Raw genomic sequence first — 57,671 nt, 5'->3', positions numbered from 1 at the left:
TCGCGGTGCCGTTGGCGGAGTTCGCGCCGTTGACGTCGAGGCAGCGGCCGGCGGACTCGCTGCGCAGGCGGAAGCTGGTCGGCGTCGGAGTGGTGTCACCGGTGAAGAACTTCCACACCTCGTTCTTGACCCAGCTCCTGGCGCCGCTCTCACACCCGGCGCAGCCGTCGACCGGACCCTGCTGGTGCCCACCGTCGAAGGCGGCCCAGACCACCGGGTACCCCGCGCGGCAGCCTGAGTAGTAGGTGGTGATGTGCGTGCGGCTACCTGCTGCCGGTTCGGGCGCGTTCTGCGGGGTGCATCCGTTGTTCCGGACGAACCGGTCCCGGAGTCCTCGGCCCGCGCCGATGTTGTCCGAGACGCCGTGGATTCCCATGTAGGCAAACGGTTGAGTACCGCCGCTGCACCCGCTGATCCCGCCGGGTGCGGCGATGGCGGCGACCGCGCGGAAGGTCGTCGCTCGCGCACAGGCAAGGGCGTAGCTCATCGCGCCGCCGTAGCTGAAGCCGAGCGCGAAGCGCTGGGTCGAGTCGACGCAGAGGTCGCTCTCGATCCGCCGGATCATGTCGTCGGTGAACGTGACATCCTCGCCGTTCGAGTTGCCCCACCCGTTGTTGAGGCCCTGCGGCGCGACGAAGATCGCGGTGTTGTTCGCCAGTGCCTTCAGGCCGTAGTGGGCGTAGATTTCACCGTCGCTGCCGCCGCCGGCGACCTGCTGCATGGTGCCGCCCAGCCAGTGGAAGCCGAAGACCAGCCGGTACTGGGTGTTGTTGTTGTAGTTGTCCGGGACGCTGAGGATGAAGCTGCGGTTCTTGCCGCTGCTCTGAATCGTGTAGGTACCGCTCCGCAGCGTCGGCGCCTTGCCACAGCCAGGAGATGCAGCCTGCGGTACGGCGTCCGCGGGCGCCGGCTTGGCTTCGGCCACCCCCGCGCCGGTGAGAACCAGCGCGGCGACGGCGAACGGTGCCAGCCAGCGGCGGAGAAGATGTCGTTGGTTCATGAGTTGCTCCTGTTCTCTGCTGGATTCATGCCCGCGTCCAGCGTTGGCTCGCGACGTTGCCGCAGCTCGCGACGGTCGCGGCCGAGCCGTTGGCGGTGCCGTCCGCGGTCAGGCACAGACCGGTCTGCGGATTCGTGACGGTGCCGTTGTCGTTCACGTTCCACTGCTGATTGGCGCCGCCGTTGCAGTCCCAGATCCGCGACCGGGTCCCCGGTACGGCGTTCGTGGGCACCTCGAGGCATTTGCCCAGCACCTGCAGGGCTTGGCCGGTGCGGGTGAACTGCTGGTTGCTGTTGGTGTGGCAGTCCCAGACCACTGTCGCGGTACCGTTCGCGGAGTTCGCGCCGGTGACATCCAGGCACCGCCCGGCCGCCTCGTTGCGCAGCCGGAACGCGGTCGGAGTCGGTGTGGTGTTGCCGGTGAAGAAGTTCCACACCTCTCCGGAGGTCCAGGTTCGCCAGCCCTCGCCGCCACCGTCGATGGGACCGGGCCCGTGACCGCCGTCGAAGGCGGCCCAGACCACCGGATATCCGGCACGGCATCTCGAGTAGGTCGTGGTGATGTGCGTCCGGCTGCCCGCCGCGGGTTCGCGCGGACTCTGCGGCGTACAGCCGTTGTTCCGGACGAACGTGTCGCGCAAGGCCCGCCCGTTGGAGATGTTCAGCACCGAGTCGCTGAGGCCGTGAATTCCCATGTACGCAATGGGTTGGGTGCCGCCGCTACAGCCACTCAGTTGTGCGCCGGAGTAGACCGCGACCGCACGGAAGGCCGTCGCCCGGGCGCAGGCGATCGCGTAACTCATGCCACCGCCGTAGCTGAAGCCGAGCGCGAAGCGCTGGGCCGTGTCGACGCAGAGGGCGCTCTCGACCTGGCGCATGATGTCGTCGGTCAGCGTCACGTCCTCGCCGCCGGAGTTGGCCCAGCCGTTGCCGATGCCCTGGGGCGCAACGAAGATCGCGGTGTTGTTCGCCAGCCTCCGCTGTCCGTAGTAGGACCAGTTGAACCCATCGGTCCCGCCCGAATCGACGTCGGCGGCCGTACCGCCGCGCCAGTGATAGCCGAAGATCAACCGGTACTGCGTGCTGGGGTTGTAGTTGTCGGGGAGTCTGAGGATGAAGGTGCGGCTCTTGCCGCTGCTCTGAATCGTGTGCGTGCCACTGGTCAGGGTCGGCGCCTTGCCGCAGCCCGCTGATGCGGCGAGCGGAGTGGCCGCCGCGGGTGCCGGCTGGGCTTGCGCCTGGGCAGCCCCAGTACCGGCGAAGATCAGCGCTGCAGCAATGATCGGTGTCCACCATCGGGTCATATCTGGGCTCCTCATGGCCGGGTCCAGCGTTGGTTGGTGCCGCCGCGGCAGGTCCAGATGATCAACTGCGTGCCGTCGGCGGTGCTGCCGCCATTGGCGTCGAGGCACTTGCTCGCCTGGGGGTTGACCAGCGCGCCGTTCGCGCCGGCCGTCCAGTTCTGCGCACCGCTGCCGTTGCAGGTGGACAGTTGCACCTGCGCGCCGTTGGCCGTACTGCCACCGGCGACGGTCATGCACTTGCCGAGGGCACGCAACGTGTCGCCGCTGACCGTCCACTGCTGGTTGGTTCCGTTGGTGCAGGTCCAGAGCTGGACCTTCGTGCCGTCGGCCGAACTATTGCCCGCGACATCCACGCACTTGCCCGCAGGCCCGGTGATCGGCCCGGTGCGTGGGACCGAGCCGCCGAGCTCCTTGATCCGGACGTTGCGGAACGACACGTCGTCGCCGGTGCCGTGATTCTGAAGGGCGATGTAGCCCGACGTCAGCGATCGCACCGGATCGGTGTTGGTGAAGTCGTTGATCTTCACACCGTTCAGGAACACCTGCAGCCGCTCACCTTCGACGAGCAGTTCGTAGGTGTTCCACTCCCCCGGCGGGTTCAGTGCGGCATCACGCGCGGCGAGATCGGCGCCCTTGACCCCATAGATCGCCCCGGTCGTCTTGTCCGGGGTGTCGGTGGCATCGATCTGCACCTCGTACCCCTGAGTCAGGGCACTGTTCGGATCGCTGCCGGCCGGGAAGCCGATGACCACACCGGAGTTGTCGTCCCCAGGCATCCGCCAGTCGAGTTTGAGCGAGTACGAGCGGAACTCCTTGGCGCCGTACCAGAGCATGCCCATGCCGCCGGAGGAGGTCAGCGTGGCGTCACTGTTCGCGAAGCCACCGGGTCCGGACTGCGACCAGCCGGTGGTGGATCCGTTGTACAGCGTCGTGTAGCCGGTCTCCGGCCGGCAATCGGCCTTCGTCCGGTTGGCGGCGTACCGGATGCCGCCGAGGACCTGCGACCGGAAGCCTGGTTCGGCGTAGCTGGATTGGTTGTGGCCGTTGCCGGTGTAGAAGGACCGACCGGCTTGGACGTTCTTGCACCAGGTGATCGGATGGTCGCCGCCCATGGACCCACCGGAGTACGTCGATTCGTCCAGCGTGGCGAGCACCCTGGCCGACGAGCGGGGGTTGGTGCCGAAGTTGTACCACTCGTCGGTGCGGGCCCACGTCTGGCCGAGATGCGCAGTGGCCGCGTGTGCCCGGTTCTCGATGCGCTCGGTCGCCTGCTGGATCGCCGGATGCGAGACGAAGTACGCGCCGACCAGCTCGCCGTAGAACGGCCAGTCGTGCTCGGTGTCGGCGGCCGAATGGATACCGACGTACCCACCGCCGCCCCGGATGTAGGACTCGAATGCGGTTTGCTGGGTGGTGTTGAGCACGTCGCCGGTGGTGTTGAGGAAGACCACCGCCTCGTACTGCGCCAGGTTCGACGTACTGAAGGCGTTCGCGTCCTCGGTCGCTGTGACAGTGAAGCCGTTGGCCGCACCGAGCTCGCGGATCAGCTGGATGCCTTGCGGGATGGAGTCGTGCCGGAAGCCGGCGGTCTTGGAGAACACCAGTACGTCGTACGGCGTATCAGCTGCCTTGGCCTTGATGGCCGACGAACTGGTGGTCCAGCGCTGGTTGGTGCCACCGCTGCACGTCCAGATGATCAGCTGGGTGCCGTCGGCGGAGCTGGCTCCGTTGGCATCGAGGCACTTGGTGCCGTTGCGGATCGTGCCGTCGGCCTGCACCGACCAGTTCTGTGCAGCAGATCCGTTGCAGGTGAGCAGCTGCACCGCAGTGCCGTCGGCGGTCGCGCCGCCGGTGACGTCCATGCACTTGCCCAGTGACTGGACGGTGTTGCCAGTGCGGGTCCACTGCTGGTTGGCACCGCCGTGGCAGGTCCACAGCTGGAGTTTGGCTCCGTCGGTGGAGGTGGCTCCGTTGACGTCGATGCACTTGCCGCCAATCCCGGTGATCTGGCCGGCTCCGCCACCTGTCGACGTACCGAAGGAAAAGGCGTCGAGGTCGAACAGATAGCCGGTACCACTGCCGGCGAAGGTCAGATAGAGCGTGCCGGTTCCGGCCGGGATGTTGGACAACGTGGCGGAGACGTCAGTAAAGGTCTCCCACCCACCGGTGTTGGGAACCGTCGCCGTCCCCAGTACGGCGCCCGTCGGCGAACCGGTCCGCACGGACAGCGTGCCGCCCGAGCCGCCGGAAGAAACCCGGGCCGTGAACCGGGTCTCGCCCGCGAGTGCGTAGGGCTGGAAGGCGATCCAGTCACCGTTGTGGATGTCGCCGACCGTCTTGCCGCCCTCCGCGGCTGCCTTGTCGTACAGGGCCGTACCGGACTGACTGCTGAAATGCTCGGCCTGGCGATGACGCGGCTGCAGCACGTGCTGGGTGTGCGTGGTGACCGCCGGCTGCCCGTTCGCGCCCTTGTCGGTGTATTCGGCGTCGAACACGGCGTACAGGTTCGCTGCTGTGTCGTGCTCACCGTCCGGAGGAATCTGCAGGTTGCCCGAGCAGCCGTTCTGGGACGTGATGAGATGGGCATGGCTGTCGTGCCCGAGCAGGTAGCTCAGCTTGACCTGGCTGCAGTCGATCGTGCCGTCCTCGGGATCGGAGACGGTGATCGTGTACGGCTTCGTGTCGCCGAAGGCGAACAGGCTGCCGTTCGCAGGGGTGTTCAGCGTGACCGTCGGCGCGGTGTTGCCGACCGAGATGATCACACTGGCGTTGCCGGAGCGACCCGCCGGGTCCGTCACGGTCAGCGTGGCGGTGTACTGGCCGTTCGCGGTGTAGGTGTGGCTAGGGTTCGCTGCCGTCGAGGTGCCTCCGTCACCGAAGTTCCAGGCGTAGCTCAGCGCACCGCCCTCGGGATCGCTGGAGCCGGCCGACGAGAACGTCACGGCCAGCGGCGCGGAACCCGACGTGCGGTTGGCAGCGGCTCGCGCGACCGGCGCCTGGTTCCCGGCCGGGTTGTACTCGATGCGATACAGCGCCGAGCTCGCGTCGCCGCTCCCCCAGCCGGTGCCGTAGTCGAGGACGTACAGCGCACCGTCCGGACCGAAGGCCGAGTCCATCACCTGCGTACCCCGCCAGGGGAACGGGTTGATCTGCCCGGCCGAACCGTCGGAGTTCACGTCGATGACTTTGATCCAGCGGCGGCCGAACTCACCGGCGAAGACGTGACCGTCCAGGGCCTGCGGGAACTTGACCGACGAGGGGTTGGCCGCGTCGTACCGGTAGACCGGCGCGCTCATCGGGGACTCGGACCCGCAGCCGAAGGCGGCCAGCGAACAGTTGTCGTACTTGATCCAGGCCGGGCGCGCCGCGGGCAGGTTGGTCAACCCGGTGTTGTGCGGTGAGTTGTTGACCGGTGCGGCGCAATTGAACCGCGCACCCGACGGCCCGGACGGGAACGTGTAGTCCACATAGGTTTCGTTGGTGGTGTTGGTGCCGGTGCAGTAGGGCCAGCCGTAGTTCCCGGCCGACGTGATCCGGTTGAACTCGACCTGACCGCCCGGGCCCCGGCTGGAACTCGTCGTACCGGCGTCGGGTCCGTAGTCGCCGAGATAGACGACGCCGGTGGCCTTGTCGACGTTCATCCGGAACGGGTTGCGGAAGCCCATCGCGTAGATCTCCGGGCGGGTCCGTGCGGTGCCGGGCGGGAACAGGTTGCCGGCCGGGATCGAGTACGTCCCGTTGGCGTTCACCTTGATTCGCAGGACTTTCCCGCGCAGGTCGTTGGTGTTGCCCGCGCTGCGCTGGGAGTCGAACGCGGGGTTGCGGTTGGTGCGCTCGTCGAGCGGCGCGTAGCCGTCCGAGGCGAACGGGTTCGAGTCGTCACCGGTGGAGAGATAGAGGTTGCCTGCGGCATCGAAATCGATGTCGCCGCCGACGTGGCAGCACATCCCCCGGCTGGTCGCCACGTCCAGGACGGTGACCTGGCTGGCCATGTTCAGGGTGAAGTCGGCGTTCAGCGTGAACCGCGACAGGCGGTTCACGCCGTTCCAGGCCGAGAAGTCCGTCCCGTTCTCCGGTGCGTCACCGCCCGGTGTGGACAGCGGTGGCGCGTAGTACACGTAGATAAATCGGTTGGTGGCGAAGTTCGGGTCGGCGGCGATCCCCTGCAGGCCTTCCTCGTCGTGCGAGTAGACCTGCAGAGTGCCGATCACGCTGGTCGTCCCACTGGCCGTCGTACGGCGCAGTGTTCCGTTGCGGGCGGTGTGCAGGACAGAGCGGTCCGGCAGCACCGCCAGCGACATCGGCTCGCCCATTTCGGCCACCCCGCGCGCCAGCTCGACCTGCTGGAAATCGGCGGCGTTCACCGGATGCGCGGCAGCCTCAGGTGCCGAGGTGACGACCGTCGTACCGGTGGCTATCAGAAGCGCGGCGGAGATCGCCGCGAAAAGTTTGATCCGCATTGCTGGTCACGTCCCTTCAGCAGGAGTTGGTCTGGGTGAGCAAGCCCATCCGCCAGGGCAGCTTGAGATAGTCGCCACTGGCACCGGGGTCCTGGCCCTGGTAGACGAACTGCAGCTGGCAGGGATTGATCGTCAGCGTCTGATCGTTGCTCGCCCGGACCAGCTCGCCATGACTGATGTCCTGGGTCCACGCGCCGTTCGGGAACGTCACATTGTTGCGGCCGGCGAAGGGCTGGCTTTCCGTTGCGGCCAACGGCGTCCAGCTGCCGGTCAGGCTGGTGGACGTGAAGGACCGGAAGTACCGCCGTCCGGTGCCACCGATCGCCTCCTGCATCAGCAAGAACTGATTGGATCCCGCCACCTTGTACACGTTGGTCGCTTCGAACAGGGAGAACTTCGAGTCCGACAGGACGATCTGGGTGTTGCCGAACCCGTTGGGGAAGTTGGCCAGCGTGGTCTGGGCGCGGTAGATGTGGCCGTTGTCGTCGCTGAAGAACAGGAAGCAGTTCGCGGCGTCACAGATGACCCAGAAGTCGATCCAGGTGCCGTCGCCCTTGTTCTGCCGCACGATGTCGGGCTCCTGCGCGATGAACGTGCGCGGCGCCGACCACGACCGCGGGTCGGCCGGGTTGGTGCTGGTCGAGTACGTCGGCGGCGCGGTCTGGTACACCAGGTACCAGAGGTTCTGCGGCGCGAAGTGGAACAGCTGCGGCGCGGCTCGGTAACCCGGCCCGATCGCCGAGGCCGTGTCCAGGTAGGTGTGCGGAGCAGCTGCCGCCTGGGACCAGTCGCCGAAGTTGAAGTTCACCAGACCCCAACCGTTCGACCCGGCCGTCGTTGCGTAGATCAGCCATTGGTTGTTGTACCGGACGACCGAGAAGTCCTTGATCGAGTAACGGTTCGGGTGTTGCGCGTCAGCCTTGGGACCGGCCAGCGCTCCACTGGACGACCACCGGAAGGTGGACGGCAGTTGACCGCCGGGGTTGCCGCCGCCGATGGCGACCAGCGACCACTGCTGGTTGGTACCGCCGGCGTCGGTGCGCTGGACGACTCTCGCTCCGTCCGCGGTGGATCCACTGGCGATCTCGAGCGCCTTGTTGCTGTTGCGGTTGATCAGCCGCACGTTGCCGTCGGCCGAGTCCGCCAACCGGAACTGCTGGTTCGTGCCGTTGTGGTCGCTCCACTGCACGACCTCGGCGCCGTCGGCAGTCGAGGCGTTGGAGACGTCGAGGGCTTTGCCGGAGTGCCGTGCGCGCAGCCGGTAGTAGCCGCTACCGGAATCGACGAACTGGAACTGCTGATTGGTGCCGTCGTGCCGCGCCCACTGCTGAGCCGCGGCGCCGTCGGCAGTGCTCGCTCCCGAGATGTCCAAGGCCTTGCCACTGGCCCGGTTGACCAGGACGTACCAGGCGTTCGGATCGACGGTGGCCGCGTGAGCGGGGATCGCACTGACGGCTGCCACCAGGCCGGCCACCAGTGCAAGCACCACCGCCAGGATCATCGCTTTCATTCGATGCATGTCCGTCTCCTTCTAGAGGCGCTGCAGCTGGAAGCTCTGGTTGGCGTTGCCGTTGACCGTCCACTGCGAGATTCGTGCGCCGTCGGCGGTGGACGCGGCCCACACGTCGAGGGCCAGGCCGCTCTGGCGGTTGATCAGGCTCACCACGCCATTTCCGTGATCGGAGACCTGCCACTGCTGGGCGGTGGCATTCGTGTCGGGCTGCTGCGAAACGTCAGCACCGGTGCTGGAGCTCGCCGCCTGCAGCACCAGTCCGCTGTGCCGAGCGCGGATCCGGTAGTAGCCGCTGCCGGAGTCGAGGAAGTCGAACTGCTGGTTGGTGCCGCCGGACGACGACCACTGCTGCAGCAGGGCGCCGGCCGCGGTGGAAGCGCCCGCGATGTCGGCTGCCTTGCCGCTGTGCTGAGCCACCAGCCGGTAGTTGACGCCGACCTGGACCGGACTGCCGGTGGGCGTGCCGTTCAGCACCGTGAGGACGGCGTCGTACGCCGACTTCTTGTTGCCGTTGCGGTCGAACAGCAACGGGTTCTCGCCGCCACGCCAGGAGTCGCTGTCGCGGACGCCCCACGTGGTGATGCCGGTGCAGCGCGCGACGTTCATGCACGCCCGGACGGTGTTGGCGTAGGCGGTCGGCGATGCCTGGGCGATGTCCAGTTCGGTGAGCTGTACGTCGACGCCGAGAGCCGCGAAGCTCGACAGCGTGGTCTGGAAGTTGCTGGGCGCGCCGCCGCTGCCGAAGTGGGACTGCAGCCCGACGCAGTCGATCGGGACGCCGCGAGCCTTGAAGTCGCGGACCATCCGGTAGACCCCTTGGGTCTTGGCCGCGTTCCAGTCCTCGATGTTGTAGTCGTTGTAGCAGAGCTTGGCGGCGGGATCCGCCGTACGGGCGGTCCGGAACGCCTCCTCGATGAACCCGGTGCCGAGGACGTCGTGGAACACCGAGCTGCGCTGCTGGCCGCTGCCGCCGTCCTCGAAGGCCTCATTCACCACGTCCCAGGCGTAGATCTGGCCGCGGTACCGGCCGGCCACCTGGTTGATGTGGTTGTTCATCACGCTGCGCAGGGTGTTCGCGTCCCGGATGGCCTTGACCCAGTCAGGCAGCTGCGAGTGCCAGACCAGCGTGTGGCCACGCAACTGCTTGCCCTGGCTGCGTGCGTGGTTGGCGATCCGGTCGGCCCCACCGAAGGTGAAGTTGTTGCGGGACGGCTCGGTGGCGTCCCACTTCATCTCGTTCTCGGGGGTGATCGAGCCGAACTCGCGGTTCAGGATCGTCGTGTACTGCGAGTCGCCCAGCTTGCCGTTGGACACCGCGGCGCCGAAGTACCGGCCGGACTGCGCGGCCGCGGCGCCGAGCGTGCCGGCGGCTTCGGTGGTCGCGGACGCGTTCGGGACGAGTGCCAGCGTGGTGGTGGCCGCGAGTGTGCCGACCGCGAGGCCGAGCAGCGGACGGCGCCACCATCGGGCGGCCGTCACATCGATCCGGGGGATCTGCGGTTTCATACTTCCTCCTTGGTCACTGCGGGGCGTACGGTGCTGAACGGGAGCGCTCCCATCGCCGGCGCGGCACAGCCAGGGCGTCAGCGATGGGCGTGATCAGTCCGGCGCTGCGAACGAGCGCGGGGCACCGGCGACGAGCGCGCCGGTAGCGGCGATGGGCGGTTGAACCATGGGGACTCCCGGGGCGGTGGGTGTCGATCCGATCGGTCAGTTGCAGACCGTACGGGACGTATCACGGACCGCGCAATGCTTCAGTCTCATCCGGCAAGCTACTTAAATGATTCAGTCTCATTGAGCCGGATGTTCGGGTCTGAACGTTCGTGCATGCCTCTGATCGACGGATGGACACACGCAGTACAGGGCTCGATATTCCTGAACATGAAGAACAAACCGCCCCGAACACCGACCACCACCCGCCGCCGCCGACTGACGACCCTGCTGATGACGACCGCCCTCGCCCTCGGCAGTGTGGTCGCCACTTCCCCACCGGCCAGTGCCACCACCAACCAGTTCCGGGGGATGAACTGGGCTGTCCTGGGTGACAACTTCAACAAGAACCCGCTCGTCGTCTCGGGCCTCAGCCAGACCGACAGCAACGCGACCGTCCGCGCCAAGGCCAACGCCCTGTACGACGACATGGCGGCGGTCGGGGTCAACACCGTCCGGCTGCCGATCAACACGCACACCGTAGGTACCGCCTGGTGGGAGGCCTACCGGGGTGCGATCGACGCGGCGACCGCACGCGGCTTCAAGGTCATCCTGGCCTACTGGGAGGACGCCGCGGCTTCAGGCGGCAAGGTGACGAACTACGCCGCCTGGAACACCATGTGGTCGCGAGTGACCAGCACCTACGGCTCCAACACCAACGTGTACTTCGAGCCGATGAACGAGCCGCACGGCTACAGCTCGACGGAGTGGCGCAACGTCGCCGCCGAATGGCTCCGGTACCACTACTCGGCCGTGCCCAGCCGGGTGCTCATCGGCGGTACCGGCTTCAGCCAGGACTTGCGCGACATCTGCAACGACAGCCGCTTCAACGGCACTCTGATGTCGTTCCACACCTACACGTTCTTCGCCGGATCGATGACGTACGACGCCTGGCGCAGCTACATCCAGACCCGGCTGGGCAACTGCGCCTCGCGGGCGGTGATGACCGAGTACGGCTCGCCGATGTCCAACGGCCTCAACTACGCCAACGCCTCCAGCACCGACAACTTCGTTCGCTACCTCCGCGCCGCCACTCAAGTCATGCGGGACAACCAGATGGGCGGTACCTACTGGCCCGCACTCGGCGGCAAGCGCACCGACGGCGGCGGCTTCGACTGGTACTCGATGTTCGCCCTGAGCGGCAGCGGCACCAACCTCAACCTGACCGTCCGCAACACCTCCGGCCGCGACCGCATCAGGTACGGCTGGGGACTGTAGCCGTCGAACCGAGGGCAGATCGGCGATCGCCGATCTGCCCTCCTAGCGTTTCCGCGTCAGGACAGCGTCCACTGCTGGTTACCGCCACCGTGGCAGGTCCACAGCTGGATCTTGGTGCCGTTGGCGGCGCCGGCACCGCTGACATCCAGGCAGCTCCCGGACTGCACACCGGTGATGGTTCCGTTGGTGTTGAACTGCCACTGCTGGCTGGTTCCACCGGTGCACTGCGAGATCACGACCGCTGTGCCGTTGGCGGTCTGGTTGTTGAGAGCGGTCGCGCACCTCAGGTTGCCGCCGCTGTAGACGGTCAGCTGGCCGGACGACGTACGGGTCCAGGTCTGGTTGGGCCCGCCGTTACAGTCCCAGATCTGCAGTTGCGTCCCCGGCGTCGTGCTGGCGCCGTTGACGTCCAGGCACCTGCCCGCGGAGACCGCGCGTACCGGGCCTGTCGGCTGTGACGGTATATCAGGGCTCAGGCCGAAGAAGGCGACCGCCTTGGCGGCCATGCCGGGCATCGGCAGGCTGTGCCCCACGCCTTGCAGGCTGATGCCTTCGACCGGCGCGGTGCTCCCGGTTCCGCCGTACCGGGTGCGGGTCCAGTTGGCTTGTGGGCTGTCGGTATAAGTCGGGGTCTGGGACAGGCCGTGCACATTGGTCCACTGCTTGATCGCCTCCCCGAAGTTGGGATAGCGCAGTACGTCGTCCGTGGTGCCGTGCCACAGCTGCACGCGCGGACGTGGTCCGGTGTACCCCGGGTACGCACCGCGGGCCAAGTCACCCCACTGCTGTGCGGTCTTGATGACGTTGCCGCCGGCACAGTCACCGTTCCACGTGTTGGGCGGCGTGGTGGCAAAGCACGTGTCCGGTACGCCGCTGAACGCCGCGCCGGCCTTGAAGACATCGGGATAGTTGGCCAGCAGGACGTTGGTCATCATGGCGCCGGAGGATGCCCCGGTGACGAACACCCGGTCGCGGTCGCCCGAGCGGTTGGCCACCACCCAGTCGATCATCGACTTGATGCCCACCGGATCACTGCCGCCGTCGCGGTGCAGTGCCTGCTGCGAGTAGACGTCGAAGCAGTTGCCGCTGCGGGTGGCGCTCGGGTAGATCACGATGAACCCGTACTGGTCGGCCAGGCGGGCGAACTCGCTCCCGCTGTAAAAGGCCGGGCCAGAGCCGCCGCAGTAGTGAACGGCCATCAGGATCGCGGGCTTGGCCGGCCGCTGGTCCGGCACGTAGATGTGCATCCGCAGGTTGCTCGGATTGGCTCCGAAGTTCGTCACCTCGACCAAGGACGCGGCCGCGGCGGGCGTGGCCTGGTGGACGAGAGCTCCGAGCAGGAGAACGACGGCAGCGAGGCAGCTCAGGATCGCGCGCCCGCCTTTCATGACAGCGTCCATTGCTGGTTGCCGCCACCGTGGCACGTCCACAGGTGCACCTTCGACCCGTTGCCGGTGCCCGCACCGCTCACGTCCAGGCAGAGCCTGGACTGCACACCGGTGATGGTTCCGTTGGTGTTGAACTGCCACTGCTGGTTGGCGCCGCCGGTGCACTGCGAGATCACGACCGCGGTTCCGTTGGTGGTCTGGCTGTTCAGCGCGGTCGCGCACCTCAGGTTGCCACCGCTGTAGACAGTCAGCTGGCCGGTCGGCGTACGGGTCCAGACCTTGTTCGCGCCACCGTCGCACGACCAGATCTGCACCTGCGTCCCTGGCGTGGTGGTGTTGCCCGGTACGTCGAGGCACTTGCCGGCGGCCAGCGCGAAGAGCTCACCGGTGTTCGGACGCAGGGCGGGTTCGATCCCGGCCTGCGCCATCACCTGCTGTGCCGCAGTGGGCCAGGAACCGCTCACCTGCACGTTGTCCCGGAGCACGTTGTTGTGCGGCGATCCGGTGGCCACGTTGATCGCGCCGGTGTTGTACCAGTTGCCGGCGAAGACGTTGTCGTTGGTGTTGTTGGTGGAGCTGGCGTTCGTGAAGGCCAGTACGCCGCTGTCGATCACCACGTTGTTCGCCACCGACACGTACCGCGAGCCCTCGTCCAGGTAGAGGCCGACCGTACTGCGGTTGTCGTACACGAGGTTGTGGTCGAACGAGCCGCCGGGGTTGGCGGACAGGTTGTAGAGACTGCCGCCGTCGTGCAGTGACTTCTTGGTGCCGTGGACGACGTTGTACCGAACGATGGTCTCGCGCAGCGTCGTCGGAGTCGTGTAGACCGGCTGGTAGTCGTACAGACCGCGGTTGCGGTAGTCCTGGCTGCCACCGGGGTCGTTGGCGCCCCAGCCCCAGCCGATGTCGATCCCGTCGTACGCGAGGTTGGAGACCTCGTTGTGCTCGATGACGGCGCGGGTCGCGTAGGTCGACAGGATGCCGGCCATGTCCTTGTAGTCCTTCGCGACATCCGTCACCAGGTTGTTCTTGACCAGGATGTCGCGGTTGATCATCGCGGGATTGGACGGGTGGTGCGCGTCCGGCCGGACACCGCCGATCAGGATGCCGCCACCGGACAAGTCCGTAAAGGTGTTCTGCGTGACAGTGATGTTCGAGGCGCCGAGGCCGACACCCGACTGGTTCGCGTTCGCGTCGTTGCCGATCCCGAGACCGACCTGACCGAGATGGCGGAACGTGTTGTTGGTGAAGGTGATCCCCGTCGCCGCCGAGACCTGTACTGCGGCCGGGACCTGACCCCACCCGTTACGCGTCGCCTCGAACTGCCGGCAGCCGGACTGACACGAGGTCAGGAAGTCACCGGGCATCTGGTAGCCGGCCGGGATGAAGGCACCGCTCTGCTGGTTCGCGTACCCGATCGAGGTGCCCGGCTGCAGCCAGGTGGTGTGCTCGAAGATCATGTCGCGCATGGTGATGTCGCGGACCGGGTTCGCCAGGGTGCCGCTCACCTGCACCAACGAGGTCAAGCGCGGCAGCACGATGTCGCGTCCTACCGGCGATTGGCCAGGAGCCGTTCGGTAGAACAGCTTTCCGGCCTGCGGGTCCAGGTACCACTGCCCTGCGGTCCGCAGGAACGAGTACGCGTTGTGCAGTGTCAGACTGCCGCCTGCGAAGGGCCTGGCGAGGGTGTCGTAGCCCCAGTTGTTGTTGTTCCAGGCGGGCTGCTGCATGGTGATCGTCGTACCGCTGATGCTCTGCACCGGCGAGTACCGGTCGGTGAACGAGTTGAGGCTTTCCAGCTCGATCCGGTTCTGCTGCGGCAGCGTGGCGAGGTAGTTCAATGCGGAGTTCAGGATCGTCATGCCGGTGCTGGTGATCCGGACATCGTTGCGGGAGATGGAGATCGACGCCCGTGGCGCCAGCGTCCCGTCCACGTACAGCTGCCGGGAGTCGATGCCCTGTGGGACCGACGCGACCCAGATATTCTGGCCTGCGTCCTGCTGCGTCCAGCCGGTCACCGGCAGCCCGCCGGACACCGTTGCGGTCGCGCCGGGACTGGCCTGCCACGTGACGGTGTGGCCGTTGCGTCCCGAGTCGGCGCTGGTGAACTTCAACGGTTCGGACAGCCGGTGGACTCCGCCTGCGAGCTCCACGACCACGTCGGCCTGACCGGCCTGAGCCCGAGCGAGTTCCTGTGCCTTGGCGAGTGAACCGATGGGACTGCGCGCGGTCCCCGGATTGAAGTCGCTGCCGTTGGGGGCAACGACGATCCGAACGACCTCGGCGGCTTGTGCGTGCGGTATGGCGATGGCGGTTGGCGCGATGAGCGCCGCTATCAACAGACTGATGCGTGGATGCATGGAGGTTTCACCTTTCCAGAGGGGGCGGTTGTCAGGTGTCAGAAAGGCATCCGGTACGACGGCGGTTGGGAGCGCAGGTCGAGTCGCAAGGTGAGGCGAACCCTGGTCGACGGAGGGAGCTCGACGCCTAGCCAGGGGCCGTCACCCTGGCTGAGCTGCGAGGTCACTGCGGGCTGTTGATGTCCGTAGTCGTAGAGATCACCAAGCCAGCTCGAATCCGTACAGGCGGTGTACTGCACCGACCGGATGGCGTGCTCGGCGAACGCTCCGGCCTGTACGACGACCGATCGCGCCGCTTCGGGATCGAGGTTGACCAGTTCCACCGTGGTCGCGTCGGGGTCGATCGAGGAGACCAGCGCCGCGACCGAGGGCGGCAATCCGGGCCGTTGGGCGTGAGCGTCGTAGTACCGGACTCGCGCTTGCTGCAGACCACCGTTGTAGATGACCTGCGGGCCGCCCCAGGTGAGCTGCACCAGCGCCTCGGTGACCACGGGATTCGACTGCTGCCACAGGTGGATGTCGGCCTCGACGACGTCCTCGTGGCGATAACGCTCCATCCGGGCCAGGCGGTGTCGCACCTGGGCCTGCGCGGCGGCGAGGATCTGCTCCGGGTACGCCGGATTGTCGCCGGCGAGGAATGCGAGCCACGGTTCTTCGTGGGCGGCCTCTTCCTTGGCACGGAACGGACGTACGACGCGCCAGTCGTGACCACTGGAGGTTCGCAGCGTCTCGAGACGTTCTCGGTCGACGGCAGCGGCGGAGTGATGCCAGAGGGCGGCCGGAACCGCCATCATCATCGGGTTGTAGTCGAACCAGCCGCGGTCGTCGTACCGGAACGGCACGTGCCAGGTGGGAGTGTCGACGTCCTCGGCCAGCTGGACGGTCCAGCGCGACTGAAGACTGGAGTCGGCTTCGGTGAACGCGATCGTCTTCCCGCGGCGCATCACCTCGTCCAGCGCCGGCCGGACCAGGTCGAGGAAGGACTCGTCACCGGTTGCCGCGACCGCGGCCAGCGCCGCGACGGTCGCAGCCTGGCCGACGCTGTACCAGCCGTGCGGCCAGGACCAGCCGTAGTGGCCGCCGTACCAGCGGCCGTCCAGCAGCCCGCCGACGACTCCGTCCGGAGAGACGTTGTCGGGGACGATGCCGCCGTTCGCGGCGGCTCGCTCACGCCACGCGCCGACGTACTCGGCGATCCAGGTGCGGTAGCGCTGATCGCCGGTGAGCAGCAAGGCGTTGTGCACGAGACCGGAGGCGGCCAGGTTGACCGCGGTGTCCCCCACTGCCATCCGGCGCCGCATCTCGACACCGAGTCGCGGATCCTGGTCGCGGTCCGGTTCACCCGCGCCGGGCGGTAGCAGCCACTCCAGCGGGAAGCCGTACATCTGCGCTTCCTGGGGCAGCCAGGGGTAGGACTTATCGTCGAACAGGCCTTCCCGCTGTGGGTCGCTGCCGTTGTGAGGTCGACGGATGATCCGGTGCTCGGCGTCGTAGTTGCCGTGGGCCGGATCGACGTAGAGCTCCGCGAACCGCAGCGCCCGGTCGGCCCAGCGATCCGGCGCCGCCATGCACAGGAAGTAGAAGAGCAGCAGGCTCTCGCCCTGGTGGAACCAGTCGTAGCCGCGCTCGTACTCGTCGTGCAGCAAACCGAGTTCGGTGAGCTGGTTGGTCACGCCCGCCCAGTGCCGCTCGGAGGCGGGCAGCAGATCGTCGGCCCCGCCCAGCAGGTAGAGCTGCGGCCAGTTGAAGAACGTCTCGTAGAAGTCGTCGACGCCGTCGCGCGAAGTGAGCCGGTCGCCGTAGTTCAGCCGCCCGTCGGGACCGGTGAAGTCACGCTCGAAGCGACGCCAGGCCTGGTCCAGCAGGTCGAACAGCCCTCGTTGGGCGATCGCCCAGGGCGGTGGCTCGAGGAGCGGCACCGACGCAGTGATGACCGGGTACATCCGACGCCCTCCCGAATGTGTCGTACTCATTCGAGCCATGACAGCCTGCAGACGAGGCTGAGTCAAGTAGATGAGACTGACTGATCGGGTGCGCTGTATTCTCAAGCAGGTGGAGAGCGTGTCTGTTCCAGCCGGCTCGTACCGGCCGGGTTATGAGCTGGTGGCCGAGCAGATCCTGCAGCTCATCGCGGAACTCGAGCTGCGGCCCGGTGACCGGATGCCGACCGAGAACGAGCTGGCCGCTCAGCTGGGTTCCTCCCGCACCATGGTGCGGGAGGCAGTCAAGATTCTGTCCGCGATCGGACGGGTCCGGGCCCACAAGGGCCGCGGGCTCTACGTCGCGGACGACGACGGGATGCTGGGCTCCGGCCGCTGGGGCGGGTTCTTCCACCCGACCGATCTCGACCACGTCTACATGCTGTTCGAGTTCCGCCGCGTCCAGGAGACCGCTGCCAGCCGGCTGGCAGCGACCCACGCGACCCCCGGCGAACTACGCTCCATCGAAACCGCCGCCGAAACCTGCCGGCAGGGCTACCTGAGCGGGCAGGCCACACTGTTCGACCGCGGCGACGACGACTTCCACCTCGGCATCGCCACCGCGTCGCACAACCACTTCCTGGTCGCCTCGGTGCGCGAGGCCCGCCGCCTGCAACGCCAGTCCACCGTCATCGGCCTGCACGGCACCGTCGGCGGCCACGCCGCCGAAGCCATCGAGGAGCACGCTGCCATCTACCAAGCGATCCGCGACGGCGACCCGGAGGCGGCGGCGCAGGCCACCGCCGTCCACCTCGACAAGACCCTCGACGACTACCGCCGCGAGATCCAGCGCCGCGTCTTCGGCTGATCCCGTCACGCAACGGGCTCTGGCGTCGCGTGTCGATCGCGGCGAGTCGCGTCGGCAGCTCGAAGAGTCAGCAATAGCACCGGTACGGCGAGCAGCTGGATGGCAGCGCCGAGCAGGTACGACGGTCCGTAGCCCCACACGTCGGCGGCCCGGCCGAGGACCGGCTGGATGACGACGCCGCCGGTCGAGGACAGCAGGTTGTCCGACGACAACACGGTGGCTCGCTGTGCCGTGGGGATCCGCGCATTCAGGTAGGCCTGCCGGATCGGGCTGGTCGCTGCGGACAAGATCGCCCAGACGGTCAGCAGGATCAGCACGGTCCAGAAGCTGTGCGCCAGGCCCATCCCCACCAGGACGATCACGGTACCGACCGAACCGATCAGCAATACCGACGTACGGCGCTTGAACGTCTTTCCGATCAGCGATGCCGACGCGCCGCCGATGATCTGCGCTCCCGCGACCAGCGCGGCCGATAGTCCGGCGACCACGTAGGAACCGCTGTCGCCGTACAGCTGCAACAGGTACGGCTGGGCGGCGTAGAAGCCGTAGCCCATGACTCCGGCGGCGAACGGTGCGGCGAGCATCACCCAACGGACCTGCGGTTTGCGCAGTCCGTGGTCCAGCGACTCCCGCAGGATGTCGCTCATCCCGGCGACGACCGACTGGCGTGGCTTCGGCGTGAATCCGACATCGCGCATCTGGCGCCACGCCACCACGAACGCGACCGCGAGCAGCAGGGCGCGAGCGACGTACGGGACGCCGAGGTTCGTGACCTGCGCCAGTACGCCACCGGCGATGGTGCCGCCCAGCATCGCGAGTCCGCTCGCCATCTGGCCCTTGCCGAAGGCGGCCTCCAGCGAACCCGTGTAGCCGGTCGCCTGCAGACCGTCGACCAACCACGCCTCGGTCGCGCCGCTGAAGAACGTGAACCCGAGTCCGAGCAGCATCGACACCACCGCCCAGGCCGCGAACGGCGCGCCGACCTTCCACAGCAACAGGTAGAGCAGCGTCGATCCGAACAGCGTCGCCGTGCCCAGCAAGTACGACGTACGCCGGCCGACCGAGTCCGCGATGACCCCGGTCGGCACCTCGAAGAGCACCATCCCGACCGTGAAGAACGCGTTCGCCGCGAACGCCGCACCGACGCTCAAGCCGGCGTCCAGCAGGAAGAGGGTGTTGATCCCCCAGATCATCGACGAGGCGCCGGTCGACACCGCCGACAGTACGACGTAGGTCCGCAACAGCTGATCAGCCCTCATCACAGCTCCTCCTCCAGGGGGTCCGGTCAGCTGCAACGTCGGAGCCACCGCGACGACCTCGACATCCCCGCACGTTTCCCGGCCGGGTACAGTGCGGACCTGACGTTAAACTTAGGCAGAATCGATGCACCCGGGTGGAGGTCAGCGTTGGTATCGGTTGATGCTTGGCTGGAAAGACAGGTGCGGTGCTCGCGCGGGCTGGTGCAGGAGTTCGCGGCGGCGCGGAGCGCGGAGTACTTCACCGCCCCGGACACCGAACTGCTCGGCGAGATGACGAAGAACTTCGTCGGCCGCGGGAAGTATCTGCGGTCGACGCTCGGCTATCTCGGCTGGCTCTGCGGGCAACCGGAGTCCCCCGCGGCTGTGAGTGCGACCGCCAGTCTGGAGCTGCTGCACGCGTTCGCGCTGGTTCAGGACGACGTGATGGACGACTCGACGTCGCGACGTGGCGCGGCCTCGGTGCACGAGCAGCTCGCCGCCTGGGCGCGCACCACAGGCAAGGTGGAGCACCCAGCCAAGTTCGGCGAGTCGGCGGCGGTGCTGCTGGCCGACCTGTTCCTGGTCTGGTCCGAACGCATGCTGCGCGAGTGTGGCCTGCCCGACGAGGCGCTCCGGCGGGCCTGGCCGATCTTCGACCTGCTGCGGAACGAACTCGCGGTCGGCCAGTTCAGCGATCTCCTGAACGAGAACCCGCTGACCGCCGAGCTGGACGCCGTTCTCGACGTCGCCCGCCGCAAGTCCGGCAACTACTCCGTACGGCGGCCCCTCGAGCTCGGCGCGTCGTTGGCCGGGTGCACGCCGCACGTGATGACCGCGCTCCAGCGCTACGGATCGGCGATCGGGGAAGCGTTCCAGCTCCGCGACGATCTGCTCGGCGTGTTCGGCGATCCCGCCACCACCGGCAAGCCGCTCGGGGACGACCTGCGCCAGCACAAAGCGAGCACCATCATCGTCGCCGCCCGCAACTTGGCGGACGACGCGCAGGTCCAACAGATGCGTGTGCTGGCCAAGACTCAGCCGGCCTCGAGCTACGACGAGCAGGTGTGGATCGCCGACTGGCAGAACCTGATCAGCTCCTGCGGAGCGATCGGCTGGGCCGAGGACCGGATCGACGCGTTGGTCGACGAAGCCCAGACTGCTGTCGATTCGATCGCGGAGCTGCCGCGGGAGGTTCTCTTGCGGGTCGCCGATCAGTGCACACGCAGGCAACACTGATGCGAACCATCAACGGGCGCACCGATCGGGTCGTCGTGGTCGGGGCCGGTCTCTCCGGCCTGGCAGCAGCGTTGCATCTGTGCGGTCGCGGCAGGACAGTGACGGTGCTGGAACGCGCGGCGGTCCCCGGCGGACGCGCCGGCCGGCACAACATCGACGGCCATCACTTCGACACCGGTCCCAGCGTCCTGACGATGCCCGGCATCCTCGACGACACGTTCGCCGCTGCCGGCGTCGACCGCCAGGACCTCGTGCCATTGACCGAACTCGACCCGATCTACGACACCCGGTTCGCGGACGGCCGCAGCCTCCGCGTCCACCGCGACGCCGACGCGATGACGGATGCCGTCCGTGAGTTCGCCGGTGCGCGCGACGCCGCGGGCTACCGCGAACTCCGCGACTGGCTGCAGACCTTGTACCGCGTCGAGTTCGACCGTTTCGTCGCCTCGAACTTCGATTCGCCCCTGTCGATGCTGACACCGCAGCTGGCCCAGCTGATCGCGCTCGGCGGCTTCCGGCGACTCGACGCGGCGATCGCCCGCTTCATCTCCGACGAACAACTGCGCCGGGTCTTCACCTTCCAGTCCCTGTACGTCGGTGAGTCGCCGCAGACCGCCCTCGCCCTGTACGGGCTCATCACCTACATGGACACGATCGGCGGAGTGTTCTTCCCGGCCGGCGGAGTGAGCGCGATCCCCGACGCGCTCGCACACGCCGCCAAGACCGCGGGCGCGACGATCGAGTACGGCGCGACCGTGGCCGCGCTCGAGCGACGCGGTTCGCGGGTCACCGCCGTACGGACTAGTGACGGTCGCAGTTATCCGTGTGACGCGGTTGTGCTGACCACCGAACTTCCCGTCTCCTATCGCCTGCTCGGCCGCACGCCGAAACGGCCTCTGCGCCTCCGACCGGCGCCCTCGGCGTTCGTCGTCCACGCTGGTCTTGATCGTCCGCTGCCGGACATCGCCCACCACACGCTGTCCTTCGGTGCCGCCTGGGAGTCGACGTTCCGCGAGCTGATTGCGACCGGTGAGCGGATGCGCGATCCCTCACTGCTGATCACCCGACCGACCGCGACCGACCCCACCCTCGGCCCGCCCGGTCGCGACACGTTGTCGATCCTCGCGCCGGTGCCGAACCTCGATCACCCGACCGTGCCGGACTGGGATCGCGACGGCGACCAGTACGCCGACGGCCTGATCAGCCTGGTCGAGGACCGGATGGCTCCCGGGCTCCGCGAGGCGGTCACCGTGCGGCACGTGATCACTCCGGCCGACTGGGCCCGCCAGGACATGGTCGCGGGTACGCCGTTCTCGTGGTCGCACTCGTTCGCGCAGACCGGACCGTTCCGGCCGGGCAACTTCCCGCGCGGTACCGACAACGTCGTACTGGCCGGTGGCGGTACGGCGCCCGGCGTCGGGGTACCGACCGCGTTGCTGTCCGGGCGGCTGGCCGCGGACCGCATCACCGGACGACCGACAGGACGGACGCGATGACCTCGGAACTCGACGCGGCGCGAATCACCGATCCCGATCTCCGGCACGCCTACCAACGCTGCCGGCAACTCAACTCCCAGCACGGCAAGACCTACTACCTCGCCACCCGGATGCTCACGCCGGCCCAGCGGCCGGCGATCCACGCGCTGTACGGCTTCGCCCGGTACGTCGACGATCTCGTCGACCTGCCGCCGGCGGGAGCCACGACCGATGATCTCGCCGAGGCACTTGCGGACGTATCGGCGGCACTGGCCCACGGCCGAACCGGACCCGATCCCGTCCTGCGCGCGGTCGCCGACACCATCGACCGGTTCGAGATCGAGCAGAGTCTGTTCGACGACTTCATGACCTCGATGCGGATGGATCTCACCGTCGAGCGCTATCCGACCAGGGCGGATCTCTACCGCTACACCCGCGGCTCGGCCGAGGTCATCGGTCTCCAGGTTCTGCCCGTGCTCGGCACCGTCGTACCGGCGGATGAGGCAGCACCGGCCGCGGCCGCGCTGGGCCTCGCCTTCCAGCTCACCAACTTCCTGCGGGATGTCGCCGAGGACTACGAGCGCGGCCGGATCTACCTCCCGCTGGACGAGCTCGCCGCCTGCGGCGTCGACGAGGACCGGATCGGGTGGTGTGTGCGGAATCGTCGCGTCGACGACCGCGTCACCCGCGCACTGAAGGAACAGATCGCTGCCACGCGAGCAGTCTATGCGAAGGCGGTTCCGGGCATCGATCAGCTGGCCGAGGTTTCGCGCCCGTGCGTCCGCACCGCCTACGTCCTCTACTCCGAAATTCTCGAGCGCATCGAAGCTTCGGCGTACGACGTGTTCTCCCGCCGAGCGTCCGTCGGGAGCCGGCGCAAGCTGGCGGTCGGCGGCAGCGCGCTGCTCGAAGCGATGTGGGTACGGCGGCGCTACCGGGTGGCCGCCGGATGAGCGGGCACGCGCAGTACCTGCTCGTGATGGCTGCCTGCGTCGCGGTCACCGTGCCGCTGGAGCTGATCGGCGCGCGCGTCTACCGCCGGCCACGCCGTTGGTTGCGTGCGCTGTTGCCGGTGCTGATCGTCTTCCTGATCTGGGACGCGATCGCGATCGCTGCCGGGGTGTGGAGCTACAACCCGGCGTACGTCACCGGCTGGCGGTTGCCCTTCGCGATCCCGGTCGAGGAGCTGGTGTTCTTCGTCGTCGTACCGACCTGCGGGCTGCTGACCTATGAGGCCGTCACGCTGATTCTCGGGCGGTTCAAGTCATGACCGGCATCGGCTACACCGTCCCAGCGATCGCGGCCGTGCTCGTGGTGATCGCCTTGGAGCTCGCTGTCTGGCGGACCGGCTTGTTCCGGCGCCCGGCGTACTGGATCAGCATGGTGATCGTGTTCGGCTTCCAGATCCCGGTGGACGGCTGGCTCACGAAACTGTCCGCGCCGATCGTGCTCTACAACCCTGACCACGTGTCCGGGTGGCGCTTCCCATGGGACATTCCGGTGGAGGACTTCGCCTTCGGGTTCGCGCTCGTCACCGCCGTACTGAGTCTGTGGGAACGCCACCGGACCCCAACCAGAGAAGAGGATTGATGCCGCGCTCCGATGGACTTCCGCGCACCGAGGTGCCGGCCGCGTTCGATGCCGGCGCGCGGGCCTACGACCGGCTGGTCGGCGCGAACCCGGGCTATCACCACCACCTGCGCTTGTCGGCGCAGCGGCTCGGCCTGCCCGGCGGCGGCGCCGGTCTTCGGCTGCTCGACGCCGGCTGCGGCACCGGGGCGTCGACCGCGGCCTTGCTGACCGTCGCGCCGGCTGCGGAGATCGTCGCCTTCGACGCGTCCGCGCAAATGCTCGACCAGGCCCGCGCGAAAGACTTCCCGTCGTCGGTGCGCTTCGTGCACGCGACGCTGGACGAGTTTGACGCCGACGGCCAGTTCGATGCGTGCCTGGCCGCCTATCTGGTGCGCAACCTGCCGGATCCCGATGCCGGCCTGCGGAAGCTGCACGGCCTCCTACGCCCTGGAGGCCGGCTCGCCGCTCACGAGTACTCGGTCGCCGATTCGCGGCGGGCTCGCGCGGTCTGGGATGCCGTCTGCTGGAGCATCATCATCCCCGCGGGGCGGCTCGCCACCGGCGACGGCAGCCTGTACCGGCATCTGTGGCGGAGCGTCCAGCAGTTCGACGGCGCCAGGGCGTTCACCCAACGCCTCCAAGCTGCGGGGTTCGGGGACGTCACCGAGCACACCATGCCCGGCTGGCAACGCGGCGTCGTCCACACCTTCACCGGGGTCCGATGAACCGATCACCCCGTACGCCGACCGATCCGCGGCAGGAACGTCTCGCTCCACCACCGCCGATCGGCGCACCGAGTTCGCCGGTCGTGGTTGTGGTCGGAGCGGGTATCGCCGGGCTGACCGCGGCCGTGGCGTTGGCCGAGCGCGATGTCGAGGTCCACGTCCTCGAGCGGGAGGACTACCTCGGCGGTCGCGTCGGCGCTTGGCCACACCGGTTGAACGACGGCACCGAGATCACCATGAGCCGCGGCTTCCACGCGTTCTTCCGCCAGTACTACAACCTGCGTGCACTGCTGGCGCGCACCGATGCGAGCCTCAGCAGGTTGACGCCGGTCGAGGACTATCCGCTGATCGACCGCGCCGGACGCGTCGACCAGTTCCGCGGACTGCCGCGCAAGCCCCCGTGGAACGCGATCGCCTTCGCGCTGCGGAGCCCGACGTTCAAGCTGACCGATCTGCTGCGACTCAACGGCCGCGCCGCACTCCCCCTCGCCACGGTCAGGGTTCCCGACATCTACGAGCGGCTCGACGACCTCAGCGCCGAGCAGTTGCTCGACGCAATCAACTTCCCCGAACCGGCACGGCATCTGGCCTTTGAGGTGTTCTCCCGCAGCTTCTTCGCCCGGCCTGGTGACCTGTCGGCCGCCGAGCTGGCCGTCATGTTCCATCTGTATTTTCTGGGGTCCTCCGAAGGCTTGCTCTTCGACGTCCCCAACGACACGTTCGCCACCGCGCTCTGGGAACCGTTACGTGACTACCTTGTGAGCCTTGGCGCCGACGTACGAACCGGTACGCCGGTGCAGAGCGTCGAGCGCGGCGGCGATCGCCGGTACCGCGTTCACCTGGCCACCGGCAGCATCGACGCCGACGCCGTCGTGCTCGCCACCGACCTGGGCGGCCTCCGCCAACTCGTTGCCTCCTCACCCCAACTCGGTACGACGACCTGGCGGGACACGATCGCCGGTCTGCGGACCGCGCCACCGTTCTTCGTCCATCGGCTTTGGCTGGACCGACCGGTCGATGCGCATCGGCCGGCGTTTCTGGGAACCGGCGGGTGGGGCCAGCTCGACAACATCTCCGTCCTCGACCGCTACGAAGGCGAAGCCCAGCGCTGGGCGCGGCAGCACGGAGGCTCGGTCGTCGAGCTGCACGCCTACGCTGCCGCGCCATCGGGCACGCGCGACTACCCCGACCTCGCGGACGACCTGCTGTCGATGCTGCGAACGATCTATCCCGAAACAGCGAGAGCCACCGTGGTCGATTCGGTCTCGTTGTGGCGGGACGACTGTCCGCTCTTCGCACCCGGCAGCTTCACGTCGCGGCCGCGTGTCACGACGCCGGACGACGGGATCGTGCTGGCCGGGGACGGGATTCGGGTCGACCTTCCGGTGGCACTGATGGAACGTGCCGCGACGACCGGACTGGTGGCGGCCAACGCCCTGCTGAGTAGCTTCGGCCTGCGCGGGCACGAGGTGTTGAGCGTGCCCAACCGCAGCCGCATCCGTGTGCTGGACCGCTTCGCCACAAGGAGTTGATCATGACCAAGTCCGACAGTCTGCTCGGCCGGCGGTGGCCGGCCTCGTGGCCGGTGCAGTGGGTGCCGAAACCACCGTGGTCGCGGCAGGAACCGACGTACCGGGACGCATCGCCCGCGCTGATCGAGGCGGCCGTCAAGCGAGCCGGCAGCCGCCCGTCGGGGAACTGGTTCGCGATCGCCGCGAGCCGTGAGATCAGCACGCGCAAACCGATCGGGCTCGAGGTCGCCGGAGTCGAACTGGTCGCCTGGCGCCGGTCCGACGGCAGCCTCTGCATCGGCCCGGGTGCGTGCCCGCATCTGGGCGCACCGCTGGCGCTGGGCGCGATCGAGGGTGATCGGCTGGTCTGTCGCTGGCACGGCCTGGCCGTCGGCGCGGACGATGATCGCAACGGCTGGCTGACCTATCCGAGCCACGACGACGGTGTCCTGTGCTGGGTGCGGCTCGACCGGGTCGGCCGCGAAAATCCCACCGAGTTGCCGCCGGTGCCGGTGCGCCCCGATGCGCACCGTCTCGACGCGGTCGCCACGATGATCGGGCGCTGTGAACCGATCGACATCATCGCCAACCGCCTCGATCCCTGGCACGGCGCGTGGTTCCACCCGTACTCGTTCTCCGATCTCGAGGTGCTGCAGGTTCCCGAGGACACCGGCGATCCCGCCGATGACCGGTTCATCGTCGATGTCACGTTCCGCCTCGGCGGGCCGCTCGGCGTACCGGTGCGGGCGGAGTTCACCTGTCCTGGGCCGCGGACCGTGGTGATGCGAATCCTGGAAGGTGAAGGCGAAGGCAGCGTCGTCGAGACCCATGCGACGCCATTGGGAGCAGGACCAGACGGCCTCCCCCGTACGGCGGTCATCGAGGCGACCGTCGCGGCTTCGGAGCGACCGGGATTCCAGCTGGCGCGGAGAGCCGCGCCGCTGCTCCGGCCTGCCGTGCAGTGGTCGGCCAAGCGGCTGTGGCGTGACGACCTCGCGTACGCCGAGCGCCGGTACGCCCTGCGCAGCCAGGGTCGCTGAACCGTCAGCTGCGGGCTTGGGCCACGGGACGACGAGTGGTCAGCACCTCGGCTGCCTCCGAGAACTCCGACAACGTCCGCAGCGATCGCGTCCAGCCGGGGCCGGCCGCTTCGACCTCGTAGCCGAGCCTCAGCAGTTGGCGGCGAAGGTCGGCCTGCCCAGGTTGCCGGCGCAGCGCCCACAACACGACCGTGCTGGGCGCGGCCCGCTCAGCGGCCGCGACAACCGCCGGTTGGTTCGCGTCCGGCCCGAGCAGCAACGCAGGTTGTGAGCGCTCGAGCAGGACCGCCTGCAACATGGTCATCGGCAGCGTGTGCCGCTCCCCCGGACAGCACACCAGCAGGACGGGATCGTTGCCTTCCCTGCGCAACTCCCGGCCGCTCACATAGCGCTCGACCGCCTTCTCGACCGCGCCGGCGAGCATGATCTCGAGATCCGTGCAGTCGGCGAACTCGTCGAATCGGCGGCCCAGCCGCCGATAGGCCGGACTCACCAGCTCGTTCCAGGTGCCACTCGCGCCTCCGCTCGCGAACGACTTGTCGAGCAGCTCCTCGACCTCCGCCAAGCGGAAGGACTCGGCCGCCGTCAGCAGCGCATCGACCGTCGGTTCGGCGCCGGTGCCGGAACGTCTGGACCGGCTCAACCGCGCGGCGTCCACCGCCGACGTACCCTGCCCGATCAGCAGCTGCATCCGGCGCAGCCGATCGACGTCGTCCTGCGAGTAGCGCCGGTGCTGACCGGCGCTGCGCTCGGACGGGCCCACGCCGTACCGGCGCTCCCAGCTGCGCAACGTCACGGCCGGGATGCCGAGCATCTCGGAGACCCGGCCTACCGGCCAGACCAACCGCGAGACCTCGAGCTCCGGAAGGTTGTGACGATCCATACCCCTATCATGACAAGTCCGAAATGTATTCGGAAGTTGTGCATCAGTCACCTCAGGGACCGGCGGTCAGGGTGGCCATGATGTGGCGGGTGCGGTCCCTGAGCAGGCGGTGGGTGCGGTCGTGATGGTTGCGCGGGTGCCAGGCGCAGCCGAGCGTGACCGTCGGCAGCACGAGCGGAATCGTGAAGGTGCGCAGGCCGAGGGTCTCGAGCATGTGCCGGCCGAGCCTGGCCGGCGCGACACAGACGGCATCGGTTTCCCGGGCCAGGAAGAGCGCCGTACCGAAGCTCGGGACGACGGCGACGATCCGCCGCCGCAGACCGAGGCCGGCGAGCTGGTCGTCGATCGGTCCGTGCGCCTCGCCGCGCCGGGACATGACGATGTGGTCGGCGGCCGCGAACCGCCGAGCGGTGACGGTCTTGAGTTTCGCCAGCGGATGCTCGGGCCGGACCACGCCGACCAGCGTTTCCGTGGCCAGCGTTTCCGAGTGGATCTCCGGATCGCCGGACCGGATGGTCCCGATCTCCAGGTCCACCAGTCCTTCGCGCAGCGGCTTGGTGTCCTTGAGGCTCTCGGGCCGGAGCCGCAGCGAGATCCCCGGCGCCTGAACGCGCAGGTCGTCCAGCAGAGCCGGGACGAACGTCGTGGACAGCATGTCGCTGACCTGCAGGTCGAACATCCGTACGGCGGTCCGCGGATCGGCAGCGTTCGACGGCGCGAACAAGGCCCGCGCCCGATCGGCGATGGCATGCACCTCACTCCGCAACTCGAGCGCCCGCGGGGTCGGCACCAGATCACGCCCGGCCCGGACCAGCAACGGGTCGTCGAACGTACGCCGTAACCGGGCCAGCGCGCGGCTCATCGCCGGCGGTGAGGTGTGCAGCCGCTCGGCCGCCTTGGTCACGCTGTTCTCGGCCAGCAACGCGTCCAGCGCCTCGATCAGGTTCAGATCGACGTAGTCCATCCCCCGATTATCACATTCGAAATCCTGGGCTACCGACATTGCACTGGTGTTAACCCGGCCCGCTTCCTAGCCTCGAAATCACTGACCGTGAAGCAGGAGGACGACATGCAGGCTGTTGTGATCGGGGCCGGAATCGTGGGTTTGACCACCGGGCTGGCGCTTCGCCGGGCCGGCGTGGAGGTGACGATCTATGAGCACGCGCCGGAGATCCGGGCCGCCGGCGCCTCGCTCGGCTTGTGGGCGAACGCGCTGGCCGTGTTCGACGAACTCGGCATCGGGGACCGGATCCGGGCCATCGGCAAACCCAGCGCGATGTACTTCCACGACCCGGCCGGGAAGCGCCTCGATCCGCCGGAGTTCGGTGTCGAGGACCACCAGTTCGTGCTCGTGCCGCGGTCGGAGCTCAACGATCTGCTGGCCGATGCGGTCGGCCGGGAGAACATCCGGCTCGGCACCGGCTTCGCCGGGTACGACGAACACCCGGACCACGTCACCGTGCGGCTCACTGACGGCAGCAGCGCGGCGGCCGACGTACTGATTGGCGCCGACGGCACCTATTCCGCGGTGCGTGCTCAGTTGGTGCCAGGCAGCGCTGCGCAGGAACATGCCGGTCACCACGCCTGGCGGGCGGTCATACCGCCTTCCGGCATCGAGCTGTCCGAGAACCGGTTGCTGCTGGGCACCCACGGCACCCGGGGCGGCTACCTGCTGAACTACGACGGTGCCGTCTATTGGCTGGTGAACCAGTTCAACTCGCCGCCGCTCACTGGTAGCCGTAAGCAACAAGCTCTGGACCGAGCGGCCTTCCTGGACAAGGGAATCCTCACCGACCTGATCGCCGCGACGCCCGACGAGCTCATCCTGCACAACCAGATCATGCTCGTTCCGCCGCTGCCGCGCTGGGTCTCCGAGCGCGTCGTACTGGCTGGGGATTCGGCGCACGCGATGTCGCCGCACATCACGGCCGGCGCCACGCTCGGCATCGAGGACGCCGCGCTGCTCGGTCGGCTGCTCGTGCCGGGCGGCGACGTACCCGAAGCCCTCGCTGCTTATGAGGCGAGCCAACTCCCCCGGTACGCCGACGTGGCGCGACTGTCCGCGGCCGTCGAACACGCACCCACGCCGGAGGAGTTCGCGCGCACCTACGCCGCATTCACGCATTGGATGATCACCCAGTGACTTTCAGCGTGGAGGTCGACGTACTGGTGCCGATGCGGGACGGCATCGCGCTCGCCACCAATCTGTGGCGACCGGACGGACCTGGGCCGTTCCCGGCGCTGCTGCTGCGCACTCCCTATGGGAAGGACGACGCTGAGCTGTACGGGAACCCGAAACTGCCGGACGTGTTCGAGCTCGTGGCCGCCGGCTACGTCGTCGTCGCGCAGGACGTTCGCGGGACCTCGCGGTCATCGGGTCTCTTTGAACCGCATGTCCATGAAGCCGCGGACACGCTCGACACACTCGCCTGGCTGACCGCGCAGCCGTGGTGCGACGGCTCGGTCGGCATGTGGGGCGGCTCGTACATGGGCTTCAGCCAGTGGCTGGCTGCTCCGCACGCCCCCGTCGCATTGCGCGCGATCGCACCGACGATGAGCTCCGCCGATCCGTACGCCGCTCCGTGGCGGTCCCCCAGCGGTGCGCTGTCGGAGGACGCCGTACTGACGTGGGGTGCGCGCTTCCCCGGTTGGGTCGACACCGTCGGAGCGCACCCAGAACGCGACAGCTTCTGGCAGGCGATCTCCGCGAGCGATGACTACGACCGCATCACCGTCCCGGCCTTGCAGGTCGGCGGCTGGTACGACGTCTTCATCCGCGAGACTGTGCGGTCGTACGCGATGATGCGACAGCACGGTGGAAGCGCCGCGGCCCGTGATGGCCAGCGACTGCTGATCGGCCCCTGGGCCCACGCGGACGGTATGGATCTGGGCACCTTCGCCGATCGATCGTTCGGACCGGCGAGCAGTATCAAGGCCGCCGGTATCACCGACGAGCACCTGCGGTTCTTCGACCGTTGGGTGCGCGGCCGGACCGATCGTCCGGAGGAACCGCACCGCGTCCGGATCTTCGTGATGGGGATCGACGAGTGGCGCGACGAGCTGGACTGGCCGTTGCCGGATACCCGCCGTACCGGGTTCTTCCTGGCAGGCAACGGCGTGCTGACGCGGGAAGCGGCAGAGGTCGATGCCGTGAGCACCTATCGCTACGATCCGGAGCAGCCGGTGCCCAGTGCCGGAGGAACAGTGCTCGGCGCATCCGCCGGTCCGGCCGATCAGTCGGCCGTCGAGGCGCGTGATGACGTGCTCTGCTTCAGCACCGACGTTCTGGAGCACCCGGTTGAGGTGACTGGCGAGGTCACACTCGTGCTGCACGTCTCCTCATCTGCGTCGGACACTGACTTCACCGGCAAGCTGGTCGACGTACATCCGGACGGCAAGGCCATCGTGTTGTGCGAGGGCATCCAACGCACTCGCCACCGCGAACCGGGTGAGGTCTATCAGCTGACCATCGACGTGGGCGTGACCGCAAATGTCTTCCGGCCCGGACATCGCATCCGGCTCGAGGTCTCGTCGAGTTGCTTCCCGCGTTACGACCGCAGTCCCACCAGTGCCGTCATTCAGGTCCACCACGGACCGGCGCATCCGAGCCGCCTGGACCTGCCGTTGATCGAGCGCGCATGAGCGATCTGACCGACCGCATAGCCATTGCCGACGTGGTTGCCGCCCTCGCACACGCCCAGGACGACCAGGACTGGGCCGCTCTGCGGCAACTCTTCGCCGACTCCGTGGAGCTCGACCTGTCCACCCATCACTTCGGCCAACCACCGCGGACCACGCCGGCCGACGAGTTGGTGCGGCTCGCCCGCTCAACGCTCGCAGGCTTCGACTGCACCCATCACGCCGCCACCAACCTGGCCGTGCATCTGGTCGGCGACACCGCCGAGTGCCGCACGCACATGGTTGCCTACCACCACGTTCCGGCCGACCCCGGCGTCATCGACCACTGCACGATGCGCGGCTACTGGCGGCTCACGCTTCAGCGGGTCGCCGGGCGCTGGCTGATCCATCGGTGGGCGGTGATCCGCAGCGCGCCCTGGGAAGGCTCGCCGGACGTCTACCAGCTCGCGGCCGAACTTCAGTCTGCCAAGGAGAAATGACGATGTTCTACGAAATCCGCACCGAGCACGCGCGCACCGGCGCAGGGACCGAACTGGCCCGCTATCTCGACGAGACCGTCATCCCGCTGCATCAGGAGCTAGGGATGCAGGTCGTCGGCGCATTCACCGCGATCGATGACCCTGACACCTTCGTCTGGATCCGGCGCTTCGAGGACGCGGCCGATCGTGAACACATCCTCGAGGCCGTCCATCGGGATCCGCGCTGCGACGCCATGATCACGACCGTCGCCGCGCTGTCCGACGGGCCGGCCGCCACACTGCGGTTGCAACCCACCGCGGGATTCCGATGAGCAGGCACGAACTGCACGCCACGCCGGAGACCGTGATCAACGTGTTCGATCGACGTACGGCGGCGGTTCTGACCGTGGACCCCGGCGACTCGGTGGTGGTCGGCGCGCTGGACGCTGCCGGCTATCTGCAGCCGCAACGCGTGCCTGGCGAGGCAGCACCGCGGATGTTCGAAGGTCGACCGGGCCATTGCTTGACCGGCCCGATCGCGGTCCGTGGCGCTGAGCCGGGCATGGTGCTCGCAGTGCACTTCGAGTCGATCGAAGTCGGCAACTGGGGCTGGACACTCGCCGGGGTGAAGGACACGCCACTCATGCAGCGTCTCGGCGTCGCCACCGGCCCGGCCGCCTGGCTGCTGTGGGAGATCGGCGACCAGACCGCAACCAATCAGCTCGGCCACACTGTCGACACGGCTCCCTTTCTCGGCGTCATCGGCGTACCGCCGGCTGAACCGGGCGCGTATCCCACGATGCCGCCACGGGCCGACAGCGGCGGGAACATGGACTGTCGCGACCTGGTCGCCGGTTCGACGCTCTACCTACCGGTGACCGTGCCCGGCGCGATGCTGCATCTGGGTGACGGCCATGCAGCCCAGGGCAACGGCGAAGTGGCGAGTACGGCGATCGAGTGTCCGACGACGACCGAGGTGACGCTGACGCTCCTCCCGGATGCCCCGGTCGCCGGAATCCACGCGGAAACGCCGGAAGGGCGGATCACCTTCGGCTTCGACGAGGACCTGAATGTGGCGATGGCGAACGCGCTGGACGCCATGCTGGTCTGGATGCAGTCGCTGTTCGGCCTCGACAAGACCACTGCACTCGCGCTGGCCAGCTCGGTCGTCGACCTCCGCATCACTCAGGTGGTCTGCGAGACCTGGGGCGTGCACGCCGTACTCCCCCACGACGCAGTCCGCCGGGAACGCGCATGATCGACTGGGTCGAGCTGGCCGAGTCACTCATCACCTCGCCCTGGCTGTACGCCGTACTGGTGGCAGTGTCGTTCCTCGACTCGTTCCTGCCGCTGATCCCGAGCGAAGCCGTCGTGATCGTCGCCGGTGTGTACGCCGCCACCGGGCAGACCGACATCGTGCTCGTGATCGCGGCCACGACGCTCGGCGCCTTTCTCGGCGACCTGGTCCCGTACACGATCGGACGCCTGGTCGGCGAGCGAGTGCTCCAACGACTTCCACCGGGAAGCAAACGCCGAAAGGCTCACGATTGGTTCGCGCGTGAGCTCGATGCTCGCGGCGGCTTCATCCTCGTCACCACGCGCTTCATCCCCGTCGGCCGCTACCTGGCCACTCTGTCCACCGGCCTCGTGCGTTATCCGCTGGCCAAGTACGTCGTCTTCGTCGCGCTGGCGACCAGCAGCTGGAGCGCGTACACCGCCCTCACCGGCTACCTCGGCGGCGTGGTCTTCCGCGACAACACCCTGCTCGCGATCGCGGTCGGCATTGGGGTGGCGTTGCTGGTCACCGCAGTGACCGAAGCGATTCGCCGGCTACGAGTCAACTGACTGGACGGAAGGTACGGCGGTAGGCGCCCGGCGTGACGCCGACCGTCTGCGCGAACAGGGTGCGGAAGTTGCTGGTGGTCGGGAAGCCGACCTGGTCGGCGATCCGGTCGACAGTGTGGTCGGTGGTCTCGAGCAGCTCCTGCGCGTGCCGGATGCGGACGCCGGTCAGCCACTGGATCGGGCTCTGCCCGGTCTCTTCGGTGAACCGCCGCGCGAGGGTCCGGACGCTCATGCCCGCCGCTGCACCGATGTCGGCGAGGGTCAGCCGACGATGGGCGTTCTCCTCGATCCACTCCAGAACGCGTTCGAGGTTCGCAGTCTGGTGAGTTGGGCGGTTGCGGAGGATGTACTGCGCTTGGCCGCCGGTGCGATGCAATGGCGCGACGGCGATCCGAGCGGAAGCCGCCGCGACCGCGACGCCGTAGTCGCCCTCGATCACATGCAGGCAGAGGTCGAGTCCCGCGGAGGCACCGGCCGAGGTCAGGATCGAGCCGCTGTCGATGTACAGCACATCGGGATCGACCCGCACCGCCGGATAGTCCCGCGCGAGCTGGTCGGTGCCGAGCCAGTGCGTGGTCGCGGTCTTGCCGTCGAGCAGGCCGGCCTCGGCCAAGGTGAACGCACCCACGCAGATCGAAGCGATCCGCGTCCCGCGCTCGGCCGCGGCGCGCAGGGCGGTCAACACCTCCGGTGCGGTCGGCGCCGTCGGATCGTGACGACCCGGTACGACGATCAGGTCGGCGCGCTCGAGGACGTCGAGGCCGGCGCCGGGCGTGATCCGCAGCGGGCCGGCGCCCACCGACTCTTCACCGGCGACGACCACGCGGTATCCCGGGCGCCCGTCCGGCAACCGCACGCGCCCGAACAGCTCCACGGGCGTGGCCAGATCGAAGGCGATCACATCTTCCAGCGCAAGCACGGCCACCAGCTGCATCGACCCAGAATAGACGCTGCTGCCGTGTCAGGATATATGGCCAGATCCAGGCGTTTTATGTCGTGATTGCCAATGGCGTCCAGGCGGAGTGCGGTCGAAGATGTCCAGGCAACCATCTCCGCACAAAGGACTCCTCAGCGCATGACGGCCTTTCTCCTCTCGGTCCATGTCCTCGCCGCGATCCTTGCCGTCGGCCCGGTGGCGATCGCGGCCAGCATGTATCCACCCGCAGCCCGCGCCGCGCGGGAGAACCCTGGGGACGCCCGCAAAACCGCAACCGTCCACGTGCTGCACCGCATCACCCGCGTCTACAGCGTGATCGCGATCTTCGTCCCGGTCTTCGGGCTCGCCACCGGCGCCCGTCTCGGGGTCCTCGGCGACATCTGGCTGATCGTGTCGATGATCCTCACCGCGGGTGCCGCCGCCGTACTGATCGGATTGATCCTGCCCGGCCAACGCCTCCTGCTCGCCGAGCTCGACCAGCAGCACGACACCACCTCGGCCACCCGGCGGCTGGGCATGCAGACCGGAATCTTCAACCTGCTCTGGGCGATCGTCGTCGTACTGATGATCTACCGTCCCGGCTCGACCACCGGAGTCGGACTGTGAACCTCCGCCGCCTCCTGCACCTCCTCGGCACCCTCGAGCTGGCCACGCTGATCCCCATGCTCGCGAACCTGGCGACCGTCCATCACCCGACGATCTCCGCCACCCTCGGCCCGATCCACGGGCTCGCCTACACCAGCACCGTGATCATCGCCGTACTGGCCATGAACGGCCGGCACCGGATCTGGCTGCTCTCCCTCGTCCCCGGCATCGGCGGGCTCCTCGCCGCGCGAGCCCTTCACAGGCAGCCGCCACTCACCTTGAGCACCGATCAGTCGTACGGCGTCCGCGGCGGTGGTTGATGGGTGCTCAACGCGGCGTGGCCGCTGCACCTTGAGCACGGATCGACCGCCGTGCGGCCGGGCGGATGGTCGAGGGGTGCTCAAAGTGGCTTGGCGGGCTACGTCGCGGGTTTGAGTTTGCGGGCTAGGAGCGCCAAGGCGAGCAGTACGGCGGCTGCGGCGGCGGAGCGCCAGGGGAGGGTGAAGGCGAGGGTGAGGCAACCCAAGAGGCCGATGACGTTGACTGCTCGGGGCCAGCGGCGGTGGTTGGTGGGTTGGGTGAACGCCGAGGCGTTGGCGATGGCGTAGTAGAGGAGCACGCCGAACGAGGAGAAGCCGATGACGCCGCGGAGGTCGGTGGTGATGACTAGGGCACCGACGACGATGGCGAGGACGACTTCGGCGCGGTGCGGGACTTGGTAGCGCGGGTGGACGGCGGCGAGCCAGCTCGGGAGATCGCGGTTGCGGGCCATCGCCAGCGTCGTGCGGCCGATGCCGGTGATGAGCGCCAGGAGGGCGCCGAGACTGGCGAGAGTTGCGCCGACGCGGACTACGGGAGCCGCCCAGGGGGAGCCGGCGGCGTCGACTGCGGCAGCGAGGGGCGCGGCACTGGCTGCCGGGTCGACGACGCGCAGGAGTGTCAGGGCGACGAGCAGGTAGATGACGATGGCGATGCCGAGTGCGAGCGTGATGGCGCGCGGGATGGTGCGCTCGGGCTCGCGCACCTCCTCCCCCATCGTCGCGATCCGCGCGTACCCGGCGAACGCGAAGAACAACAACCCGGCCGCCTGCAGGACGCCGTGCACCGACGTATCCGTGACAGCCGGTACGTCGCGTGACGCGTCCCCGGTACCGAGCACGACGACCACGACCGTCAGCACCAGCAACGAACAAGCGACGAGGATCTTCGTCAATCGGGCGGTCCGAGTCACCCCGCGGTAATTGACCGCCGCGAGGGCGACGACGGCCAGCAGCGCGACGAGCTTCCGCGCCCACCCGTCCACGGGTACGGCGTACGTCGCGAAGGTCAGCGCCATCGCGGCGCAGGAGGCGGTCTTGCCGATGACGAAGCACCAGCCGGCGGCGAATCCCCACCACTCGCCCAGCCGTTCGCGGCCGTAGACATAGGTGCCGCCGGCAACCGGGTAGACCGCCGCGAGCTGGGCCGAGGACGCGGCGTTGCAGTAGGCAACGATCGCGGCGATCAGCAGCCCGATCAGCAGGCCCGATCCGGCCGCCTGCGCGGCAGGCTGCCAGACCGCGAACACGCCGGCGCCGACCATCGAACCGATGCCGATCGCGACGGCGTCGGTCAGGCCGAGCCGGCGGGCCAGCCCCGGTTGCGAGGTGGGCACCTCAGTCGCCCGCCGCCATCGCCGCGGCGATCTTCCGCTCGGCATCGATCACTGCCTCCTCGGGCGCTTCGGGCAGCAACTCTGCCCACAACGGAAGCATCTCGCGCCGGGCTTCGAGCATGCCCAGCGGCCTGGGGTAGAACCACACGTGGAAGTGCGCGTTGCCGTCGCCCCAGCGGTAGACGTGCACGCGGGCGATGTCCCCGAGCCCGAGGATCGCACGCTCGACCCGCGCGACCACCGGCCCATAGCTCATCGCCAGCCGGTCGGGCAGATCGGCGAACGAATCGTAGTGGTCACGGGCAGCCAGCCAGACGATGCCGGGAATGGTGATTCCGGTGCCCCGGATCAGGGCCCAGTCGTCGTTGACCCACAGCGGCGGCCGGTGCTCCGACTGCTCGTAGTTCTTCAGCCAGTCGCACAGGCCGCACGGATCGCCGCCGGGCTCACCGACCCGCGGTGGCTCAGGGATCACTCGCTGCTGCGGATCGCGGCGGACCAGCGGTTCGGCGTACGGAAGGGTCATGGCGGTGCCTCCTGGGATCTGATCTCCGCCAGTGAAACATGACCGTTGCAGGAATTGCAACGGTCATGTTGCATCAGAGCTGGACCACTCCGCGGAGCACCAGATCCAGGGTCAGCCGGCGGACCCGCGCACGGGACCAGTGGTGACGCCCGCGCATGTGCACGTAGGTAAACGCCGCCGAGACCATCAGCACCTCGGCGACATCGCTGATCCGGCCGTGCGGGTGCAGCGTCCCGTCGGCCTCACCCTCGCGAAGGAACCGCTCGAACGGGTCGAGAAACGACACCGACCCATTGCGGGCCTGCTCCTGGTGGAAGACCAGATCCGACGAGAGCATCAACGGCAGATGCCGGTCGATCACGTCGAACAAGGCCTCCAGCGTCCGGACCAGGCCTTCACGGCCGGTCCCCGATCCGGCCAGCACCGGCCACATCGTTTCGCGGTAGTCCTCGGCCAGGGCGTCCAGCAGCGAGTTCAGCAGCAGTTCGACGGTGAGTCCCTGCCGCCAGAGCGTGACCCGGGAGCGACCGGCCTTCTCAGCGACCCGCTCCAGCGTGACACCGGACCACCCATGCTCGGCCAGTACGTCGATGGTCGCCGACCGCACCGCCTCGTCCACCACCGCCGCCATCGGACCGGTCCTCCCAGTTGCGCATCTTGTGCAACACGGTCGTTGCACGGCACCATGACTGTACCAAGCGAACCGAGGAGCGCCATGGACAACCGCACCGAGATCACGCTCGGGCTCAGCGAGCACGAGCGACTCGGCCTGACCGCGCTCGCGGCCGGTCTGCGCTCGGTCGCCGAGACCGAGTTGTCCGAGGAAGACGCGATGGTGGCCGCATTGGAGCTGGCGCTGACCCGGTTGATCGAGGACTTCGAGGTCCCGGATGTTGCCGCCCGCAAGCAGGTGCAGGCCGCCCGCGACGCGTTGCGCGCGCACTGGATCCGCGGCAGCGCCACGCTCTGAACAGGAGAAACAGGTCGACGGGGCGCTGCCATCGGCAGCACCCCGTCGGGTCAGGCGGTCAGGAGAAGCTGACCGAGTAGCTGTTCGTGGTGAAGTTGAGGCCACCGCTGGACGAGGTGATCTCGTAGCCGAACTGGACGTCGGTCACGGTGACGTCGCCCATCCAGCCCTTCGACCGGATCCAGTTCAGGATGGCCTTGACGTCGACCGAGCCGGAGTTGGTGTTGCTGGTCCGGACGAACGAGAAGACCTGGTTCGAACCGTTCGAACCCTTGTGGACGTCGAAGTTGTGGCCGCCGACGGACGCGTTGGTCTGCTTGCTGCCGATCGGGCCGACCGCACCCGTCTTGTTCATCCAGATCATGATTTCGAAGTTGTGGCCGTCGGCCCAGATGTCGTAGCAGGTGCAGTACGCGCCACTGCCGGGCCGGGACACGTTGAAGTTGCTGGTCAGGCTGCCGAGCGAGCTGATCCGCTTGTTGACGACGCGAGCGGAGTGCGGGTAGGCCTTCACGCCGCCGGTGTTCGGGTGATTGGCCCAGACGCCGAAGTTGCTGCCGGAGTTGGCCCAGATCGTCTGCGGGCCGGCACCACTGCCCCAGACGTCGTTGCGGACCGTGTAGCCGCCGCTCGACCACTCGCCCCACTTGTCACTCGACGACCAGGTGGCCGCGTGGGCCGGCAGCGCGGCGCCGAACAGAGCGGCCAGCAGCGTCACCAGCGCCACGACCGGTTTGAGAGTCTTCATGAGGGTGTTCCCTTCTCGGAGTGGGCGTCAGCGGCGAAATCGAAGCGCTTCGATAAAGGGGTGAAAAAAGGGCGGGACAACCCGCCGCCGACTCCAGGGATCAATCGCGTCGAATTCGATTCGAATTCGACTGAGAGTACTTGAACCATTACTGCGGAACGCCATCACTATGCAATGCGAACACCGCCGGGTCAATGTCTGGATTGGTTGAGATCTTGACGGCGGCGGCGGAAGTCACCAGAGTGGTACTGTCGAAGCGCTTCGACTGTCAACTCCGACCCGGAGGTAGGGCCCCATGGTCACCATCGGCGACGTCGCTCGGCATGCCGGGGTCGCGGCCAGTACCGTCTCCTATGTTCTCAGTGGGAAGCGGTCGATCTCCGCCGAGACACGCCAGCGGGTTCACGCCAGCGTCGACGCCCTCGGCTACCGGCCGAACGCGAGCGCCCGCGCCCTGGCCTCCAGCCGGTCCAACGTACTGGCATTGGTGATCCCGCTCCGCGCCGGCATGCACGTGCCGGTGATGATGCAGTTCGCGACCGCGGTCGTGACGACGGCCCGCCGGTACGACCACGACGTCCTGCTGCTCACCGCCGACGAGGGCGCGACCGGTCTGGAGCGGGTACAGCAGAGCGCGCTCGTCGATGCCGTCGTGGTGATGGACATCGAGCTGTACGACGAGCGGGTGCCGCTGCTGCGAGCGCTCGACCTCCCGTCGATCTTGATCGGGTTCCCGCTGGACGCCGAAGGACTGACCTGTATCGACCTCGACTTCGTCGGCGCCGCCGAGCTCTGCGTGGACCACCTCGCCGACCTCGGTCACAAGCGGATCGCCCTGCTCGGTACGCCGTCGGCCGTCTACGAACGGCAGACCGGATTCGCGCAGCGCACGCGCGAAGGCTTCCGGGCCGGCGTCGACCGCCGCGGCGTGCACGGTCTGGAAACGCCGTGCGAGGCAGCCCACGAAGCGGTTCTGGAGACGGTCGAGCAGCTCCTGGCCGACGAGCCGGAGCTGACCGGGCTGGTGGTTCAGAACGAACCGATCATCGGCCCGTTGCTCGACGTACTACGCCAGCTCGGCCGCCGGGTGCCCGAAGACATGTCCGTGCTGGCGATCTGCGCCGACGACGTCGCGGAAGGACAGCGTCCGCGACTGTCGTCGGTCGCGATCCCGGCCGAGCAGATCGGCCAGCAGGCGGTTGAGCTGCTGATCGGGAAGCTGGACGGACTGGCGCCGCCCGCGGGGACCTTGGTCCCCGCGGAGCTGACCGCTCGGGAGAGCAGCGGTCCGGCACCTCAGCCGGTTCGTTCCACCACCGCCTGATCCCCTGGCTTCAAGGTCAGCGAACCTTCGACGGACTGTCCGCTGACCAGGTCGTGCCCGTCGATCTCGATCGTGGCCTCGGCGATGCCGTGGTTCAGCAAGAACGTCCAGGTGGTGTCGCCCTGCCGCCGGCGAACCACCTCGACACTCTCCGGCAACTCGGGCACCAGCACCCCGGCCCGTCGGCAGATCGTCTCGACGAGTCGCTGGTAGCCGGCATCCTCGAGCTGCGTCGAGACGTACCAGGCCTCACCGCCGCCGAAGGTGTGCCGCGTGATCGCCGGCGCACCGGCCAGCGGCCCGGCGGCGTACACATCCACCACTTCGGCGCCCTCCGGATCCACCTGCTCGCTCCACCAGCGGGCTCTCCCGGCGTCGGCCAGCTCGGTCTCGGCGACCGGATAGAACTCCTCGACGCGGATTCCGAGCAGCTCGCGAAATGCGCCCGGATAGCCGCCGAGAAACACCCGGCAGTTCGGGTCCACAATTCCGCTGAAATACGTCACCAGCACGTGTCCACCGGACGCCACGTATTCCCGTAGCGCGGCCGCGTGCGCCGGGTCGACCAAATACAGCGACGGTACGACGACCACCCGGTACGGCGTCAGGTCGGCCGACGGATGAATGACGTCGGCCCCGATCCCTGCCCGCCACAACTGGCGATGCGCGGACTGAACCGCTTCCAGGTAGTCGAGGTCCGACGACGGCAGGTGCGTCCCCTGCATCGCCCACCACGCCTCGGCGTCCCAGAGCACCGCGACCTCGGCCTCGACCTGGCTGCCGCTGATCTCGCCCAGCCGCCCCAGGAGTCCGCCGAGCTCGCAGATCTCCAGGAAGCGCCGGGACTCCTGGCCGGCGTGCGGCACCATCCCGGGATGGAACTGCTCGGATCCACCCGCCGAGGCCCGCCACTGGAAGAACAGCGCACCACGCGATCCGCGGGCGACGTGGGACAGGCTCATCCGGGTCATCCGGCCCGGCTCCTTGGTCCGCAGCCGCGCTCCGTCGATGATCGCGCCCGGAGCCTGTTCCATCAGCAGCCACTCACCGCGCCGGGCCCAGCCCCGGGCCTGGTCGGCCGCGAACGCCGTCTGCTCCTCGGGCGCCAGCCCGGTCCCGGACGGATAGTTGTCGATGGCAACAAGATCAACCGCGTCGGACCAGCGGTGGTGGTCGACCGGCACCCAGTTGCCGAAGACGAAGTTGGTCGTGATCGGAATGTCCGGCGTGGCTGCTCGCAGGATCGACTGCTGCTCCTTGAACGCCGCGAGCAGCTCGTCCGACCAGAACCGCCGGTAGTCGACGAACTGCGCCGGATTCACCAGGTACTGCGTCGCGCGCGGCGGCATCACCTCGGCCCAGTCCGAATAGCGCTGACTCCAGAACGCCGTCGTCCACGCCGCATTGAGCGCGTCCAGATCGCCGTACCGGTGCTGGAGCCAGGTCCGGAAGGAAGCTGCGGCCTGGTCGCAGTAACAGACGGTCCCGTATTCGTTGTGGACATGCCACATCGTCAGCGCCGGATGGTCGACGTACCGATCAGCCAGTACGCCGCAGATCCGCTTCGCAGCCTCCCGGTAAGCCGGGGAGCAGACGCAGTACGTGTCCCGGCTGCCGTGGGTCAGCCTGGTGCCGTCGGCCCGGACAGGGAGGGCCTCCGGGTGCTGCAAGCTGAACCACGGTGGCGGCGACGCGGTCGGCGTCGCCAGGTCCACGCCGACGCCGTGATCGGCGAGCTGGTCCAGCACCGTGTCCAGCCAGCCGAACTCGTACTGGCCGGGCCGGGGCTCGAGCTGGGACCAGGAGAAGACGCCGACCGTGGCCAGGTTCACCCCGGCCCACTGCATCAGCTCGGCGTCCTCCTTCCAGATCGACGGCGACCACTGATCGGGGTTGTAGTCGCCGCCGAAGTACAAGGGCTTGGTCACCACGGCTCTCCGTAAGGGATACCCAGTCCGTTCGTGGAGACGAACACCCGGCCGAAGACGCGCGGATCACCAGTGATCGCGTCGTTGGTCGAGGCGTACTGGTGCTGGTCGTCGTTGATCCGGATCCACGTGCTGCCGGCGTCGTCGGACCGGTAGATGCCCGCCTGGCCGCCCACCTTCGCCGACGCGTACGCCGCCATGTGCGAGCACCCGGGACGCGCCTTGCCGAACCCGATCGTCAGCGCCTCGGCGACACCCGGCAGCCGCTCGAAGGTCACGCCACCGTCGGTCGAGCGGAACAACCCACCCGTCCCACCGGCGAGCCAGCAATGACCCGCGCGATCCAGCACGGTCTCCAGCTTGGCCTGCGAAACCACCAGGCCGGTCGCCGTCGGCCCGAAGGTCCGCCCACCGTCGACACTCCGGTACGCCGTCCCGGTCGCCGCGGCAACCGCGATGAACAGCGACGGGTCCACGCGGTCCGCGACCACACTGACGTCCTTCGGCAGCCCGTCAACCGGTGCCCAGGTCGCACCCCGGTCCCGCGAGAAGTGCGGCACGATATCGCCCGGAACCCACAGCAGCGTCCGCGCATCGGTGCTGACGGCAACCTTCCCGGTCTGCGTCAGCCCGGCGGGCTCCCCCGGGAACGGCGCCCACGTCTTGCCGGCGTCGACCGAGATCGCGCCACGCTTCCCCGCCTGGTCATTCGCCAGCCGGACGACGAAGCCCGGCGTACGGGCGGCGTAGTCAAGGCTCGGTGACGTACCGCTGACCGGGTTGGCGGCCTGACCATCAGCCGGTACGACGTCCAGCCGGTCATGCCGGTAGACGCCGATGTCGCCGAGCGCGCTGATCAACGGCGGTCCCCACGGCGGGCTGATCAGGTCCAGCACCGCGGTCTCTTCGAGCCCTTGCGCCCGGACGGACCAATGCGTGCTGCGCCCCCGCTCGGCGTTCCGCACGTCGTCGGTGCCGAAGACTGTCGCACCCGTGACGTACATGACCTTGTCCGAGTCGAACGGATCGATCGAGATGTCGCCGATCATCCAGCCCAGCTTGGCCTTCTCCTCATGGAACGTCAGGTACGGCGCTCCCGAGACGTCGAGCTCGATGTGCTCGGCGATCGAGTGCCACGTCGTACCGCCGTCGACCGAGCGGAAGATGTCGTCGACCGGCCCCCAGCGGCTCATCGTCGAGACCATCACGGTCCCGGGCTTGCGCGGGTCGATCGCCAGGCCGGCGTACCCGAAACCGGCTTCACCGCCGGTGTTCGGACGCAGCGGCGTGATGTCGGTCCACACTCCGGTGCGGGTGTCCAGCTTGTGCACGGCGCCGTCGTACATCTCGTACGGCCCGGGGCGGTCGCCGTAGGTGACATAAAGATTGCCGTCCGGACCGAGCTCGCCGTGATGCGGCAGCAGACCGGTCGGCTGACCCGCCAACGGCTGCCAGGTCTTACCCGCGTCGTCACTGCGGTACAGCGGCGCGGTGCCGTCCGCGACACCGACATAGATCGTCGGCGTCGGGCGGCCGCGCCGCGCACCGCGCGAATCGAAGAACACGAAGCCGAGCCCGATCCCCGCCGTACCGGTGGCGGGGAAACTCTCCACCCGGGCCCAGGTGACGCCGCGATCGGTGCTGCGCCACAGGCCCTGGTTGCGGGTGCCGAAGTAGAGCACGCGGCCGTCCCGCGGGTCGACGGCCAGGCGCTCGCCCATCGACCGGCCGGGCTCGTTGCCGCCGAGTTTGAAGGGCAGATCCGTACGTTCGAACGTTCGGCCCTGATCGCTCGAACGCAGGATCGCCCCGTTGATGGGGGACCACTCGTTCGTGTAGGTCCCGACGGCAAGGTACAGCCGCCGCGGGTCCGCGGGATCGAGCGCCAGACTCTCGACGCCGGTCAGGCTCCACTCCTCGAGCCCGACCCAGTTCAGCAACTGCTCCCAGCGCTGCGTGCGCTGGTTCAGCCGAGCGGCACCGCCGATGTCGGTCCGCAGGTAGACCAGACCACGCTGGGCCGGGTGATGGATGATGCCGGTGACGAACCCGCCGCCGACGATCTCGACGTTGCGCCAGCGATAGCGGTTGCCCCGATGGGCCGTTGTCGCGGCGGCGGTCTGGGTCGAGGCGGCAGCGACGGTGGCGGCTCCGGCGCTCAGCGCCAGGAAGTTCCTTCGCTTCAGATCCATGGTTCCGGTTACCCCTTGACTGCGCCGATGATGACGCCCTTGGTGAAGTGGCGCTGGATGAACGGATAGGCGAGCAGCACCGGCAGGACCGCGATCACGACGATCGCCATCTTGATCGCCAGTGTCGGCGCGGGCGCCAGGTTCATCCCGGGCGATGCCGCGATCCCGCCGGCACCGGACGGCAGCTGCTGCGCCTGCACGATGTAGGTCCGCAGCACGAGCTGCAGCGGCCACTTGTTGTTGTCGTTGAGGTAGAGCAAGGCGTTGAAGAACGCGTTCCAGTAGCTGACGGCGTAGAACAGCCCGACCACCGCCACCACTGCCTTGGACAGCGGCATCACGATCCGGGTCAGGATGCCGAACTCACCGGCGCCGTCCACCCGGGCGCTGTCGATCAGCTCACCCGGGATGCCCATGAAGAACGACCGCATCACGATCAGGTTGAACGCCGAGATCGCCGTCGGAAGGATCAGCGAGGCGTAGCTGTCGATCAGGCCGAACGAGCTCACCAGCAGGTAGCTGGGGATGATGCCCGGCCCGAACAGGAAGGTCAGCAGCACCACGAACAGCAGCGGCCGGTGCAGCAACGACCCCGGCCGCGACAGCCCGTACGCCGCCAGCACCGTGATCGCCAGACTGAACACCGTCCCGATCACCGTCACGCCCATGCTGACCACGAGAGCCTTGGTGACCACTCCCCCGGACAGCAGTTGCACGTACGCCGACAAGGTCAGCTCGCGGGGAACGACCACCAGACCGCCGGCCCGGGTGACCGCTTCGGTACTCGACAGGCTGGTGACGACCACGACGTACAGGGGGAAGGTCACGGCCAGTACGACGAGCCCGAGGATCAGGCCCTTGCTGATCCGGCCCGGAACCGACGGCGGCTCTTCCCAGGCCGGACGCTCGTTCTTCTCCACGATGGCCCGGCGACGGCGGGTCAGCCGGCTGGGCAACGTCAGATTCTGCGACGTCATGACTTGGAGTACACCCCCTGCTCACCCATCATGTGAGCGAATCGATTGGCGACCAGGATCAGCACGAGTCCGACGACTCCCTTGAACAGTCCGGCGGCAGCGCCGTACCCGAAGTCGCCGACCAGCAGGCCCTGGTAGTACACGAACGTGTCCAGCACCTCCGACACCTCGGCGCCGACGGCGGATCGCTGCAGGATGAACTGCTCGAAGCCGACGCTCAGGGCGTCGCCCAGCCGCAGGATCAGCAGGAGCACGATGACCGGGCGCAGGCCGGGCAGCGTGATGTGCCACAGCCGTCGCCAGCGGTTGGCGCCGTCGGCGGCCGCTGCCTCGTAGAGCGCCGGGTTGATCGTGCTGAGCGCCGCGAGGAACACGATCATGCCCCAGCCGGCGTCCTTCCAGACCGCCTGCGAGGTGACCAGCAGCAGGAAGGTGTCCGGGTTCGTCATGAGGTCGATCGCCCCGTGCCCGTGGGTGCGCAGGGCCTGCGCGAGCAGGCCCGAGCCGCCCAGCATCTGCTGGAACAGCGAGACCACCAGCACCCAGGAGAAGAAGTGCGGCAGGTAAGCGACGCCCTGGATGAGCGTCCGCACCCGCACCGAGAGCACGCTGTTCAGCAGCAGCGCCAGGAAGATCGGGATCGGGAAGAAGAACACCAGCTGGAAGCCGGTGATCGTCAGCGTGTTGGCCATCGCCGACCAGAACTCCGGCTCGGCGAACAGCCGGGCGAAGTTGCCGAACCCGATCCACTCGCTGCCGCGGATCCCGGCGTACGGCGAGTAGTCCTGGAACGCGATCACGTTGCCCAGGGTCGGGAAGTAGTGGAAGACCCCGAGCAGCACGATCACCGGCGACACCATCAGCAGCAGCGGCCAGTCCTTGCGGAACCGCTGCCGCCAGTTGGCGCCCGACTTGCTGCTGCGGCGGGTCCGGCGGCGAGCCTCAGCGACCGTTGTCACTGAGCACCTTCGCATAGAAGTCGCGACCGGCGTCGCCACCCTTGGTCTGCCACTCCTTGATCGCGACCTTCAGGTCGCTCATCGGGCGGCGGCCCCGGTAGATGTCCTGAAGCTTGTCGTCGAACGGCTGGGCCAGCGCGGCGTACTTGGCCGGCTGCTCGACCCGGATGCCCTCGAACAGGTTCTTCTCCCGGTACTTCGCGGCCAGGTTCGCCCAGGTGCTCATCGCCTCCACGTAGCCCGGGTACTCGCTCTGCGTGATGGCGTTCGGCCGGCCGCCGAGGAACAGGTACGTCGGCGCGATCTCCTTCTGGCCCAGCGGGGTCAGCTTGGGCGCACCGGACGGCAGCCGGGTGTAGTGCTTGCCCTCGACACCGTAGTTGTAGAGCTGGTTCTCCTGGGTCCCGAACGGCGAGGCCGTGTAGTTGAGCACTCCCAGCAACTCGGCGATGCGGTCCGGCGCCAGACCCTTCTTCATGAAGGTGTAGATGCCGGCCGGGTCACCTCCCCACACGATCGGCGTACCGCCGTCGTGCGCGAACGGCGCGACCGCCGCCATCTTGAACGACGGGTTGTTGGCCTGCCGCTGCAGCGTCTCGGCCCAGGTGCCGGTGCCGTCCATGCGGATCACGACCTGACCACCTTCGAACAGCGGCTTCTGGTCGGCGCTGTTGTTCGCGACCACCTCCGGGTGCACCCAGCCGGACTGGAAGGTCTTGCGGACGAAGGCGACGGCCTCCTCGAACTCCGGCGTCTCGATCCGGTTGACCAGCTTGCCGGACGAGTCCTTCCGCCAGCTCGCCGGCACGCCGTACGCCCGCATCACCTCGTCCGAGATCCCGCCGAACGCCCACTGCTTGCGCTTGGCATCGGTCAGCTGCTTGCCGAGGGCCTCGAGCTCCGCGATCGTCTTCGGCGGCTGCGCGCCGGCCTTGTCCATCAGGTCCTTGCGGTAGTACAGCACCCAGGGCGCGCCACCGCCGGGGAACGGGACCGCCTTCAGCTGTCCGTTCCAGACCGAGAACGACCACGCCGCGGTCGGCAGGTTCGCGAGCATCGGGTACGGCGAGACCTTGTCACCGGCCAGATGCGGGGTCAGGTCCTCGAAGAGCTTGTCCACGGCCTGGCCGAAGCGGGCCAGCCCGCCGATGTTCCAGCCCGGGATGCAGAGCAGCTCCGGAACGTTGCCGGCCGCCAGCAGCGGGCCGAGCTTGTCGCCGTAGTCGATCCCGTTGACGATGTTGAACCGAACCGGAGCGCCGATCCGCTCGTTGTTGGCGGCGTAGTAGGAGTTGCTGCCCAGACCGGGCGGGCTCGGCGCCCACAACGGCGTCATCGCGGTCACCTCGCGGCCGCTCTTGACCGGCGGCTCCGGGACCACCCGCTGGAGGTCCGTCGGGTACTTGGTGAATCCGGGGTCGGCGCCGTTCTCACCAGGCAGATCGGGCTTCACCCCTTCGTAGGCGGTGTACTTCGGCAGCAGTCCGGACAGCTTGCCGGTCGCCTCGGCGTGCCCGGCGGCGGTCGATCCGCCACCGCCGCCGTCCGAACAAGCAGTCAGTGACGAGCCCGCGGCGACCGCCGCGGTACCGGCCCCGACGAGGGCGAGAAAACTCCTGCGGTTCGGTCCGCTGCTTCCAGTTCCGGTCACAGTAAGTCCTTCCACTGGGAACGACGGACGTTCCGAGCTAGAGTTAGTTTGGCTTGACGCCAAACAAAGTAGTTGATGCGCCGGGCCTCGACAAGATGCCAGACTGAACACCCTCCGAACCGACACCGAGCCCCTCGATCCCGAACGGACACACGTTGAGCACACTCACCGCCGACTACAGCGATGTCCGGGCCACCAATCTGTCCGCGGTGCTGGGATTCCTCCGGGCGAACGCTCCCTGCTCACGCGCCGCGATCGCCGGTGGCACCGGCCTGAACAAGGCCACCATCACCAGCATCGTCGGCGACCTGATCGAGCGCCGGCTGGTCCGGGAGACCGAGCAGACCCAGCACCGGGTCGGTCGTCCGGCAACACTGCTGGAGCTCGACGGATCGGCGTACGCGGCGATCGGGATGGAGATCAGCGCCCGCGGCCTGACCGCGATCGCGTACGACGCCGCCGGCGGACAGATCCTGCGTTGGCATCGTGCCGGTCCCGGCCAGGGCGCCGGTCCGGACAAGACGCTGACCGCGACGAGCGCATTGGCTCGGCGAGCGATGAGCACCGTCGCGGCCACCGGCCGGCAGATCCTCGGCCTGACCGTCGGAGTTCCCGGTCTCGTCGACCGCGATGGCACCGTCGTACTGGCGGCCGGTCTTGGCTGGCGTGACTTCCCGCTGAAGTCGCGCCTGCTCGACGCCCTGAGCAACCCGGACTTCCCGGTGAGCGTGGACAACGACGCCAACCTGAGCGCGTTGGCCGAGTACCGCTACGGCCCCTTCGCGGGCACGAACAACCTGATCCAGATCTCCGGCGACACCGGTCTTGGGGCGGGCATCATCTCCGACGGTCGCCCCTTGCAAGGCCACCTCGGGTACGTCGGTGAGGTCGGCCACCTGCGGGTCGCGCCGGACGGACCGCTGTGCGGTTGCGGCCGCCGCGGCTGTCTCGAGGCCCTGGCCGGCATCCCCGCCCTGGTACGCCGGTTGCACGACGAATCCGATCTCGATGATCTCCAGCTCGCAGTCGAGCAGGTCGTCGCGCGAGCCGGAGCCGGTGACAGTGAGACGGTGAAGGCGCTGTTCGAGGCCGGTAGCTGGCTCGGCCAGGGCGTGGCGATGCTGGCCAACGTCCTCAATCCGGCCTTGATCGTGCTCGGCGGCTACTACGCGACGCTCGGCGAGTGGCTGCTGCCGGGAGTGGAGAAGGAGCTGCTCGAACAAGCACTCGCACCACGGGCCGGTGGGTGCAGCGTCACCCTGTCGACCCTGGGTCACGACATCACCGCCATCGGCGCCGTCGCGCGTTCGTTGGACCAGCTCGACGCCGGGCGCATCCCCGGCTGACCCCCGACGGCACCGTTCGCCGAAAACTTTCGTCTCGACCGCTGCCCGATCTTGACCGGGTCGCTGTGGAGTGCGACCCTTCCAGAACTGTCGAAGCGCTTCGACGCCGCCGCGAAAGCCCGCTGTAGACTTTCGGTCGCCGTCGGTAGCCACCGAACGCCCGGAGACGACAACCGATGAGCCAGACACACGACGTGTTCCGCGACCCGCAGCGCCCAGTGGCCGAGCGGGTCGCCGATCTGATGGATCGGCTGGAGCCGGCCGAGAAGCTCGGTCTTCTCCATCAGCACCAGGCCCCTGTCCCCCGGCTCGGGGTCGGGCCGTTCCGGACCGGCACGGAAGCCCTGCACGGGGTCGCCTGGCTCGGTCCCGCCACCGTCTTCCCGCAGGCGGTCGGGCTCGCGACCAGCTGGAACCTGGACCTGCTGCACGCCGTCGGCGTCGCGGTCGGTTCCGAGGTGCGGGCCTTTCACGACAAGGATCCGGCCGCGGTCGGGCTGAACGTCTGGGCGCCGGTCGTCAACCCGCTGCGCGATCCGCGCTGGGGCCGCAATGAAGAGGGCTACAGCGAGGATCCCTGGCTGACCGGCGAGCTCGCGATCGCATTCGGGTCCGGACTGGCCGGCGACGGCACCGGGCCGCTGCAGACCGCGCCAACGCTGAAGCATTTCCTTGCCTACAACAACGAAACGGACCGCTGCGCGACCTCGAGCGGTATGCCCGCGCGCGTCCTGCGCGAGTACGAGTTGCCCGCCTTCGAGGCGCCGCTGCGCGCCGGGGCCGCGGTCGCCGTGATGCCGTCGTACAACCTGGTGAACGGCCGCCCGGCGCATCTGAGCCCGCTGATCAACGATGTCATGCGCGGCTGGTCCGATCAGGAGTTGCTGGTCGTCAGCGATGCCGGCGCGCCCGCGAACCTCTACGGCTTGCAGGAGTACTTCCCCGACGGCGTCACTGCTTACGCGGCAGCGCTGCGGGCCGGAGTCGACAGCTTCACCCAGGACGACAGCGACGCGACGGGAACCATCCGGTTCCTCGAAGCGGCCCTGGAGCGCGGTCTGATCACCCAGGAGGACGTCGATCGCGCGGCTGCCCGCGCCCTGACCCTGCGCGTCCGGCTGGGCGAGTTCGATCCCGCCGCGGAGTCGACGACGGCACCGGACATTGTCGGCTGCCAAGCGCACCGGGATCTGGCCAGGGAAGCGGCACAGCAGGCCTTTGTGCTGCTGAAGAACGAAGACCTACTGCCGTTGCCGACCGACGTGAAACGGATCGCGGTCCTCGGCCCCTTGGCCGACACCCTCCAGGAGGACTGGTACTCCGGCACGCTTCCGTACCAGGTGACGGCGGTGAAGGCGCTGACCGAGCGACTCGGTCCGGACGCTGTCGAGTACTGCGAAGGCGTCGATCGAGTGCAGTTCGGTACGGCGGGAGCGGCCCTGGAGGCCGACGACGACGCCGTGGTCGGACTGACCAAAGCCAGTGCCGGATTCGACCTGTTCGACTGGGGCGGCGGCGCCTGCACGCTGCGTTCGGTCCGGACCGGTCGCTACCTGACCGTCACGGACGACGGCACGCTGCGTGCCGATCACCCCGGCCCGAACAGCTGGGTGGTCAACGAGACCTTCGAAGTGATCCGGGCCGAAGACGGCAAGTGCCTGCTGCGGCACCGCACCACCGGCCGCTACGTCACTCGCCAGGATGACGGCACCATCGCCGTGACCGCTGCCGACGGGTTGACGGCCACGGTCTTCGACTTCACCCGGATCATCGACGGCGCCGTCCTGGCCGCCGCGGCGGCGGCTCGCGCCGAGGTCGCAGTCGTTGTCGTCGGCAACCACCCGCTGGTGAACGGCCGCGAGACCGAGGACCGGGTCGAGCTCGACCTGCCGGCCGGGCAGGAGCGCCTCGTCCGTGCGGTGCAGGGCGGGAACGCCCGGACCGTGCTGGTGATGTCGAGCAGCTACCCGTTCTCTGTCGGCTGGGCGGATCGCGATCTGCCGGCCGTGGTCTGGTCCGCGCACGGCGGCCAGGAGTACGGCCATGCCCTCGCCGACGTCCTGTTCGGTGTGGTCGACCCGGCCGGCCGGCTGCCGCAGACGTGGTACCGGTCCGCGGCGGATCTGCCCGATCTCCTCGACTACGACATCATCACCAGCGACGCCACGTACCAGTACTTCCGGGGCAGCCCGCTCTATCCGTTCGGTCACGGGCTCAGCTACACCAGCTTCGGGTACGGCGATCTCGAGCTCAGCGCACCCTCGATCGCCAAGGACGGCGAGCTGCAGGTCACCTGCACGGTGACCAACACCGGCACCCGGCCGGGCCACGAGGTCGTTCAGCTCTACACGCACCAGCAGAACTCGCGGGTCAAGCAGCCGTTACGCCGCCTGCGCGCCGTTCAGCATGTGGATCTCGCCCCAGGTGAGACGGCTCAGGTCGAGCTGACGGTGAAGGCGGCCGACCTCGCGATCTGGGACGTGACCCGGGACCAGTACTGCGTCGAGCCGGCACGGCACAGCATCCTGATCGGACGGTCGTGCACCGACATCCGGCTCAGCGCACCGGTCGACGTACTGGGTGATCCGATCCCCGACCGCGCACTGGCGGCTGCTCCCCTGCCGGCCGCCGCGTTCGACGAGTACTGCGGCATCACGCTGTCCGATGCGCAGCCGGACGACGGCGACGCCGTACGGTCGGAGCACCCGGGAGCCTGGCTCGCCTTCGCGGACACGGATCTGGGCACGGGTCTGACCAAGTGCCTGATCACAGTGGCGAGCGAGCTGTCCAAGCCGGTCAACGTCGAGCTCCGGCTGGACGATCCATATCACGGCCAGACGCTGGCCACTGTCGAGATTCAGCCGACCGGACACCGGCACAGCTGGACGCAGCTCAGCACCGAGCTCGCGCCCGGCTCCGGCGTCCACACGTTGTACGTGGTGTTCGCCGAAGCCGGGTTGTTCGTGCGGGAGCTGACGTTCAGCTGACGGTGACCGTGAAGTGGTCGCAGTTGCCTTCGACAACTGCGGCCACCGGCCGGCCATCGGTCAGGGTCAGCTCGACAACAGCGGCCGTACCGCCACCGGGGCGGGGCAGCCGGATCCGGCGTACGTCGCCTTCCGCGGGCTGGAACCACCGCAGTTCGACGCCGTCGGCCCAGTCGTACTCCGGGCGGTCGTCGACCGCACCGACGGGCAGGACCGCACCTTCGCGAACGTAGACCGGCAAGGTCTCGAAGCCGTGCTGCTCGGTGAACCAGCGAGCGCCGTCGAGCTGCTCACCGGTCAGCAGGCTGGTCCACCGGCCGGCCGGCAGGTAGAAGGTCACCGTGCCGTCAGCGCTCAGTACGGGCGCTACCACGATGTCCGAGCCGAGCATGTACTGCCGGTCCAGGTGGCTGACCGCGGGGTCGTCGGGGAACTCGAGGGCCATCGGCCGCATCATCGGCGTACCGGAGAGGTGCGCTTGTTCGGCGACCTCGGCGAGGTAAGGCATCAGCGACAGCTTGAGCTTGGTGAACCGGCGCAGCACTGTCACCGCTTCCTCGTCGAACGCCCACGGCACCCGGTACGACCCGGAGCCGTGCAGCCGCGAGTGCGACGACAGCAGCCCGAACGGCACCCAGCGCTTGAACACCGCTGCGTCCGGCGTGCCCTCGAACCCACCGATGTCGTGGCTCCAGTAGCCGAAACCGGATGACGCCAAGGACAGACCACCGCGGAGCGACTCCGCCATTGCCTCGAACGTCGACTCGCAGTCGCCGCCCCAGTGCACCGGGAACTGCTGTCCACCCGCGGTCGCCGACCGGGCGAACAGGACCGCGTCGCCGTCACCGCGGTTCTCCCGCAGCAGGTCGAAGACAGCCTCGTTGTAGAGGTGCGGGTAGTAGTTGTGCATCCGCTCGGGATCGGAACCGTCGTACCAGCTGACGTCGGTCGGGATCCGCTCGCCGAAGTCGGTCTTGAAGCAGTCGACGCCCAGATCGATCAGAGCCTGCAGCTTGCTGCGGTACCACGCGGTCGCCGCCGGGTTGGTGAAGTCGACGATCGCCATCCCGGCCTGCCACTTGTCCCACTGCCAGACCGAGCCGTCGGGACGCTTGAGCAGGTAGCCGTGCGCGCGGCCTTCCTCGAACAGGATCGAGCGCTGCGCGATGTACGGGTTGATCCACAGGCTCACCCGCAGGCCGCGTTCCTTCAGCCGCTGAACCATGCCACCGGGGTCCGGGAAGGCGATCGGGTCCCAGACGAAGTCGCACCAGTGGAACTGCCGCATCCAGAAGCAGTCGAAGTGGAAGACGCTCAACGGGAGATCCCGGGCGGCCATCCCGTCGACGAACGACGCCACGGTCGGCTCGTTGTAGTCGGTGGTGAACGACGTCGACAGCCACAACCCCATCGACCACGCCGGCACCCGGGCGGGCCGCCCGGTCACTCCGGTGTAGCGACGCAGGACGTCCTTCGGCGTCGGGCCAGCGAAGACCAGGTACCGCAGCTCCTGCCCCTCGACACTGAACTGATTACGGGACACGACCTCGGAGCCGACCTCGAACGAGACGTGCGCCGGGGTGTCGACGAAGACGCCGTACCCGCGGCTGCTGGAGTAGAACGGGACGTTCTTGTAGGCCTGCTCGCTCGACGTACCCCCGTCGGCGTTCCAGATGTCGACGACCTGGCCGTTCTTCACCAGCGGACCGAACCGCTCGCCGAGGCCGTAGATGCTCTCGCCGACGCCCAGCGCCAACTGCTCGTGCAGGTACTGCTTGCCCTCGGCATCGGTGATCAGTCCGACGCTGCGGGCGCCGGAGCCGGTCAGTTCACCACGGCTGTCCTCGAACCGCAGATCCCACGGCCCGTCGAGACTCAGTACGGCGGTCAGATCGCCGCTGGTCAACCGTGCTGTCGTGTCGTCGACCTCGACCTTGACCGGGTGAACGTCGTCGGTCTGCAGCTCGAAGGCCGGACGCGCGGGCAGGCCGCCGGCGTGGTGCACGATCCGGACCCCGATGACGCCTTCGGCGGGCGCATCGAGCGTGACGGTGAACAGCGGCTGGTTCAGCGTGTCACCGCGTTTGTCGATCCGCTGGGCCGGCGCGAAGGCGGTCAGGGACCGCTCCCCCGCCTCCACGCTCTCGACCCCGGCGGGTGACAGCCGACTGACCCCGGGCCGCAACTGCCAGTAACCATCGGTGAATTTCATCTGCGGCCTTTCGGTGCCAGGCGGAATTGTCGAAGCGCTTCGACGAATCTAGGTGCGGCCCTCGGTACGGTCAAGGGCGGGCCCACCGGCGGGCAGGTTTATCGATACACTGATCGCCGCCCGATCACCGATGAAAGGCTGAACCTGTGAGTGCTGTGACTCCTAGCCGCGCGGTCATCGACCTCGATCTCCCCGGATCCCGGATCAGCCGCCATCTCTACGGACACTTCGCCGAGCACCTCGGCCGCTGTATCTACGGCGGCTTCTGGGTCGGCGAGGACTCCCCGATCCCGAACGTCCGCGGCATCCGCACGGACGTGGTCGAGGCGCTGCGCGCGCTGCGGATCCCGAACCTGCGCTGGCCCGGCGGCTGCTTCGCCGACGAGTACCACTGGCGGGACGGCGTCGGCCCGCGCGACGAGCGGCCGACGATGGTCAACACGCACTGGGGCAACGTCGTCGAGGACAACAGCTTCGGCACCCACGAGTTCCTCGATCTCTGCGAGCTGCTCGGCGCCGACCCGTACATCAGCGGCAACGTCGGTTCCGGAACCGTGCGCGAGATGCGCGAGTGGGTCGACTATCTGACCGGCGTCGGCGCCTCGCCGATGACGAACCTGCGGCGCGCGAACGGCCGCGAGGAGCCGTGGCGGGTCCCGTTCTGGGGTATCGGCAACGAGTCCTGGGGTTGCGGCGGCAACATGCGAGCGGAGGCGTACGCCGACCTGGCGCGGCAGTACGCGACGTATTGCCGCGACCACGGCGACAACAAGCTCTACCGGGTGGCCACCGGCGCGAACTCCGACGACTACGCGTGGACCGAGACGCTGATGCGCACCATCGGCGGCTGCGGCAACGGCCCCCTGCAGGCGATCTCGCTGCACTACTACACGATCGCCGGCGACTGGAACGACAAGGGCCACGCCACCGACTTCGATCTCGACGAGTACTACACGACGCTGACCAAGGCGACCAAGATCGACGAGCTGCTGCGCCGGCACTCGACCGTGATGGACATGTTCGACCCGTGCGGCAAGGTCGGTCTCGTCCTCGACGAGTGGGGCACCTGGTGGAATGTTGCCGAGGGCACCAATCCCGGCTTCCTCTACCAGCAGAACACGATCCGCGACGCCCTGGTCGCCAGCCTGCACTTCGACACCTTCCACCGGCATGCCAAGCGGCTGACGATGGCCAACATCGCGCAGACCGTCAACGTGCTGCAGGCGATGATCCTCACCGACCCCGACACCGGCGCGCTGGTACGGACCCCGACGTACCACGTCTTCGAGATGAACACCGGGCACCACGACGCCGACAGCCTCGCCGTGCACCTCGTCGACGCTCCGACTCGGGACAACCTCAGCCTGCTTTCCGCCTCGGCCTCCACCAAGGACGGCACCGCGCTGATCTCGTTGTCCAACCTGGACGCCGAGGAGGCCCGGCCGGTGGTGCTCGATCTGCGTGGCCGGGAGTTCTCCGGTCACACCGCCCGCATCCTGTCCGCGGCCGCACCGCAGGCTCATAACACCCCGGACGCGCCGGACGCCGTGGCGCCGCAACCCTTCACCGGAGTCAGTGCCCACCAGCGCGGCCTCGAACTCACCATCCCGCCACACTCCTACGTGACCGTCTCCCTGACCCTCACCTAACTACAGTCGACTCGTGCAGAACGGGTTGAGGTCACGCGGTCGGAACATCCGGTGGGCAGTACTGGCGCTGGTCGGGCTGGCCGGCGTGGTCTGGGCGATCGCCGTACCGCGGCCTGTTCTGTACGTCGTCGGAGTGCTGCTGTGCCTGCCGTTGGTTGTCGCAGTGATACCCCGACGGGTGGTTGGTGTGCTCGCCGCGGTCATCGTGCTGGTCGCGGCGATCGCCGTACCGAAGATCGCACTCGTCGCTCAGACGCGCGGCGACGTGCGGTGGTCGGCAGCGTTGAAGGACCAGGTCTCGATGAGTACGCCGATCAACGTCTGGACGATCGGGGAACGGATCTACCTGCTGAGCGCCGAGCAACCGCTCCGCGCCTTCGACAAGACCAGCGGGCGACTCCTCGCCGACTACCCGGACGCCCGGTACAAGGCGACCGCTGTGGCCGCGGACGGCTCGGTCGTCGGCTGGTCCCATGACGACGAGGTCACGTACTACGCGGCCGACGGCGGCAAGCTCTGGACGAAGCCGTTCCGCGGCCGCGGCGCGATCGGCTCGCTGAACATGTACACGCCGGTCGTGGCGGCTGCGGACGGTGTGGTCGTGCTCGCGGACTGCACGGTCCAGCTACCGGCCAAACCGTGCCGGTGGACCGGGCTCGACAGGTCCGGACGGACGGTGTGGGAGCAGCAGGACGACCGGGCCGCGGTGTACACCCCCGCGCGCACCTTCATGTTCAACCGTACGATCGCGCCGCTGCCGTCGGTGCTGCTCGGCCTCGACAAGACGGGCGAGTTCGGCGCGTACGTCGTCCGCGCGGCAGCGGACGGCCGCGAGCTGGGACGGCGCCCAGCGCAGCCGCTGACCAGTCTCGGCCTGCAGGGTGACCTCGTGGTGATCGCCGAGCGGGTCGGGGACGACTGTCGGCTCGTCGGGCTCCGGGCCGGGAAGCAAGTTCTGGCGACGCAGGGGATGCCGTGCGTCGAAGGCCCGGACGGCAAGCTGCCCGGATTTCTCCGGCTCACGCCGGACCGCGCCTACCTCGAGGACAGCGGCAATGCCCGGACGGTGTCGCTCAAGGACGGCAGTTGGCGCTCTGTCACCGGCCTGACCTTCTCCACCGGCGACGAACCGGCGGTCGCCGGCTCCGACGTGATCATCTACCGCAACGGCAGCAAGCTGTCCGCCGTGGACGCCGCCAGCGGCAAACCACTGTGGTCCAAGACCGCGCCGGGCAAGGTTGTCGAGGTGTACGTCGACAACGGCGGCCTGCTCGTCTTCAGCCGCCCCCGCCTGCACAACCCGCTCTTCTCCGGCGAGGACGGGGCGATCCAGGCGAGTTCCTGGGTTGCCGCTACGGGCGAGCGGACGGGCACGCGACTGATCCGCGACGGGGATGCGACGCGCGGCGCCGCCACCGGTCCGGGCGAGGCGCTCCTGGTCAACTACCGGGCCGCGACCACCCAACTGCTCGGAACCCGCTGAACCACCAGACAGACCGGCGGATGACACTGCGGCACTTCGGCTGTTAGCGTTAACTAACTCGCACTGAACCTTGGCCATCATCACAGAGGGCACGCCATGACCGAGAATGTTAACGCTCACAATCAGTACGTCGTCGGGGTCGATTTCGGGACCCTGTCCGGCCGGGCCGTGGTGGTCCGCGT

The 57,671-nt window shown here is 68.1% G+C and carries 47 protein-coding genes (2 of these 47 running past the window's edge); 25 read left to right on the top strand and 22 right to left on the bottom strand.

The annotated features are described in order from the left end of the window. The 5 genes in view from ABZS29_RS20650 to ABZS29_RS20630 are tightly spaced (at most 25 nt apart) and all read right to left on the bottom strand, a layout consistent with a single transcriptional unit that may run on beyond the window. Positions 1-1,000: the 5' portion of a ricin-type beta-trefoil lectin domain protein gene (locus tag ABZS29_RS20650; protein WP_355463877.1), read on the bottom strand. 293 nt of this gene lie to the left of the window's left edge; 1,000 of the gene's 1,293 nt are visible here — the first part of the coding sequence; its start codon is at positions 998-1,000; its stop codon lies beyond the left edge, outside the window. A gap of 25 nt (positions 1,001-1,025) precedes the next feature. Beyond that, on the bottom strand, positions 1,026-2,303 hold the full coding sequence (locus tag ABZS29_RS20645; protein ID WP_355463876.1) for a ricin-type beta-trefoil lectin domain protein: 1,278 nt from the start codon (positions 2,301-2,303) through the stop codon (positions 1,026-1,028). An 11-nt stretch (positions 2,304-2,314) separates the two neighbouring features. Further along, a complete protein-coding gene (locus ABZS29_RS20640) occupies positions 2,315-6,763 on the bottom strand; it encodes a ThuA domain-containing protein (protein ID WP_355463875.1) in 4,449 nt (1,482 codons plus the stop codon). Positions 6,764-6,779: 16 nt separating this feature from the next. Further along, on the bottom strand, positions 6,780-8,282 hold the full coding sequence (locus ABZS29_RS20635; protein ID WP_355463874.1) for a non-reducing end alpha-L-arabinofuranosidase family hydrolase: 1,503 nt from the start codon (positions 8,280-8,282) through the stop codon (positions 6,780-6,782). 12 nt (positions 8,283-8,294) lie between these two features. Then, positions 8,295-9,782: an endo-1,4-beta-xylanase gene (locus tag ABZS29_RS20630; protein WP_355463873.1), complete on the bottom strand. Its 1,488-nt coding sequence runs from the start codon at positions 9,780-9,782 to the stop codon at positions 8,295-8,297. A 375-nt stretch (positions 9,783-10,157) separates the two neighbouring features. Between ABZS29_RS20630 and ABZS29_RS20625 the strand changes: the two genes are divergently transcribed. After that, on the top strand, positions 10,158-11,204 hold the full coding sequence (locus ABZS29_RS20625) for a cellulase family glycosylhydrolase (RefSeq protein ID WP_355463872.1): 1,047 nt from the start codon (positions 10,158-10,160) through the stop codon (positions 11,202-11,204). 56 nt (positions 11,205-11,260) lie between these two features. Here ABZS29_RS20625 and ABZS29_RS20620 read toward each other — a convergent pair whose 3' ends face one another. The 3 genes from ABZS29_RS20620 to ABZS29_RS20610 are packed head-to-tail and all read right to left on the bottom strand — an operon-like array spanning position 11,261 to position 16,895. After that, the gene (locus ABZS29_RS20620; RefSeq protein WP_355463871.1) at positions 11,261-12,592 is read right to left on the bottom strand and encodes a PHB depolymerase family esterase; all 1,332 of its coding nucleotides are present in this window, start codon (positions 12,590-12,592) and stop codon (positions 11,261-11,263) included. Further along, a complete protein-coding gene (locus ABZS29_RS20615; protein ID WP_355463870.1) occupies positions 12,589-14,952 on the bottom strand; it encodes a ricin-type beta-trefoil lectin domain protein in 2,364 nt (787 codons plus the stop codon). The genes ABZS29_RS20620 and ABZS29_RS20615 overlap by 4 nt, the downstream gene beginning before the upstream one ends. A gap of 38 nt (positions 14,953-14,990) precedes the next feature. Continuing rightward, positions 14,991-16,895, bottom strand: a complete 1,905-nt coding sequence (locus ABZS29_RS20610) for a hypothetical protein (protein WP_355463869.1) — start codon at positions 16,893-16,895, stop codon at positions 14,991-14,993. 118 nt (positions 16,896-17,013) lie between these two features. Here ABZS29_RS20610 and ABZS29_RS20605 point away from each other — a divergent pair, with 118 nt between their 5' ends. Beyond that, entirely contained in the window at positions 17,014-17,739 is a 726-nt protein-coding gene (locus ABZS29_RS20605; protein WP_355463868.1) for an FCD domain-containing protein, read from the top strand. Between the two features lie 5 nt (positions 17,740-17,744). Here the strand turns inward: ABZS29_RS20605 and ABZS29_RS20600 are convergent, their stop codons facing one another. Next, the gene (locus ABZS29_RS20600; protein WP_355463867.1) at positions 17,745-18,998 is read right to left on the bottom strand and encodes an MFS transporter; all 1,254 of its coding nucleotides are present in this window, start codon (positions 18,996-18,998) and stop codon (positions 17,745-17,747) included. Between the two features lie 180 nt (positions 18,999-19,178). Between ABZS29_RS20600 and ABZS29_RS20595 the strand changes: the two genes are divergently transcribed. The 8 genes from ABZS29_RS20595 to ABZS29_RS20560 are packed head-to-tail and all read left to right on the top strand — an operon-like array spanning position 19,179 to position 26,536. Next, positions 19,179-20,213 carry a polyprenyl synthetase family protein gene (locus ABZS29_RS20595; RefSeq protein WP_355463866.1) on the top strand — a complete coding sequence of 345 codons (1,035 nt, stop codon included), beginning with the start codon at positions 19,179-19,181 and terminating at the stop codon, positions 20,211-20,213. Then, positions 20,213-21,709, top strand: a complete 1,497-nt coding sequence (gene crtI, locus ABZS29_RS20590) for a phytoene desaturase family protein (protein ID WP_355463865.1) — start codon at positions 20,213-20,215, stop codon at positions 21,707-21,709. Before ABZS29_RS20595 ends, crtI begins: the two co-directional genes overlap by 1 nt. Then, the gene (locus ABZS29_RS20585; RefSeq protein ID WP_355463864.1) at positions 21,706-22,641 is read left to right on the top strand and encodes a phytoene/squalene synthase family protein; all 936 of its coding nucleotides are present in this window, start codon (positions 21,706-21,708) and stop codon (positions 22,639-22,641) included. Before crtI ends, ABZS29_RS20585 begins: the two co-directional genes overlap by 4 nt. Further along, complete coding sequence (locus ABZS29_RS20580) at positions 22,638-22,958, top strand: lycopene cyclase domain-containing protein (protein ID WP_355463863.1); 321 nt, start codon at positions 22,638-22,640, stop codon at positions 22,956-22,958. Before ABZS29_RS20585 ends, ABZS29_RS20580 begins: the two co-directional genes overlap by 4 nt. Next, a complete protein-coding gene (locus tag ABZS29_RS20575) occupies positions 22,955-23,278 on the top strand; it encodes a lycopene cyclase domain-containing protein (RefSeq protein WP_355463862.1) in 324 nt (107 codons plus the stop codon). Before ABZS29_RS20580 ends, ABZS29_RS20575 begins: the two co-directional genes overlap by 4 nt. Further along, the gene (locus ABZS29_RS20570) at positions 23,278-23,985 is read left to right on the top strand and encodes a class I SAM-dependent methyltransferase (RefSeq protein ID WP_355463861.1); all 708 of its coding nucleotides are present in this window, start codon (positions 23,278-23,280) and stop codon (positions 23,983-23,985) included. Before ABZS29_RS20575 ends, ABZS29_RS20570 begins: the two co-directional genes overlap by 1 nt. Then, entirely contained in the window at positions 23,982-25,517 is a 1,536-nt protein-coding gene (locus ABZS29_RS20565) for an NAD(P)/FAD-dependent oxidoreductase (protein ID WP_355463860.1), read from the top strand. The genes ABZS29_RS20570 and ABZS29_RS20565 overlap by 4 nt, the downstream gene beginning before the upstream one ends. Before the next feature lie 2 nt (positions 25,518-25,519). After that, a complete protein-coding gene (locus ABZS29_RS20560) occupies positions 25,520-26,536 on the top strand; it encodes a DUF5914 domain-containing protein (protein WP_355463859.1) in 1,017 nt (338 codons plus the stop codon). 4 nt (positions 26,537-26,540) lie between these two features. On the opposite strand, the gene ABZS29_RS20555 is transcribed toward ABZS29_RS20560, so the two are convergent. Beyond that, positions 26,541-27,419, bottom strand: a complete 879-nt coding sequence (locus ABZS29_RS20555) for a MerR family transcriptional regulator (protein ID WP_355463858.1) — start codon at positions 27,417-27,419, stop codon at positions 26,541-26,543. Positions 27,420-27,471: 52 nt separating this feature from the next. Then, positions 27,472-28,383, bottom strand: a complete 912-nt coding sequence (locus ABZS29_RS20550; protein WP_355463857.1) for a LysR family transcriptional regulator — start codon at positions 28,381-28,383, stop codon at positions 27,472-27,474. 105 nt (positions 28,384-28,488) lie between these two features. On the opposite strand from ABZS29_RS20550, the gene ABZS29_RS20545 reads away from it, so the two are divergent. From ABZS29_RS20545 to ABZS29_RS20520, 6 genes are read left to right on the top strand one after another with little or no spacing between them, the layout of a single operon-like run. Continuing rightward, on the top strand, positions 28,489-29,562 hold the full coding sequence (locus ABZS29_RS20545; RefSeq protein ID WP_355463856.1) for an FAD-dependent oxidoreductase: 1,074 nt from the start codon (positions 28,489-28,491) through the stop codon (positions 29,560-29,562). Then, positions 29,559-31,061: a CocE/NonD family hydrolase gene (locus ABZS29_RS20540; protein WP_355463855.1), complete on the top strand. Its 1,503-nt coding sequence runs from the start codon at positions 29,559-29,561 to the stop codon at positions 31,059-31,061. The genes ABZS29_RS20545 and ABZS29_RS20540 overlap by 4 nt, the downstream gene beginning before the upstream one ends. After that, positions 31,058-31,537 carry a nuclear transport factor 2 family protein gene (locus ABZS29_RS20535; RefSeq protein ID WP_355463854.1) on the top strand — a complete coding sequence of 160 codons (480 nt, stop codon included), beginning with the start codon at positions 31,058-31,060 and terminating at the stop codon, positions 31,535-31,537. The genes ABZS29_RS20540 and ABZS29_RS20535 overlap by 4 nt, the downstream gene beginning before the upstream one ends. 2 nt (positions 31,538-31,539) lie before the next feature. Next, positions 31,540-31,848 (top strand): NIPSNAP family protein, encoded by a 309-nt coding sequence (locus ABZS29_RS20530; protein ID WP_355463853.1) that lies wholly within the window; start codon positions 31,540-31,542, stop codon positions 31,846-31,848. Then, positions 31,845-32,774 carry an acetamidase/formamidase family protein gene (locus ABZS29_RS20525; RefSeq protein WP_355463852.1) on the top strand — a complete coding sequence of 310 codons (930 nt, stop codon included), beginning with the start codon at positions 31,845-31,847 and terminating at the stop codon, positions 32,772-32,774. Before ABZS29_RS20530 ends, ABZS29_RS20525 begins: the two co-directional genes overlap by 4 nt. Continuing rightward, positions 32,771-33,361, top strand: coding sequence for a DedA family protein (locus tag ABZS29_RS20520; RefSeq protein ID WP_355463851.1), 591 nt, complete (start codon positions 32,771-32,773; stop codon positions 33,359-33,361). Before ABZS29_RS20525 ends, ABZS29_RS20520 begins: the two co-directional genes overlap by 4 nt. Here ABZS29_RS20520 and ABZS29_RS20515 read toward each other — a convergent pair. Then, on the bottom strand, positions 33,354-34,295 hold the full coding sequence (locus ABZS29_RS20515; protein WP_355463850.1) for a helix-turn-helix domain-containing protein: 942 nt from the start codon (positions 34,293-34,295) through the stop codon (positions 33,354-33,356). The two genes, ABZS29_RS20520 and ABZS29_RS20515, sit on opposite strands and share 8 nt — an antisense overlap. A gap of 141 nt (positions 34,296-34,436) precedes the next feature. Here ABZS29_RS20515 and ABZS29_RS20510 point away from each other — a divergent pair, with 141 nt between their 5' ends. Beyond that, the gene (locus ABZS29_RS20510) at positions 34,437-34,904 is read left to right on the top strand and encodes a hypothetical protein (protein WP_355463849.1); all 468 of its coding nucleotides are present in this window, start codon (positions 34,437-34,439) and stop codon (positions 34,902-34,904) included. Then, complete coding sequence (locus tag ABZS29_RS20505) at positions 34,901-35,203, top strand: hypothetical protein (RefSeq protein WP_355463848.1); 303 nt, start codon at positions 34,901-34,903, stop codon at positions 35,201-35,203. Before ABZS29_RS20510 ends, ABZS29_RS20505 begins: the two co-directional genes overlap by 4 nt. Positions 35,204-35,301: 98 nt before the next feature. On the opposite strand, the gene ABZS29_RS20500 is transcribed toward ABZS29_RS20505, so the two are convergent. The 3 genes from ABZS29_RS20500 to ABZS29_RS20490 all read right to left on the bottom strand — a co-directional run bounded on the left by ABZS29_RS20500 (position 35,302) and on the right by ABZS29_RS20490 (position 37,694). Next, complete coding sequence (locus ABZS29_RS20500) at positions 35,302-36,582, bottom strand: APC family permease (RefSeq protein WP_355463847.1); 1,281 nt, start codon at positions 36,580-36,582, stop codon at positions 35,302-35,304. Then, complete coding sequence (locus tag ABZS29_RS20495; protein WP_355463846.1) at positions 36,539-37,063, bottom strand: hypothetical protein; 525 nt, start codon at positions 37,061-37,063, stop codon at positions 36,539-36,541. The genes ABZS29_RS20500 and ABZS29_RS20495 overlap by 44 nt, the downstream gene beginning before the upstream one ends. Positions 37,064-37,136: 73 nt before the next feature. Further along, complete coding sequence (locus ABZS29_RS20490) at positions 37,137-37,694, bottom strand: hypothetical protein (protein ID WP_355463845.1); 558 nt, start codon at positions 37,692-37,694, stop codon at positions 37,137-37,139. 84 nt (positions 37,695-37,778) lie between these two features. Here ABZS29_RS20490 and ABZS29_RS20485 point away from each other — a divergent pair, with 84 nt between their 5' ends. After that, positions 37,779-38,033 carry a hypothetical protein gene (locus ABZS29_RS20485; protein WP_355463844.1) on the top strand — a complete coding sequence of 85 codons (255 nt, stop codon included), beginning with the start codon at positions 37,779-37,781 and terminating at the stop codon, positions 38,031-38,033. A gap of 58 nt (positions 38,034-38,091) precedes the next feature. Here ABZS29_RS20485 and ABZS29_RS20480 read toward each other — a convergent pair whose 3' ends face one another. Further along, positions 38,092-38,781 (bottom strand): hypothetical protein, encoded by a 690-nt coding sequence (locus tag ABZS29_RS20480; protein WP_355463843.1) that lies wholly within the window; start codon positions 38,779-38,781, stop codon positions 38,092-38,094. 295 nt (positions 38,782-39,076) lie between these two features. On the opposite strand from ABZS29_RS20480, the gene ABZS29_RS20475 reads away from it, so the two are divergent. Continuing rightward, the gene (locus ABZS29_RS20475; protein ID WP_355463842.1) at positions 39,077-40,105 is read left to right on the top strand and encodes a LacI family DNA-binding transcriptional regulator; all 1,029 of its coding nucleotides are present in this window, start codon (positions 39,077-39,079) and stop codon (positions 40,103-40,105) included. Here ABZS29_RS20475 and ABZS29_RS20470 read toward each other — a convergent pair. The 5 genes from ABZS29_RS20470 to ABZS29_RS20450 are packed head-to-tail and all read right to left on the bottom strand — an operon-like array spanning position 40,078 to position 47,812. Beyond that, the gene (locus ABZS29_RS20470; RefSeq protein ID WP_355463841.1) at positions 40,078-42,033 is read right to left on the bottom strand and encodes a beta-galactosidase; all 1,956 of its coding nucleotides are present in this window, start codon (positions 42,031-42,033) and stop codon (positions 40,078-40,080) included. The genes ABZS29_RS20475 and ABZS29_RS20470 overlap by 28 nt on opposite strands. Next, positions 42,030-44,225: a carbohydrate-binding protein gene (locus tag ABZS29_RS20465; protein ID WP_355463840.1), complete on the bottom strand. Its 2,196-nt coding sequence runs from the start codon at positions 44,223-44,225 to the stop codon at positions 42,030-42,032. The genes ABZS29_RS20470 and ABZS29_RS20465 overlap by 4 nt, the downstream gene beginning before the upstream one ends. 8 nt (positions 44,226-44,233) lie before the next feature. Next, entirely contained in the window at positions 44,234-45,202 is a 969-nt protein-coding gene (locus ABZS29_RS20460) for a carbohydrate ABC transporter permease (RefSeq protein ID WP_355463839.1), read from the bottom strand. Then, positions 45,199-46,161, bottom strand: coding sequence for an ABC transporter permease subunit (locus ABZS29_RS20455; RefSeq protein ID WP_355463838.1), 963 nt, complete (start codon positions 46,159-46,161; stop codon positions 45,199-45,201). The genes ABZS29_RS20460 and ABZS29_RS20455 overlap by 4 nt, the downstream gene beginning before the upstream one ends. Beyond that, entirely contained in the window at positions 46,145-47,812 is a 1,668-nt protein-coding gene (locus tag ABZS29_RS20450) for an extracellular solute-binding protein (protein WP_355463837.1), read from the bottom strand. The genes ABZS29_RS20455 and ABZS29_RS20450 overlap by 17 nt, the downstream gene beginning before the upstream one ends. Before the next feature lie 155 nt (positions 47,813-47,967). Here ABZS29_RS20450 and ABZS29_RS20445 point away from each other — a divergent pair, with 155 nt between their 5' ends. Then, positions 47,968-49,158 carry an ROK family transcriptional regulator gene (locus ABZS29_RS20445; RefSeq protein ID WP_355463836.1) on the top strand — a complete coding sequence of 397 codons (1,191 nt, stop codon included), beginning with the start codon at positions 47,968-47,970 and terminating at the stop codon, positions 49,156-49,158. Between the two features lie 176 nt (positions 49,159-49,334). Next, entirely contained in the window at positions 49,335-52,145 is a 2,811-nt protein-coding gene (locus tag ABZS29_RS20440; protein WP_355463835.1) for a glycoside hydrolase family 3 C-terminal domain-containing protein, read from the top strand. Here the strand turns inward: ABZS29_RS20440 and yicI are convergent. Then, positions 52,138-54,357: an alpha-xylosidase gene (gene yicI, locus ABZS29_RS20435; RefSeq protein WP_355463834.1), complete on the bottom strand. Its 2,220-nt coding sequence runs from the start codon at positions 54,355-54,357 to the stop codon at positions 52,138-52,140. The genes ABZS29_RS20440 and yicI overlap by 8 nt on opposite strands. A gap of 146 nt (positions 54,358-54,503) precedes the next feature. Between yicI and ABZS29_RS20430 the strand changes: the two genes are divergently transcribed. The 3 genes from ABZS29_RS20430 to araB form a co-directional block, all read left to right on the top strand. After that, positions 54,504-56,006, top strand: a complete 1,503-nt coding sequence (locus ABZS29_RS20430; protein ID WP_355463833.1) for an alpha-L-arabinofuranosidase C-terminal domain-containing protein — start codon at positions 54,504-54,506, stop codon at positions 56,004-56,006. 13 nt (positions 56,007-56,019) lie between these two features. Further along, positions 56,020-57,489, top strand: a complete 1,470-nt coding sequence (locus ABZS29_RS20425) for a PQQ-binding-like beta-propeller repeat protein (protein WP_355463832.1) — start codon at positions 56,020-56,022, stop codon at positions 57,487-57,489. A gap of 96 nt (positions 57,490-57,585) precedes the next feature. After that, positions 57,586-57,671: the 5' portion of a ribulokinase gene (gene araB, locus ABZS29_RS20420; RefSeq protein ID WP_355463831.1), read on the top strand. 1,594 nt of this gene lie beyond the right edge of the window; 86 of the gene's 1,680 nt are visible here — the first part of the coding sequence; it begins with the start codon at positions 57,586-57,588; its stop codon lies beyond the right edge, outside the window.

The organism is Kribbella sp. NPDC005582 (assembly GCF_040605415.1).
Lineage (GTDB): Bacteria > Actinomycetota > Actinomycetes > Propionibacteriales > Kribbellaceae > Kribbella.
This window is presented reverse-complemented; position numbering and strand designations above follow the sequence as displayed.

What these genes read in the sequence shown, in the direction of transcription:
- ABZS29_RS20645 (WP_355463876.1), bottom strand. Translation starts at nt 2,303, where the DNA reads ATGACCCGATGGTGGACACCGATCATTGCTGCAGCGCTGATCTTCGCC.
- ABZS29_RS20640 (WP_355463875.1), bottom strand. Translation starts at nt 6,763, where the DNA reads ATGCGGATCAAACTTTTCGCGGCGATCTCCGCCGCGCTTCTGATAGCC.
- ABZS29_RS20635 (WP_355463874.1), bottom strand. Translation starts at nt 8,282, where the DNA reads ATGCATCGAATGAAAGCGATGATCCTGGCGGTGGTGCTTGCACTGGTG.
- ABZS29_RS20630 (WP_355463873.1), bottom strand. Translation starts at nt 9,782, where the DNA reads ATGAAACCGCAGATCCCCCGGATCGATGTGACGGCCGCCCGATGGTGG.
- ABZS29_RS20625 (WP_355463872.1), top strand. Translation starts at nt 10,158, where the DNA reads ATGAAGAACAAACCGCCCCGAACACCGACCACCACCCGCCGCCGCCGA.
- ABZS29_RS20620 (WP_355463871.1), bottom strand. Translation starts at nt 12,592, where the DNA reads ATGAAAGGCGGGCGCGCGATCCTGAGCTGCCTCGCTGCCGTCGTTCTC.
- ABZS29_RS20615 (WP_355463870.1), bottom strand. Translation starts at nt 14,952, where the DNA reads ATGCATCCACGCATCAGTCTGTTGATAGCGGCGCTCATCGCGCCAACC.
- ABZS29_RS20610 (WP_355463869.1), bottom strand. Translation starts at nt 16,895, where the DNA reads ATGTACCCGGTCATCACTGCGTCGGTGCCGCTCCTCGAGCCACCGCCC.
- ABZS29_RS20600 (WP_355463867.1), bottom strand. Translation starts at nt 18,998, where the DNA reads ATGAGGGCTGATCAGCTGTTGCGGACCTACGTCGTACTGTCGGCGGTG.
- crtI (WP_355463865.1), top strand. Translation starts at nt 20,213, where the DNA reads ATGCGAACCATCAACGGGCGCACCGATCGGGTCGTCGTGGTCGGGGCC.
- ABZS29_RS20585 (WP_355463864.1), top strand. Translation starts at nt 21,706, where the DNA reads ATGACCTCGGAACTCGACGCGGCGCGAATCACCGATCCCGATCTCCGG.
- ABZS29_RS20580 (WP_355463863.1), top strand. Translation starts at nt 22,638, where the DNA reads ATGAGCGGGCACGCGCAGTACCTGCTCGTGATGGCTGCCTGCGTCGCG.
- ABZS29_RS20575 (WP_355463862.1), top strand. Translation starts at nt 22,955, where the DNA reads ATGACCGGCATCGGCTACACCGTCCCAGCGATCGCGGCCGTGCTCGTG.
- ABZS29_RS20570 (WP_355463861.1), top strand. Translation starts at nt 23,278, where the DNA reads ATGCCGCGCTCCGATGGACTTCCGCGCACCGAGGTGCCGGCCGCGTTC.
- ABZS29_RS20565 (WP_355463860.1), top strand. Translation starts at nt 23,982, where the DNA reads ATGAACCGATCACCCCGTACGCCGACCGATCCGCGGCAGGAACGTCTC.
- ABZS29_RS20560 (WP_355463859.1), top strand. Translation starts at nt 25,520, where the DNA reads ATGACCAAGTCCGACAGTCTGCTCGGCCGGCGGTGGCCGGCCTCGTGG.
- ABZS29_RS20555 (WP_355463858.1), bottom strand. Translation starts at nt 27,419, where the DNA reads ATGGATCGTCACAACCTTCCGGAGCTCGAGGTCTCGCGGTTGGTCTGG.
- ABZS29_RS20550 (WP_355463857.1), bottom strand. Translation starts at nt 28,383, where the DNA reads ATGGACTACGTCGATCTGAACCTGATCGAGGCGCTGGACGCGTTGCTG.
- ABZS29_RS20545 (WP_355463856.1), top strand. Translation starts at nt 28,489, where the DNA reads ATGCAGGCTGTTGTGATCGGGGCCGGAATCGTGGGTTTGACCACCGGG.
- ABZS29_RS20535 (WP_355463854.1), top strand. Translation starts at nt 31,058, where the DNA reads ATGAGCGATCTGACCGACCGCATAGCCATTGCCGACGTGGTTGCCGCC.
- ABZS29_RS20530 (WP_355463853.1), top strand. Translation starts at nt 31,540, where the DNA reads ATGTTCTACGAAATCCGCACCGAGCACGCGCGCACCGGCGCAGGGACC.
- ABZS29_RS20525 (WP_355463852.1), top strand. Translation starts at nt 31,845, where the DNA reads ATGAGCAGGCACGAACTGCACGCCACGCCGGAGACCGTGATCAACGTG.
- ABZS29_RS20520 (WP_355463851.1), top strand. Translation starts at nt 32,771, where the DNA reads ATGATCGACTGGGTCGAGCTGGCCGAGTCACTCATCACCTCGCCCTGG.
- ABZS29_RS20515 (WP_355463850.1), bottom strand. Translation starts at nt 34,295, where the DNA reads ATGCAGCTGGTGGCCGTGCTTGCGCTGGAAGATGTGATCGCCTTCGAT.
- ABZS29_RS20510 (WP_355463849.1), top strand. Translation starts at nt 34,437, where the DNA reads ATGACGGCCTTTCTCCTCTCGGTCCATGTCCTCGCCGCGATCCTTGCC.
- ABZS29_RS20500 (WP_355463847.1), bottom strand. Translation starts at nt 36,582, where the DNA reads ATGCCGAGCGGAAGATCGCCGCGGCGATGGCGGCGGGCGACTGAGGTG.
- ABZS29_RS20495 (WP_355463846.1), bottom strand. Translation starts at nt 37,063, where the DNA reads ATGACCCTTCCGTACGCCGAACCGCTGGTCCGCCGCGATCCGCAGCAG.
- ABZS29_RS20490 (WP_355463845.1), bottom strand. Translation starts at nt 37,694, where the DNA reads ATGGCGGCGGTGGTGGACGAGGCGGTGCGGTCGGCGACCATCGACGTA.
- ABZS29_RS20485 (WP_355463844.1), top strand. Translation starts at nt 37,779, where the DNA reads ATGGACAACCGCACCGAGATCACGCTCGGGCTCAGCGAGCACGAGCGA.
- ABZS29_RS20480 (WP_355463843.1), bottom strand. Translation starts at nt 38,781, where the DNA reads ATGAAGACTCTCAAACCGGTCGTGGCGCTGGTGACGCTGCTGGCCGCT.
- ABZS29_RS20475 (WP_355463842.1), top strand. Translation starts at nt 39,077, where the DNA reads ATGGTCACCATCGGCGACGTCGCTCGGCATGCCGGGGTCGCGGCCAGT.
- ABZS29_RS20465 (WP_355463840.1), bottom strand. Translation starts at nt 44,225, where the DNA reads ATGGATCTGAAGCGAAGGAACTTCCTGGCGCTGAGCGCCGGAGCCGCC.
- ABZS29_RS20460 (WP_355463839.1), bottom strand. Translation starts at nt 45,202, where the DNA reads ATGACGTCGCAGAATCTGACGTTGCCCAGCCGGCTGACCCGCCGTCGC.
- ABZS29_RS20440 (WP_355463835.1), top strand. Translation starts at nt 49,335, where the DNA reads ATGAGCCAGACACACGACGTGTTCCGCGACCCGCAGCGCCCAGTGGCC.
- yicI (WP_355463834.1), bottom strand. Translation starts at nt 54,357, where the DNA reads ATGAAATTCACCGATGGTTACTGGCAGTTGCGGCCCGGGGTCAGTCGG.